This window comes from Parendozoicomonas haliclonae, assembly GCF_900174585.1.
In the GTDB taxonomy this organism is placed as follows: domain Bacteria; phylum Pseudomonadota; class Gammaproteobacteria; order Pseudomonadales; family Endozoicomonadaceae; genus Sansalvadorimonas; species Sansalvadorimonas haliclonae.
On record NZ_FWPT01000009.1, the window covers coordinates 171,706 to 228,509 of the forward strand.

Annotated in this window: 50 protein-coding genes (2 of these 50 only partly in view); 32 read left to right on the plus strand and 18 right to left on the minus strand. The window is 52.6% G+C overall.

Features of this window, described 5'->3' with window-relative positions:
• Positions 1–682, plus strand: the 3' portion of a protein-coding gene (locus tag EHSB41UT_RS18540; protein ID WP_133060573.1) for a hypothetical protein. The gene continues 170 nt to the left of window position 1, outside the view; 682 of the gene's 852 nt are visible here — the last part of the coding sequence; its start codon lies beyond the left edge, outside the window; it ends in the stop codon at positions 680–682.
• An 11-nt stretch (positions 683–693) separates the two neighbouring features.
• Here EHSB41UT_RS18540 and EHSB41UT_RS18545 read toward each other — a convergent pair whose 3' ends face one another.
• Genes EHSB41UT_RS18545 through nagB form a run of 3 tightly spaced genes read right to left on the minus strand, consistent with a single transcriptional unit; the run spans position 694 to position 3,901 of the window.
• Complete coding sequence (locus EHSB41UT_RS18545) at positions 694–1,926, minus strand: ROK family transcriptional regulator (RefSeq protein ID WP_087112351.1); 1,233 nt, start codon at positions 1,924–1,926, stop codon at positions 694–696.
• Between the two features lie 12 nt (positions 1,927–1,938).
• On the minus strand, positions 1,939–3,099 hold the full coding sequence (gene nagA, locus EHSB41UT_RS18550) for an N-acetylglucosamine-6-phosphate deacetylase (protein WP_087112352.1): 1,161 nt from the start codon (positions 3,097–3,099) through the stop codon (positions 1,939–1,941).
• A gap of 7 nt (positions 3,100–3,106) precedes the next feature.
• Positions 3,107–3,901, minus strand: a complete 795-nt coding sequence (gene nagB, locus EHSB41UT_RS18555) for a glucosamine-6-phosphate deaminase (RefSeq protein ID WP_087112353.1) — start codon at positions 3,899–3,901, stop codon at positions 3,107–3,109.
• 359 nt (positions 3,902–4,260) lie between these two features.
• On the opposite strand from nagB, the gene EHSB41UT_RS18560 reads away from it, so the two are divergent.
• Positions 4,261–5,169 carry an ROK family protein gene (locus EHSB41UT_RS18560; RefSeq protein ID WP_165767322.1) on the plus strand — a complete coding sequence of 303 codons (909 nt, stop codon included), beginning with the start codon at positions 4,261–4,263 and terminating at the stop codon, positions 5,167–5,169.
• Positions 5,170–5,231: 62 nt separating this feature from the next.
• Here EHSB41UT_RS18560 and EHSB41UT_RS18565 read toward each other — a convergent pair whose 3' ends face one another.
• Positions 5,232–6,593 (minus strand): OprD family outer membrane porin, encoded by a 1,362-nt coding sequence (locus EHSB41UT_RS18565; protein ID WP_087112355.1) that lies wholly within the window; start codon positions 6,591–6,593, stop codon positions 5,232–5,234.
• Between the two features lie 462 nt (positions 6,594–7,055).
• On the opposite strand from EHSB41UT_RS18565, the gene EHSB41UT_RS18570 reads away from it, so the two are divergent.
• From EHSB41UT_RS18570 to ptsP, 7 genes are all read left to right on the plus strand, one after another.
• Positions 7,056–7,364 (plus strand): PTS sugar transporter subunit IIB, encoded by a 309-nt coding sequence (locus EHSB41UT_RS18570; RefSeq protein ID WP_087112356.1) that lies wholly within the window; start codon positions 7,056–7,058, stop codon positions 7,362–7,364.
• A gap of 62 nt (positions 7,365–7,426) precedes the next feature.
• Positions 7,427–8,755, plus strand: coding sequence for a PTS sugar transporter subunit IIC (locus tag EHSB41UT_RS18575; RefSeq protein WP_087112357.1), 1,329 nt, complete (start codon positions 7,427–7,429; stop codon positions 8,753–8,755).
• A 68-nt stretch (positions 8,756–8,823) separates the two neighbouring features.
• Positions 8,824–9,135 carry a PTS lactose/cellobiose transporter subunit IIA gene (locus tag EHSB41UT_RS18580; protein ID WP_087112358.1) on the plus strand — a complete coding sequence of 104 codons (312 nt, stop codon included), beginning with the start codon at positions 8,824–8,826 and terminating at the stop codon, positions 9,133–9,135.
• Positions 9,136–9,200: 65 nt separating this feature from the next.
• A complete protein-coding gene (locus EHSB41UT_RS18585) occupies positions 9,201–10,196 on the plus strand; it encodes a LacI family DNA-binding transcriptional regulator (protein ID WP_087112359.1) in 996 nt (331 codons plus the stop codon).
• A 28-nt stretch (positions 10,197–10,224) separates the two neighbouring features.
• Entirely contained in the window at positions 10,225–11,535 is a 1,311-nt protein-coding gene (locus EHSB41UT_RS18590; RefSeq protein WP_087112360.1) for a 6-phospho-beta-glucosidase, read from the plus strand.
• Between the two features lie 77 nt (positions 11,536–11,612).
• Complete coding sequence (chbG, locus tag EHSB41UT_RS18595; protein WP_087112361.1) at positions 11,613–12,359, plus strand: chitin disaccharide deacetylase; 747 nt, start codon at positions 11,613–11,615, stop codon at positions 12,357–12,359.
• Between the two features lie 32 nt (positions 12,360–12,391).
• A complete protein-coding gene (gene ptsP, locus EHSB41UT_RS18600) occupies positions 12,392–15,025 on the plus strand; it encodes a phosphoenolpyruvate--protein phosphotransferase (protein ID WP_087112362.1) in 2,634 nt (877 codons plus the stop codon).
• Positions 15,026–15,117: 92 nt separating this feature from the next.
• Here the strand turns inward: ptsP and EHSB41UT_RS18605 are convergent, their stop codons facing one another.
• Together EHSB41UT_RS18605 and EHSB41UT_RS18610 are read right to left on the minus strand one after the other, a co-directional pair.
• Positions 15,118–16,317, minus strand: a complete 1,200-nt coding sequence (locus EHSB41UT_RS18605) for an alpha/beta hydrolase (protein WP_087112363.1) — start codon at positions 16,315–16,317, stop codon at positions 15,118–15,120.
• A 128-nt stretch (positions 16,318–16,445) separates the two neighbouring features.
• Positions 16,446–17,432, minus strand: a complete 987-nt coding sequence (locus tag EHSB41UT_RS18610) for a Gfo/Idh/MocA family protein (RefSeq protein WP_087112364.1) — start codon at positions 17,430–17,432, stop codon at positions 16,446–16,448.
• 555 nt (positions 17,433–17,987) lie between these two features.
• Between EHSB41UT_RS18610 and EHSB41UT_RS18615 the strand changes: the two genes are divergently transcribed.
• The 6 genes from EHSB41UT_RS18615 (at position 17,988) to EHSB41UT_RS18640 (ending at position 23,903) form a co-directional block, all read left to right on the plus strand.
• The gene (locus tag EHSB41UT_RS18615; RefSeq protein ID WP_165767323.1) at positions 17,988–18,788 is read left to right on the plus strand and encodes a formylglycine-generating enzyme family protein; all 801 of its coding nucleotides are present in this window, start codon (positions 17,988–17,990) and stop codon (positions 18,786–18,788) included.
• Positions 18,789–18,803: 15 nt separating this feature from the next.
• Positions 18,804–19,610 carry a formylglycine-generating enzyme family protein gene (locus tag EHSB41UT_RS18620; protein WP_087112366.1) on the plus strand — a complete coding sequence of 269 codons (807 nt, stop codon included), beginning with the start codon at positions 18,804–18,806 and terminating at the stop codon, positions 19,608–19,610.
• Positions 19,611–19,980: 370 nt separating this feature from the next.
• Complete coding sequence (locus EHSB41UT_RS18625; RefSeq protein WP_087112367.1) at positions 19,981–20,901, plus strand: helix-turn-helix transcriptional regulator; 921 nt, start codon at positions 19,981–19,983, stop codon at positions 20,899–20,901.
• A 214-nt stretch (positions 20,902–21,115) separates the two neighbouring features.
• On the plus strand, positions 21,116–22,240 hold the full coding sequence (locus EHSB41UT_RS18630) for an LLM class flavin-dependent oxidoreductase (protein WP_087112368.1): 1,125 nt from the start codon (positions 21,116–21,118) through the stop codon (positions 22,238–22,240).
• Between the two features lie 95 nt (positions 22,241–22,335).
• Complete coding sequence (locus EHSB41UT_RS18635; RefSeq protein ID WP_087112369.1) at positions 22,336–22,704, plus strand: nuclear transport factor 2 family protein; 369 nt, start codon at positions 22,336–22,338, stop codon at positions 22,702–22,704.
• Between the two features lie 38 nt (positions 22,705–22,742).
• Positions 22,743–23,903 carry an aromatic ring-hydroxylating oxygenase subunit alpha gene (locus EHSB41UT_RS18640; protein WP_165767324.1) on the plus strand — a complete coding sequence of 387 codons (1,161 nt, stop codon included), beginning with the start codon at positions 22,743–22,745 and terminating at the stop codon, positions 23,901–23,903.
• Between the two features lie 153 nt (positions 23,904–24,056).
• Here EHSB41UT_RS18640 and EHSB41UT_RS18645 read toward each other — a convergent pair whose 3' ends face one another.
• Genes EHSB41UT_RS18645 through EHSB41UT_RS18670 form a run of 6 tightly spaced genes read right to left on the minus strand, consistent with a single transcriptional unit; the run spans position 24,057 to position 29,189 of the window.
• Positions 24,057–25,370, minus strand: a complete 1,314-nt coding sequence (locus EHSB41UT_RS18645; protein WP_087112371.1) for a tetratricopeptide repeat protein — start codon at positions 25,368–25,370, stop codon at positions 24,057–24,059.
• 9 nt (positions 25,371–25,379) lie between these two features.
• On the minus strand, positions 25,380–25,988 hold the full coding sequence (locus EHSB41UT_RS18650) for an energy transducer TonB (protein ID WP_087112409.1): 609 nt from the start codon (positions 25,986–25,988) through the stop codon (positions 25,380–25,382).
• A gap of 10 nt (positions 25,989–25,998) precedes the next feature.
• Complete coding sequence (locus EHSB41UT_RS18655; RefSeq protein WP_087112372.1) at positions 25,999–26,409, minus strand: ExbD/TolR family protein; 411 nt, start codon at positions 26,407–26,409, stop codon at positions 25,999–26,001.
• Positions 26,410–26,440: 31 nt separating this feature from the next.
• The gene (locus EHSB41UT_RS18660; protein WP_087112373.1) at positions 26,441–26,968 is read right to left on the minus strand and encodes a MotA/TolQ/ExbB proton channel family protein; all 528 of its coding nucleotides are present in this window, start codon (positions 26,966–26,968) and stop codon (positions 26,441–26,443) included.
• An 11-nt stretch (positions 26,969–26,979) separates the two neighbouring features.
• The gene (locus EHSB41UT_RS18665; protein ID WP_087112374.1) at positions 26,980–28,413 is read right to left on the minus strand and encodes a MotA/TolQ/ExbB proton channel family protein; all 1,434 of its coding nucleotides are present in this window, start codon (positions 28,411–28,413) and stop codon (positions 26,980–26,982) included.
• Positions 28,410–29,189 carry a DUF3450 domain-containing protein gene (locus EHSB41UT_RS18670; protein ID WP_087112375.1) on the minus strand — a complete coding sequence of 260 codons (780 nt, stop codon included), beginning with the start codon at positions 29,187–29,189 and terminating at the stop codon, positions 28,410–28,412. The genes EHSB41UT_RS18665 and EHSB41UT_RS18670 overlap by 4 nt, the downstream gene beginning before the upstream one ends.
• A 379-nt stretch (positions 29,190–29,568) precedes the next feature.
• Between EHSB41UT_RS18670 and EHSB41UT_RS18675 the strand changes: the two genes are divergently transcribed.
• Positions 29,569–31,890, plus strand: a complete 2,322-nt coding sequence (locus tag EHSB41UT_RS18675; protein ID WP_087112376.1) for a TonB-dependent receptor — start codon at positions 29,569–29,571, stop codon at positions 31,888–31,890.
• Positions 31,891–31,950: 60 nt separating this feature from the next.
• Here the strand turns inward: EHSB41UT_RS18675 and EHSB41UT_RS18680 are convergent, their stop codons facing one another.
• Positions 31,951–33,006: an AraC family transcriptional regulator gene (locus EHSB41UT_RS18680; RefSeq protein ID WP_165767325.1), complete on the minus strand. Its 1,056-nt coding sequence runs from the start codon at positions 33,004–33,006 to the stop codon at positions 31,951–31,953.
• Positions 33,007–33,296: 290 nt separating this feature from the next.
• Here EHSB41UT_RS18680 and EHSB41UT_RS18685 point away from each other — a divergent pair, with 290 nt between their 5' ends.
• The 3 genes from EHSB41UT_RS18685 (at position 33,297) to EHSB41UT_RS18695 (ending at position 37,126) form a co-directional block, all read left to right on the plus strand.
• A complete protein-coding gene (locus EHSB41UT_RS18685) occupies positions 33,297–35,021 on the plus strand; it encodes a DUF1800 domain-containing protein (protein WP_087112378.1) in 1,725 nt (574 codons plus the stop codon).
• Positions 35,018–36,442 (plus strand): DUF1501 domain-containing protein, encoded by a 1,425-nt coding sequence (locus tag EHSB41UT_RS18690; protein ID WP_207626698.1) that lies wholly within the window; start codon positions 35,018–35,020, stop codon positions 36,440–36,442. The genes EHSB41UT_RS18685 and EHSB41UT_RS18690 overlap by 4 nt, the downstream gene beginning before the upstream one ends.
• A gap of 102 nt (positions 36,443–36,544) precedes the next feature.
• Positions 36,545–37,126 (plus strand): TetR/AcrR family transcriptional regulator, encoded by a 582-nt coding sequence (locus EHSB41UT_RS18695; RefSeq protein WP_087112379.1) that lies wholly within the window; start codon positions 36,545–36,547, stop codon positions 37,124–37,126.
• Between the two features lie 42 nt (positions 37,127–37,168).
• On the opposite strand, the gene EHSB41UT_RS18700 is transcribed toward EHSB41UT_RS18695, so the two are convergent.
• Entirely contained in the window at positions 37,169–38,308 is a 1,140-nt protein-coding gene (locus tag EHSB41UT_RS18700) for an NAD(P)/FAD-dependent oxidoreductase (RefSeq protein ID WP_207626699.1), read from the minus strand.
• Positions 38,308–38,472, minus strand: a complete 165-nt coding sequence (locus EHSB41UT_RS18705) for a rubredoxin (RefSeq protein ID WP_087112381.1) — start codon at positions 38,470–38,472, stop codon at positions 38,308–38,310. The genes EHSB41UT_RS18700 and EHSB41UT_RS18705 overlap by 1 nt, the downstream gene beginning before the upstream one ends.
• A gap of 195 nt (positions 38,473–38,667) precedes the next feature.
• On the opposite strand from EHSB41UT_RS18705, the gene EHSB41UT_RS18710 reads away from it, so the two are divergent.
• The 8 genes from EHSB41UT_RS18710 to EHSB41UT_RS18745 all read left to right on the plus strand — a co-directional run bounded on the left by EHSB41UT_RS18710 (position 38,668) and on the right by EHSB41UT_RS18745 (position 49,589).
• Positions 38,668–39,852, plus strand: a complete 1,185-nt coding sequence (locus EHSB41UT_RS18710) for an MFS transporter (protein WP_087112382.1) — start codon at positions 38,668–38,670, stop codon at positions 39,850–39,852.
• Positions 39,853–39,904: 52 nt separating this feature from the next.
• Positions 39,905–41,995, plus strand: a complete 2,091-nt coding sequence (locus tag EHSB41UT_RS18715) for a 3-hydroxyacyl-CoA dehydrogenase NAD-binding domain-containing protein (RefSeq protein ID WP_087112383.1) — start codon at positions 39,905–39,907, stop codon at positions 41,993–41,995.
• 93 nt (positions 41,996–42,088) lie between these two features.
• Complete coding sequence (locus EHSB41UT_RS18720; RefSeq protein WP_087112384.1) at positions 42,089–43,276, plus strand: acetyl-CoA C-acyltransferase; 1,188 nt, start codon at positions 42,089–42,091, stop codon at positions 43,274–43,276.
• Between the two features lie 16 nt (positions 43,277–43,292).
• Positions 43,293–45,071, plus strand: a complete 1,779-nt coding sequence (locus EHSB41UT_RS18725; protein WP_087112385.1) for an acyl-CoA dehydrogenase C-terminal domain-containing protein — start codon at positions 43,293–43,295, stop codon at positions 45,069–45,071.
• A 36-nt stretch (positions 45,072–45,107) separates the two neighbouring features.
• The gene (locus EHSB41UT_RS18730; RefSeq protein ID WP_087112386.1) at positions 45,108–46,793 is read left to right on the plus strand and encodes an AMP-binding protein; all 1,686 of its coding nucleotides are present in this window, start codon (positions 45,108–45,110) and stop codon (positions 46,791–46,793) included.
• A 90-nt stretch (positions 46,794–46,883) separates the two neighbouring features.
• Positions 46,884–47,618 (plus strand): 3,4-dihydroxy-2-butanone-4-phosphate synthase, encoded by a 735-nt coding sequence (gene ribB, locus EHSB41UT_RS18735; RefSeq protein ID WP_087112387.1) that lies wholly within the window; start codon positions 46,884–46,886, stop codon positions 47,616–47,618.
• Entirely contained in the window at positions 47,611–48,159 is a 549-nt protein-coding gene (locus EHSB41UT_RS18740) for a flavin reductase family protein (RefSeq protein ID WP_087112388.1), read from the plus strand. Before ribB ends, EHSB41UT_RS18740 begins: the two co-directional genes overlap by 8 nt.
• Before the next feature lie 11 nt (positions 48,160–48,170).
• On the plus strand, positions 48,171–49,589 hold the full coding sequence (locus EHSB41UT_RS18745) for an amidase (RefSeq protein ID WP_165767326.1): 1,419 nt from the start codon (positions 48,171–48,173) through the stop codon (positions 49,587–49,589).
• 35 nt (positions 49,590–49,624) lie between these two features.
• Here EHSB41UT_RS18745 and EHSB41UT_RS18750 read toward each other — a convergent pair whose 3' ends face one another.
• A complete protein-coding gene (locus EHSB41UT_RS18750; RefSeq protein ID WP_087112390.1) occupies positions 49,625–50,065 on the minus strand; it encodes an acyl-CoA thioesterase in 441 nt (146 codons plus the stop codon).
• A 206-nt stretch (positions 50,066–50,271) separates the two neighbouring features.
• Here EHSB41UT_RS18750 and EHSB41UT_RS18755 point away from each other — a divergent pair, with 206 nt between their 5' ends.
• Together EHSB41UT_RS18755 and EHSB41UT_RS18760 are read left to right on the plus strand one after the other, a co-directional pair.
• Complete coding sequence (locus EHSB41UT_RS18755; protein WP_087112391.1) at positions 50,272–51,330, plus strand: TetR/AcrR family transcriptional regulator; 1,059 nt, start codon at positions 50,272–50,274, stop codon at positions 51,328–51,330.
• A gap of 35 nt (positions 51,331–51,365) precedes the next feature.
• On the plus strand, positions 51,366–52,796 hold the full coding sequence (locus EHSB41UT_RS18760; protein ID WP_087112392.1) for an NAD-dependent succinate-semialdehyde dehydrogenase: 1,431 nt from the start codon (positions 51,366–51,368) through the stop codon (positions 52,794–52,796).
• Between the two features lie 43 nt (positions 52,797–52,839).
• Here EHSB41UT_RS18760 and EHSB41UT_RS18765 read toward each other — a convergent pair whose 3' ends face one another.
• On the minus strand, positions 52,840–54,186 hold the full coding sequence (locus EHSB41UT_RS18765) for a flavin-containing monooxygenase (RefSeq protein ID WP_087112393.1): 1,347 nt from the start codon (positions 54,184–54,186) through the stop codon (positions 52,840–52,842).
• 167 nt (positions 54,187–54,353) lie between these two features.
• Here EHSB41UT_RS18765 and EHSB41UT_RS18770 point away from each other — a divergent pair, with 167 nt between their 5' ends.
• From EHSB41UT_RS18770 to EHSB41UT_RS18775, 3 genes are all read left to right on the plus strand, one after another.
• Complete coding sequence (locus EHSB41UT_RS18770) at positions 54,354–55,004, plus strand: TetR/AcrR family transcriptional regulator (RefSeq protein WP_165767327.1); 651 nt, start codon at positions 54,354–54,356, stop codon at positions 55,002–55,004.
• Positions 55,005–55,226: 222 nt separating this feature from the next.
• Positions 55,227–55,397: a hypothetical protein gene (locus EHSB41UT_RS24660; RefSeq protein ID WP_165767328.1), complete on the plus strand. Its 171-nt coding sequence runs from the start codon at positions 55,227–55,229 to the stop codon at positions 55,395–55,397.
• A 9-nt stretch (positions 55,398–55,406) separates the two neighbouring features.
• Positions 55,407–56,648: a B12-binding domain-containing radical SAM protein gene (locus tag EHSB41UT_RS18775; protein ID WP_087112395.1), complete on the plus strand. Its 1,242-nt coding sequence runs from the start codon at positions 55,407–55,409 to the stop codon at positions 56,646–56,648.
• Positions 56,649–56,724: 76 nt separating this feature from the next.
• Here EHSB41UT_RS18775 and EHSB41UT_RS18780 read toward each other — a convergent pair whose 3' ends face one another.
• Positions 56,725–56,804: the 3' end of an NADPH-dependent FMN reductase gene (locus tag EHSB41UT_RS18780; RefSeq protein WP_087112396.1), read on the minus strand. It continues 511 nt past the right edge of the window; 80 of the gene's 591 nt are visible here — the last part of the coding sequence; its start codon lies beyond the right edge, outside the window; its stop codon occupies positions 56,725–56,727.

The window sequence follows — 56,804 nt, forward strand, 5'->3', positions numbered from 1 at the left end:
CAAGGTGCGCTTAATGCGGCATATTCCTCTTATCGGTATTTGCGGGTCATTGGCATGGGGGGTAACGAAGGGCCTGTTCCCAAAGCCCGTTTATTGTACGAATCTGGATCGTAAGGATGTGTTGCTGTCTACGCCTTATGGAGATACCACGCGGTTATTTTTTAGACCAGAATTCTCTAGTGATAACCGTCCCGTAGGCATTCGGTTCAATGGTTCCGGTATGAACTGTCAGCACAGTGTATTGCGTTTGATTAAATTGGCAGCGGTAGGCATATCTGCCACAGTGCTGTCTGCCATGTACCTTCCAACGTTTCTGGTGATACCTCCCTGTATTGCATTTTATTTTTTTCTGATTGCAGGATGGGTTACTGAATACCCCAGGTTGGAAGTGCTGGCTTTTGATCCAGGAGTTAAGGGAACGTTAATAAGAGACATCAATACCGACCAATTCAAACAAAAGCTTCAAAGCCTGGCGAATGACTGTGAGTCAAATAAAGTCCATTATCAGACGACGCTCAATAATTGCTCAAGCCCACCCTCCCGGATTTTAAGGGAATGTGTTCCCGAAGAATTTAGAGCGCATATCGGGAAACCGTTGTGTTTCTCCATGCCTCTGGATGTTCTGATTATGGCGAATAATATTCATGCCATTAAGTCAGCCCTGAATGAAGATGGTAAGTGATGCTGCTTTTGTCAGGGCGCAGCTATAGGCAAGGCTTTCTTGTTCAGTATTTCGAGTAGCAACCCCTGTTCCAGCAGTGCTCTTCGCATCAGGGCATAGGCTGCCAGCCAGCGTCTGTTGTAGCAGGCTGATACGCTCAGTTGGATGTCCTTTTCTCCGACAAAGGAGACAGTCTGGCGCTGGAGGGTCATTCGGATAACCGGCTCAATCAGTGAGAAGCTCTCGGTGATCTCTCCGGCCAGAATGATCTTTTCCGGATTGAGCAGGTTGGTGCACATGGCCAGCACTTTGCCTAGACGGGCCGCCGCGTTGGTGATCAGGCTGCGGGCCAGCTCATCGCCTTGATTGGCTGCGTTGCAGATATCCGTAATCGTGGCGTTATCGGGCAGACTGGTTGGGCTACCGGCTTGTACCTGCTGGTGGCATTGTTGTTCGAGTGCAGAATTGGAAATATAGCTTTCCAGACAGCCAAAGTTACCGCAGTAACAGCGCGGCCCCAGAGGGTCGATCTGGATATGACCAATTTCACCTGCGGTTAATGCGCTTCCTTCATAAAGACGACCATCCAGAATCATACCGGCCCCGACACCATTGTGGATACTGACCAGCAGACTGTTGCGGCATGGGTTGTGTGGTGTTAGCTGGTGTTCTGCCAGGGTGATCGCTGAGCTGAAGTTGCCGACAAAACAAGGCAATCCAGTGGCCTGTTTGAGTCTGTCAGCAAGGGGAAGTCCATAGGTTTGCAGGTGGGGCATGGAATGAACGACACCGGTTTCAGAATGCACGAGGCCGGGCGTGGTTATCCCTATGCCGATAAGCTGCCGGGTTAATTGACTGTGTTGTTGAATAAAGGTTTGGGTGGATTGGATGATCTGCTGCAGAAACTCATCAGATTGGGTGGCCTGCAAAGGTTCTTTATGCTCGGCAAGCAGTTCTCCGCTCAAATCGCACAGTCCGTAATGGATGTGGTGCCGATCCGCGGAGATGGTGAGAATATGCAGGCTTTGCTTTCTGGCGACCAGTAAAACGGAGGGACGACCTCGTTCATGACTCTGGCTTTCAACTTCTTGAATCAGGCCGTTTTCCAGAAGCAGGCGGGTGATACGGGTTACGCTGCCGGCAGCCAGCAGGCATGTACGGGCAATCTGGATACGGGAGATCGCCCCATGTTCAACAATCGCCTTAAAGACCGCAGAGGTGTTTTTTTCCTTTACGTAGTCCAGGTTGACGATAACTGCCGGCATGGGTTGATTCCGTTAATTCCAAAGGAGAGAGCCACCACTGATAGTGCCTTTGACTTGAAAGCCCTGGTCAAGAATCACCAGGTTGGCAAAGGCTCCCTCAGAAACAGTGCCAAACTCCTGTTCGCGACCCAGAATGCGGGCCGGATTGACGGTCGCCATTCTAATGGTATCCGCCAGGGAAATACCATGTTTGATACTGTTGTTAACGGCTTCAATCATGGTCAGTGCGGAGCCGCCCAAGGTGCCATCGGCACCTGTACATTTGCCATCACGGTGATAAACCGTATGGCCGCCAAACTCAAACTGCTCAATGTCGGTGCCGGCCGCAGCAGTGGCATCGGTCACCAGTACCAGACGATCCTGCATGAGCCTGTGGGCTATGCGCAGGTTTTCCCAGCTCAGGTGATAGCCATCGGCAATAATGCCCGCGCATAAGCGGCTACTGTCAAATGCCGCGCCAACCACTCCGGGCTCACGGCTGGTCAGTGGTGACATCGCATTATGCAAATGAGTGACAAATCCGGCCCCCGCCTGTTCAGCCGCTTTGACTTCAGCGCAAGTGGCGTTGGTGTGGCCGATAGCAACCAGAATGCCAGCGTCGTACAGCTCTTTAATGACTTTATTCCCGCACACCTCCGGTGCCAGAGTGAGCTTGGCAATATCTTCGGCATGGCTGGTCAGAAAGTTCATCATCTTGCGAGAGGGTTTGCGAACCAGATGTCCGGGATGAATCCCTTTACGCTGCGGGTTGATATACGGGCCTTCAATATGTATTCCCAGTACGCGGTCCGGATGACGTTTCCGGTAACGGGAAACAACGGCTACCGCCTCTTTGATGTCATCATCGGACGCGGTGATCAGTGTCGGCAGGAAGGTTGTGCAGCCGGAGCGGAGATTCGCCGCGTGCATGGTATCGAGGGTGGCTTCAGTAATCGCACTGTTGAAATTTACGCCACCGCAGCCGTTAAGTTGCAGATCGATAAAGCCAGGAGCTAATGTCAGCCCCTGAAGGTCTATGGTCTGGTAATTATTGACGCCCTCAGCCGGAGCAGGGTGGTCTCCCACCGCTGTAATCTTGTTCCCGGAGATTGTCAGGGTTTTGAAGGTCTCCTGACCGGCCATGCCGGTCAGGAGCTTGAAGTTAGTGAGAATCAGGCCTGGGTTCTGGCTCATGTTATTTTCAAATCAGGTTGTTGGCTTCAATATCCTGGAAGTAACGCAGGGTGCGTACTTTCAGGTCAAGCGTGGCAGGGTCATCGCAGACCATGATCGACTTCGGATGAATCTGCAGAGCGGATACTGTCCACATATGATTAACACTGCCTTCGACGGTCATCTGAACCGCTTTGGCCTTGTTGCTTCCGGTGGCGATCACAAGGATTTCACGGGCATCAAGCAGGGTGCCGACACCCACTGTCAGTGCCAGTTTCGGAACCAGAGAGATATCGTTGTCGAAGAAGCGGGCATTGGCCTGGCGTGTTTCTGCGGTCAGGGTCTTGATACGGGTGCGTGAGGCCAGAGAAGAGCCCGGTTCGTTAAAGGCGATATGGCCATCATTGCCCACCCCGCCCATAAACAGCTCAACGCCGCCCAGAGCCTTGATCTTGTCTTCATAGCGCTGGCACTCGGCATCCAGATTCGCAGCATTGCCATTGAGAATGTTGATGTTCTTGGCCGGGATATCCACATGATCAAACAGCACCCGATGCATAAAGGTGTGGTAGCTCTCCGGGTGGTTCTCCGGCAGGCCGCAATACTCATCCATATTAAAGGTGATGACGTTCTGGAAGCTGAGCAGGCCTTTCTGGTTGAGACGGATCAGCTCTTTGTAGGTTGGGATCGGCGTGCTGCCGGTTGGCAGGCCCAGCACAAACGGGCGTTCGGCTGTTGGTGCGAAAGTGTTGATGCGGTCGGCAATATAACGTGCCACCCATGTGCCAACTTTACTGCTGTCGCTCAGAGGGATAAAACGCATAGTGTTACTTTCCTGATCACAGATAGGGGGAGGTAGGTGGTGTCTCTACATTCTTCCCTATCGGCATGTTGTGTTCTCTCTATTATTTTTCGATAAAAAATAAATTGCTACAAAAGTTTCTTCCTATGTGGGATTTCTGCAGATTAATTGTGTGTCTCTATTGATTCTTGTCACCTATTCTCAGAATTAATTTCTATCGATAAATAAATGGCGTGTGTCGTGAGTCTGGAACGCATACTGTATGGCTATGTGCTGAGAGGCTGGCTCAGTTGTGTGAGTCAGCACTCTCTGTACCCGTATTCTCTGTGTATAGTATCGATGAAATGTCGCAGACAACGACAAGGATCAGGACGACGAAAATGCATTACGGGCTGGATATTGGTGGAACCAAAATTGAGATTGCGGCATTTGATGCGGAGTTTCAGCGTCAGGATAGCCTCCGGGTACCCACACCGAAGACCGACTATAAAGAATTTCTGGAGACGGTTGGTGAGCTGATAACCCGGTTTGATCAGCAGTATGGCGTATCGGGAACGGTAGGGCTTGGTATTCCGGGGGTTGAGAACCAGAGTACAGGGCAGCTGACGATATCTAACGTGCCTGCCATCCATGGTCAGAGATTACGCGACGATCTGGCGCGGGTTATTCGGCGTCCGGTGGCTCTGGAGAATGATGCCCGCTGTTTTGTGTTCTCGGAAGTCTGGGGTGGCAGTGCTGACCGGTTCAATAATGTGTTTGGTGTTATTTTAGGAACCGGAGCCGGGGGTGGACTCTGCCTTCAAAGGAAGATTTATCAAGGGGTAAGCAATCTGGCTGGTGAGTGGGGGCACACCGCACTGCCGGCATCCCTGCAGCAGAAGTATCAGTTGCCTGTCGTCGATTGTGGCTGTGGTTTATCGGGTTGTTATGAGCGATATATTTCGGGCCCCGGGATCGCCAGTCTGCATCGGCACTTTACTGGTAAGACGCTGAGTACGCCTGACATTATTGAGAATATGCGGGCAGGGGAGCCAGAGGCTGTGAAAACCTTTGACTGCTTTATTGATATTGCCGGTGCGGCCATGGCCTCTCTGGTGCTGACTGTGAACCCCGAAGCTTTTGTTATGGGTGGTGGCGTTTCTAATATTTCAGAAATCTATGATCGTCTGCCTGTTGCTATCGGGAATCATTTGTTTGGTAATAACCAGGCTCCTGCGGTATTGGCTCCGATGTTTGGAGATTCCGGTGGTGTCCGTGGTGCCGCTATTCTTGGTAGCCAGCTCTCCTGACCGTTGATAAAAAAGCCGACCCGAGGGTCGGCTAACAGCACATCACACACTAATCACGGTATTTAAAGGGCAAAAGGCACGACCAGTGAGACCTTGATGTCCTTCTCATCCTGGAAAGCATTCTTGAAGCCGCCTGCCTCCCAGCTGTCCTGACCGCTCTTGTTGTTGTAGCGGGTCATATGCACGGAGATGCTGGAGCCTTTCAGGTTGCCTTCACTGAAGGTGTATCCCACATCCACGTTGAAGGCCTCTTCCTTGAGTTCTACGTCCTGATCGGCAAAATCTTCAAATGGTTTGCCATCCCAGCCATAAACGTAGGAGGCACCTGCGCGCCAGCCGGTAAGACCTAGATCGGATAAATCACGCCATGCACCAACAAAGACGGCTTTTTGCCCATCATGGTTCCAGTCGGAGCGGGAATCCCACCAGATTTCATTGCTGCCCTGGGATGAACCGTTAGGAATGGTGGTTCGGTAAACAAAGTAACCCTGGTTGCCTTTGGCTTTGGTCGCCGTGGCTTCAGCACGGAAGGTGTAAGGGCCGGTAGAGAAGGAGCTGACCAGTGCCTGATAGTGGGCGCGGCCATCGTAGGCTTTTAAGTCATCGCTGATGCTGCGGGTATCTTCAGCGCCGTAGTACTGATAGCTGAGATAGAGCTTTCCGCCAGCCACAGCAAAGTTGTCTTTCAGCTTAATGTGGTAAGTATCCAGAAAGTCCTTGGACTGGGAGAAGGCCGCATCAACACTCAGGCCACTTTCAAAGCTGTACAGTGCGCCAACGGAGTGAACGTAGTCGAGGGTATTGCCGCTGTTGTCTTCAAACTTGTAGGTGTCTTTAAACCATGGTGACTTGTACTGGTTTGCCCACATGTAAGTCAAAGTGAGTTTATCAATCGCAGTACCGAACTGGGCGCCCTGATAGGTGCCAGGCATAAAATTCCAGTTCACTCCCAGACCGCTGGGGCCTGATGGCTGAATGTAACCGGCTTTGGCCCAGCTGTTGCCGGCTTTCAGTTTAACGGCGGCCTTGTAGATGCTGGTGCCATCGTCGGTCTGGGTTTCACTCCAGTCCGGGCTGTAAGGATCTGCCCAGGGTACAAAACTGAATTCATGATCAACACCGGCGCCTTTATTGTGGTAGACGTCGGCAGCCGCAAAGATGCCAAAATCAAAACCAATAAAGTCATTGATATAGCCACTGCTGAAATCAATGTTGGTCAGGGCAGTGGTGTGATCCAGATTGTCCGTATATTTCCCCTTGCCCATATCGTAACGGTCACGCTGGCGGGCAAAGACATAAAAGCCGCCGTTGACCTTTGCATCATCAAAAAACGCTCCGGTATCAACAGCTGCGCTGGCTCCGGTGGATAGTGAGCCAGCGAATGCAGCGAATATGGCTGCTGACAGTGCGGTTCTCTTAAACATGAGGGGAACTCCCTTTTGTTTGTGTGTTGTTTTATCTGCCGAACAAGAGTGTGAGGTCTTGTTTGAGATCGAGTATATGGCCGTCTCGTCTTTTATGTAACCGGTTTCCGAAACCGGTTACATTGCTAATTTAAACATTTATGACATACGTCACGGGTCGGACATGTTTTCTGGCTTTTTAAACCAGACGATAAGAATTGGTGATGCAGGTCATGGTTTCTTAACTTTTTAGCTAGGTGTTCATCCTGTTGTGGTGTGGCTGGTGGCGGGAGATGTGGCGAGATGTCCAGCGTTTCTGCGGCTTTTGTGGGTATTTACTCCTATGAAACTGTTTCAGAAACCGGTTTCAGAAACCGTTTACATCGAATTCTTTGTCAGCATATACTGCCAGCGTTATTTCCATCCGGACAAAAACACCTGTCCGGACAGTCAAGATCGCTCAGCTATCGACTCGGAGTATTTATGAAGAAAATTTTTCTGTGCTGCAGTGCGGGTATGTCTACCAGCATGCTGGTGAACAAAATGAAAGCCGCTGCTGCCGAGCAGGGCATTGAAGCCGACATCATCGCCGTCTCCCTGGCTGACTTTGATGACACCATCAAGGAATACGACGTCTGCCTGCTGGGTCCACAGGTCAAGTTCCGCCATGAAGGGCTGTCTGCGCAGGCTGCCGAGTACGGCAAGAAGGTGGGCGTTATCGACTCCATGGCTTACGGCATGATGAAAGGCGACAAGGTTCTGGAGCAGGCTCTGGCGCTGCTGGAAGATTAATCAACACTCACGCGTCAACATAAACGCGGATACGCAACCAAGCATGGTTCGAGGTCAAAACAATGAAACTATATGACAGCCTCATTCAGTTTGTAGAACAGACTCTGGGGCCTATAGCCGGCAAGCTCGGTTCCCAGCGTCATATCACGGCCCTGCGTGATGGTTTTCTGGTCGCCATGCCGTTCATTATTGTCGGCAGCTTTATCCTGATCTTCGCCAACCCTCCGTTTGCGGCGGATACAACCAATGCTTTTGGTCGTATGTGGCTGGACTTTGTCGCAGATCATCGCGCGACCATTGTGATGCCATGGACCATGAGTATGGGCATCATGTCCCTCTTTATTACCATGGGCGTGGCTTACAGTCTGGCCAGGTCCTACAAAATGGATCCGGTGGGTGCGGCTGCGCTGTCGGTAATGACCTTCCTGCTGGTTGCCGCGCCGGAAAAAGGCTGGGCTTTGCCGTTAAACCACTTCGGTGGTACCGGTATCTTCACCGCCCTGCTGGCAGCTTACTACTCTGTAGAGCTGACCCGTTTCCTGAAAGAGCGCAATATCACTATCCGCATGCCGGAACAGGTTCCTCCTGCGATCGCGGCATCTTTTGCCCTGCTGGTTCCGGTTCTGGCGATCTTTCTGACTGCGTATCCGCTGAGCCTGTGGCTGCAGACCAGCTTTGGCATGCAGATCCCTGAAGCGGTGATGAAGCTGTTCGCACCACTGGTTTCTGCGTCTAACTCCCTGCCGGCCATTATTGGTGCGTTGCTGCTCTGCCAGCTGCTTTGGTTTGCCGGTATCCATGGTGCCAACGTGGTTGTGGGTATTTTGTCGCCTATCTTCCTGGCCAACATTGCTGCCAACGCTGATGCCTATGCGGCCGGTGAAGCACTGCCTAATCTGTTCACTCAGCCGTTCTGGGACTTCTACATCTTTATCGGTGGTGCAGGTGCAACCCTTGCGCTGGTGATTTTGATGGCCTTCTCCAAAGCCACCCATTTGCGCTCTGTTGGCCGTATGAGTGCGCTGCCAGGCGTATTCCAGATTAACGAACCGGTTATGTTCGGTACCCCGGTCGTGATGAACGCAACCCTGTTCGTACCTTTTGTTCTGGCTCCGGTTGTTAATGCTGTGATTGCCTACATAGCTGTGAATACCGGCATGGTCGATAAGGCCATCGCGGTGACACCATGGACTACACCTGCTCTGATCGGTGCTGCCTGGGGTGCCGGCTGGGTTCTGAAGGCTTCTATTCTCACAGCCTTGCTACTGGTGCTGGACGTTCTGATTTACTACCCGTTCTTCAAGGTTTACGAGAAGCAGGTATTGGCAGACGAGGCGGCTATGGAAAGCAGCAACTCTGAATCTTCTGCCACACAGCAGGCTGTTGCCTGATCGTTTCTGAAGTTTAATAAATAGACAGACATCGACGTGAATTGTGATGTCTGTCAGGAAAGACGACGATGAATTTTGAAAATATTGTAATGGACCTGATTGTCCGTGCCGGTGAAGCCAAAAGCCTGGCTTTTGAAGCTCTTGCCAAAGCCCGTACCGGTGACTTTGCTGCGGCAGAGCAGCTGCTTGCAGACTCCCGCGCGGCAGGTAAACTGGCGCATAAAGTCCAGACCAAACTGATCACCATGGATGGCGAAGGTCAGCCTGTTCCTCTCTCCCTGGTAATGGTACATGCTCAGGATCATCTGATGGATTCCATGCTGGCGCAGGATCTGATCGAGGAAATGATCAGACTCTATCAGAAACTCGATAATCAATAATTTTATTCACCGCACCCCGCTGCGATTTATGCACTGCTGGTTGAGGTAAGGATTTGGAGGCATAAATGGCGAGTATTAAGGATGTGGCTGAGCTGGCCGGAGTGTCCAAGGCAACGGTTTCCCGGGTACTGAACAATACCGGGCAGATTCGTGAAGGGACACGTGCACGTGTGCACAAGGCTATGGAAAAGCTGAATTACCGTCCCAGCCCTCTGGCCAAATCCCTCGCTACCTCGTCGTCCAATACCGTTGGCCTGGTGGTGACATCCTATCGCGGGCACTTCTACTCGGAACTGATGGCTGAAGTTCAGGAGGAAATGGAAGTGCAGGGGAAGTTTCTGCTGGTCAGCCGTGGTAAACGCTCCCGGTCTTCTGAACAGGAAGCAATCCAGCGACTGACCGATATGTGCTGCGATGGTCTCATACTGCATACCCGTAATATGTTTGATGAAGATCTGGTTGATCTGAGCAAGGGTTCCACACCGTTTGTGGTACTGGACCGCTCGGTTAAGGATCTGGAAGACCGCTCTATCGTCTATGACCATACTCTGGCCGGAAAAATGGCCGTTGAGCATCTGCTTGAGAAAGGACACCGGAAGATCGCCTGTATCGCCGGTCCCCGCAGCAGGATGACTGCGGCTCTGCGATTTGATGGTTATGTTCAGGCGCTGGAGAGTTACGGGATCAGTGTTGATGAGAGCCTGGTCGCAGAAGCGGATTACGACCGTCTCGGTGGTTATCGAGCCATGAAAGACATCCTCGAACGCCAGCCGGATATCACCGCTGTTTATTCCTGCAGTGAGGAAATGACTGTCGGCGCTTTTGATTTATTCAGAGAGCGCGGCATCAATCTGCCCGGTGATATTTCGATTATCAGTTTCGACAGTGTCAGCCTCTGTACCATGCTAACGCCTCAGGTCAGCACCGTGCATTTCCCGATTAAGGAGATGGCGGCTGAATCAGCAAGAGTGCTGACCGCGTTGATGCATGGCGAGCAAGATGTTCAGCCACAACGATTTATTCCGGAACTCAGGTTGCGGGATTCTGTCAGGGAAATCTGACCGGAAATAACCTTTCCAAGGATTAATAATGAAAACTATCAAGCTGGCAATTATTGGCGGCGGGAGCAGCTACACCCCGGAATTAATGGAAGGCCTGATTCGTCGCCACCATGAACTTCCTGTCAGTGAGATCTGCCTGGTAGATATTGAGGATGGACGACATAAGCTGGATATCATCGCCGGGCTGACCGAGCGCATGATTGCCAAAGCCGGTCTGGACATTAAAGTGAACGCCACGGTTGACCGCCGTGAGGCTATTCGCGGAGCTGACTTTGTACTGACTCAGTTCCGTGTGGGCGGATTGGCTGCCCGGGCCCGTGATGAGCGTATCCCGCTCAAGTACCGGGCTCTGGGCCAGGAAACAACCGGAGCCGGCGGTTTTGCCAAAGCCATGCGTACCATCCCGGTGATTCTGGAAATCTGTCGTGATATTGAAGAGCTGGCCCCTAACGCTTTGCTGATCAACTTCACCAATCCGGCCGGTATGGTCACCGAAGCTGTTTCCAAATACACCAATGTGAAAGTGATGGGCCTGTGTAATGTGCCGATCAATATGCATTACTCCATCGCCCGTATGCTGGGTGTGAAGCCGGAAGAGGCTTATCTGGAGTTTGCCGGTCTGAATCATATGGTCTGGGTGCACCGAGTGACTGTGGGGCAGGAAGACAAGACCGGTCAGGTGCTGGATATGCTGGGCAATGGTGCCAGCCTCAACATGAACAATATTGCCGAAGAGCCATGGGACCCTGAGCTGCTGAAAGCGATTGGCGTCATTCCGTGTCCGTACCATCGCTACTTCTATATGCAGCAGGCAATGCTGGAAGAAGAACTGGAAGCGGCGGAGTCCGGTGGTACCCGCGCCGAGCAGGTGATGAAAACCGAAGAAGAGCTGTTCAAGCTCTACGCAAGCCCTGAGCTGAATGAAAAGCCAAAACAGCTGGAGAAACGTGGCGGTGCTTATTACTCCGAGGTATCCCTGCAACTGATTGATGCGATCTGGAATGATCGTAAATCGGTTCAGGTGGTGAATACCCGTAATAATGGTGCCATCCGTAACCTGCCAGACGATGCAGTCGTAGAGATCAACGCTGTGATTGATGCCAATGGTGCTCATGCAGTGTCGTTTGGCACCATGCCGCCACAGCTGGCCAGTCTGCTGCAGTCGGTGAAAGCCTATGAAAGTCTGGCAGTGGAAGCGGCGGTTGAAGGGGATTACACCAAGGCTATTGCTGCACTTGCCCTGAATCCTATGGTGCCGGATATGGCCGTGGCCAAACAGCTGCTTGACGACATTATCGAGCAAAATGCTGCCTACCTGCCGCAGTTCAAACGCGGTTAAATTTTCGGTCAAATCGTAGAGTTGTGAGTGGGGTTTATCCCCACTTCAGCTCTGGGCTGTTTCCTGGAAATAAGCTTATGAAACTGATTATTAATGCTGATGACTTTGGTCTGACCCGTGGTGTGAACCTCGGCATTATTGAGGCCTGTCATCAGGGTGTCGTACGTTCTGCGACGGTTATGGCCGGCATGCCGGCAACGGAGCATGCAGCCGAACTGGCTCGTCAGACGCCTGCTTTGAGAACCGGCATCCATCTCCGGCTGACCGCCGGCGCACCGATGGCCAGCAATGTATCATCACTGTTGGGCGACGATTATCACCTGCAAAAGCAGGCTGCCTTCTGGGCGAATACCGCTATGGTTTCCGCAGAGATAGAGCGAGAACTGCGGGCTCAGATTGACTCTCTTATTGCCCTTGGTTTTCAGCTGACCCATATAGATGGGCACCATCACTGCCACACCCACCCACTGGTCGCTCCGGTTGTTGAACAGCTGTCTTACGAGTATCGGCTCCCTGTTCGTCCCTGTCTTCAGCCTGTGGTTTACCAGAACACACGCCTCTCTTTCACCGACAAGTTCTACGGGGATGATCTCAAGGTTGAGTCTTTGCTGGATATCGTAAAAGCCGCCAGAGAGGAAACTGATGTGCTGGAGGTGATGTGTCACCCGGCACTTGTGGATGAGCCGCTGAGTCAGATCAGTAACTACAGTCTGCCCCGCACCCGCGAGTTGGCCATTCTGACCGACAGCGATCTGCCAGACGAGCTGACCAGACTGGGCGTGTCCCTGGCGGACTACTCCCACATTTCTTTTCCCCGGACTTAACTCACAGTCGTTTATCTTTGATCAGAGTTTCTATGGATATTGGAATCAATAAACAGGACGTGTCATCTGCCGTTGATGCCGGCTGTGAGACCCGTACATTGTCACTTGTTGCGCCTATGACTGGCGTTTTGGTTGATCTTGGCGACTGCCCGGATCCGGTTTTTGCATTCAAAATGGCCGGTGATGGGGTGGCCATTGATCCTGTCGGTGATCTGGTAGTGGCTCCCTGTGACGCAACCATTACCGTGCTTCCGGGTACTCACCATGCGCTGACCCTGAAAACCGACACCGGTGTTGAAGTGCTGATTCATATCGGCCTGGATACCGGTGTACTGCGCGGTAACGGCTTTGAGGCACTGGCCAAGCAGGGCGAACGGGTACAGCAGGGCCAGCCTCTGGTTCGTGTTGATCGTGAAGTGGTGGCAGCAAAAGCGACTTCGCTTCAGAGTGTGATGCTGATTACCTCTGGTGAGGCTTTTTCGGCTATCAATGCAGGTGTAGAGCTGGTGGCCGGTGAAACCCCGGTTATCACACTTGGTGTCACCACAAAGCAAGGTGACAGTGAGAATCCTGCAATATCTGCTAGCGCCTCCGGGGATGCATCGGCGGAGCTGGTGGTTCGTAACCCTCACGGTCTGCATGCTCGTCCGATTTCCAATCTGATCAAGATTATTCGCGGCTTCCGGTCGGATGTGATCTTGAAAAACCTGACCACAGGTAAAGAAGGCAAGGCCAACAGTCTGACAGGGCTGTTGAGTCTTGAGCTGGGTCTTGGTGTGCCTGTCCAGGTCATTGTTAATGGACCGGATGCGGATGTTGCTCTGGCAGCGATCGTGCAGGGTTTTGAAAATGGGCTCGGTGAAAAACTGGTTGAGATACCGGTTGAAACCGTGGTAGCAACGGTTGCGGCTGATGTTGTCAGCACGGAAGACTGTGATATCGATGATAATGAACCGCCACTGTTGGGGCTGGTAAGTCTGGATGACAACACTCTGAGCGGGGTAAGAGCTGCTCCAGGGCTGGCGATTGGTCAACTGGTTTATCAGCGCCGAGAGCTGCCTGAGTTTCCTGAGCTGGCAGCCTCTGCCCACGATGAATTCCAGGCCCTGGATATTGCTATTCAGGCTGCTAATGCAGCACTAGAATCGCTGGTTGCCTCTGTGGCCGCCGATGGTATGGCATCCCATGCCGAGGTGTTTGCAGCGCATCAGCAGTTGCTTGAAGACCCTTCCATCCGCGAACAGGCGGAACAGTTGATTGACCAGGGCAAGAGTGCTGCCTTTGCTTGGCATGCCGGCTATCAGGCGGAAGCGACTGCACTGAAAACCCTCGATAATCCATTGTTAGCTGCTCGTGCGGCCGATGTAGAAGATATTGGTCTGCGGGTTTTACGACTGCTGCTGAATATTGAGGAAGAAGCGGCCTGTCTGCCCGAGAATGCCATTCTGGTCATGGATGACCTGACACCTTCCGAAGTGATTATGCTGGATCGCAGTCGTGTAGCCGGTATTTGCACCCTCAAAGGGGGAGCAACTTCCCATGCTGCTATCTTGTGCGGTTCCATGGGGATTCCTTATCTGGTCAGTGTGTCGGAAGATATCTGCCGACATGCTTCGGGAACGCCGGCAATCCTGGATGCAGTAAAGGCTCAGATTCGCCTGAACCCTTCGGAAGAGGACCTGGCTCGCAGTGAAAACAAACGCAAGTTTGCTGCTGAGCATCGTGAAGCTGCGCTGGCATTGGCACACCAGCCTGCGATTACCAACGACGGTCACCGTGTAGAAGTCGTCGCCAATATCGGTTCAGCCGATGATGCCGTAAAAGCTGTCGAAATGGGAGCCGAAGGGGTTGGCCTGCTGCGTTCCGAGTTCCTGTATATGGAGCGTACAGAAGAGCCTTCCGTTGCCGAGCAGGCTCGTGTTTACGAGCAGATCCTCAATATTATGGGTCATGAGCGTCCGGTGATAGTGCGCACCATGGATGTGGGTGGCGATAAACCACTGGCTTACCTTCCGCTTCCTCAGGAAGAGAACCCTTTCCTTGGTGAACGAGGCGTGCGGATTGGCATTAACCGTCCTGCCATCTTGCGTAAGCAGGTACGAGCCATTCTTCGGGCTGCAGGGGCAGGCCATGTCCGTATCATGTTCCCGATGATCAGCTCCCTGAATGAAATTCAGGTGGTTAAGAAACTGGTCCATGAAGAGCAGGCGCGGCTGGGTATTGAGAAGGTGGAGCTGGGCATCATGATTGAAGTGCCATCTGCTGCACTGATGGCCGATCTGCTGGCCAAAGAGGTGGACTTCTTCTCCATTGGCACCAACGATCTGACCCAGTACACGCTGGCCGTTGATCGTGGCCATCCAAAATTAACAGCCATGGTGGATGGTCTGCATCCAGCAGTTCTGCGTTTGATTGATATGACGGTGAAAGCTGCGGAACGGGAAGGGAAGTGGGTCGGTGTTTGTGGTGGTCTGGCCAGTGATCTGGAAGCCGTACCGGTGTTGGTGGGCCTGGGGATTCACGAACTGTCTGCCAGCGTGCCGATTATTCCAGAGGTTAAAGCCCGGGTACGTGGTCTGAACCGGTATGAATGTAGTCAGCTGGCAGAAGCTGCATTAGAACAAAGTTCAGCCGAAGCGGTGCGGAAGCTGGTTCGACTCGCTTAATTCTGTCAACACTATCGATCTTCATTTATACCCCGCAGTCCAATCGGCTGCGGGGTTTGTGCTTCAAAAATCAAGCGACAATGTCTGGTTTATTAAGGTGTGTTTGTTTGAGGATTCTGAGCTGTAGGAAATACTGTATTCAGGTCTTCCATCATCAGCTCAAACTCAGGGTTAAAGGTTAAACGTGCGACAACCTGATTAGGTTCCTCAGTACCATAGGCGCCATACCAGACTTCACCCCCATTGAAGCAATACTCAAAAGCCCCTTCCGCCTGCTGACCATTCCGGCAAATACGGCCCGGCCCATTGATGCCGTAGTAGGGATTATCCGGCGAAAACAGCATTCCCATATGCGACATGGAGTTGATACGCAATTCCGGTACCCGGCTATGGATGGTCCGTGTTGCTCCGGACAGGCCTGACTCTTGCGAACCAAACCACACCAGCCGGTTATTCGGATGGGTGAACTGCGAGCGGAACAGGTCCCGAATCAGCTCAACTTCAAGAACACTGTCGTGTTCGGTCAGAACCATAAAGGTCGGGCGGTCAAAGGTCTCGTTGGTCAACCTTTTCATGGATGCGGCACTGGTCTTGTAATACTCGCCAAAGCCCTTGGCGGCGGTGTTCATATAACGGGTGTAGACGAACTCCTGCTCCGGTTTCACATCATAAAGCCAGTCCACAAAGAAGGCGGCCAGAGGTGCATATTTTGCGTTGGGCTCATCCGACTGAAAGCCTGGAGAGAACAGCATCAACCCTTTGATAGCCGGGTCATCAATGGCATGCAGATAAGTCAGGTTGCCGCCGGTTGAAAATCCACCCAGATAAACCTCGTCTACTTCACCTTTCAGCATCTCTACGTGTCGGGCGACCAGCTTTTCCCAGTTGCTATGATCGGCGGTGATCATATCTCCTGGGCGGGTTCCGTGTCCTTCCAGCAGAATGGTTCTGACCAGATAACCCTGCTCCGAGAGTCGTTTACCTACATCAACAAATGAGAAGGGAGAGTCCGCCAGTCCGTGTACCAGCAGGATGCCACGGGTGGTCGGAAGTTCGACCTGTGGCTTCAGCTCAAAGGGCATATTGGCCCGGACTTCGACATCAATGTCTTTGCTCTGGAAGAAACGGGTGGCGCGAATCTGCTTTTCTGTTTCCTGCAAATACTCGTCAAAGGTCGTGTAGGAGCTGCTCACCTGATAATGCGATGGTTCAAACATCGGATGATGGGTGACATTACCCTGACAGCCGGCAAGAATTGCCAGAGCGGCCAATAGAAGCGCTGGTTTTTTCATTCTCTGTTAAATGTCTTGCTTTGTGGCCGCTGCAGCGGCTTTGAATGATGGAAGCTTGTTGGAAAAGGCGGCGATAATCAATAAGGGATAAACAACCCCACAGCGTTCTGTGAGGTTGTTGGAAGTATTTATCCTGCAGCGGCCTGCCACTGGGTCAGCAGGCTCATAATCTGGCGGGAGTCCTGGTGTCGGGCTGCCGGACGTTCCAGCTCCAGTTGCCCCGCTCTGATAGCATCAGTGACATTGCGAACCTGATACAGGAAGGCATCACCATCGGCGGTTACTCTGATTTCCTCGGTTGGCTGCTCATAAGGCGTCAGGTGCAGGATATTATCCGCACCCGGCAGCCATGGGTTAGAAATGCAGCGCAGGATGCCGGTGGTACCCAGAATGGTAAAGCCGTGATCCAGCCCGTAATCTTCCGCCGTATGCAGTTGCAGCATCACACCATTGTTCAGCCTTGCGGTCATGGCGGTTTCATCAAGGTTACCGTGTGCATCTCTCCGACCCAGCGCAGTGATCTGAATATTATCAAAGACCTGTGAACCGAACTGTTGTTGTAACAGCAGGTGGGCTAGAGAGGTTGGGTAGCATCCGAGATTAAACAGGGTACCGCCGCTCTGCGGGTTGGCAAACTGAGCAATGTCTGCACAGTAATGACCGGAGATAGCGCGAATACCCCCAATGGCACCTTGTTGAATCAGTTCAGCAATTTTGGCGGTGAAAGGGTGGTGGAGATACATCAAACCTTCAGCAAAGAACACCTTGTGATGGGCGGCTGCAGCCAGTGCCGCATCGGTCTTTTCCATATCCACTGACAGCGATTTCTCGCAGACAATCGCTTTACCGGCTTGTGCCGCCAGTTCTGTGTATTGATGATGAAGATGGGTAGGCAGTCCGATGTAAACGACATCGACTTTGTCATCATGGATCAGGGCTTCAAAATCGGTTGTGCGAACCGCAATACCATATTGATCAGCAAAGGCATTCAGGGTTTCGGTGTTGCGTGCGGCTACACCGTAAATCTGACCACGACCTTCGGCAATGATGGCTTCCGCCATCACCCCAGAGATAAAACTGGTGCCTAGAATGGCCCATTGTAACTTCTCACTCATGCTCTCTCCTGCTGGCACGATACGCCGTAACGGCTCTCTGATCGAATCACTCTGAAAGAAATATATTATTGATTTTATTGATAATAAGGCCATGAAAATTTGGGGCTATGGAAAGTAATCTCTAATGATAGGAGAGCCAGTGTCTCGAAGAGCGAGGCGAAGAGATGTGACGCAAAGAGGGCTGGAAAAGAGAACCGGTATCCATGCCGGTGCTCAGATTTAAGCAGTACCGGATCAAGAAACCGCCTTCACACAGATGGCTGTACCCATACCGTTACCGATACGCAGGGAGGCCCATATCGGTGTAGATGCCAGAACAGGTATGACAAATAGCCTAAAAACGACAGCGGACAACAGGTTATGCTGCCTTATTCATGTCTTCCTTAGGTTTAGAGTTCCAGCCTTTAAATAGCAGAATCGGACACTCTTCTGATTTCGGACGCAATTAATATATCTACTCGCCCAAAGCCGGATCCCGTGCCTGTGAAAGCTAATCAGCATACCCTTTTGGAGTTTCACGGGGCTTGTACCGAAATGTGTAAGAAGGAAAAGTGTATGAATATTCACTGCAGGACATTTGTCCCAATCGTATCGTTGCTGTTTGTGTCGCTATCTGCACACGTCAATGCCATCAATTACGATGAGATGATCAGCATACCAGCTACTAAGTTTCAGATGGGGTGCGATCCTGAGATTGATCCAATCTGCAAACTGGTACCTGAAGAAAAGCAGCATGAAGTATCAGTGAGTGCCTTCAAAATTGATAAGTATGAAGTCACCACCAAAGACTATGGCGACTGTGTCGCAGCTGGTATCTGTGAGTATCCTACCATGGGTGGGCTTATGCATTTTGGCAATGAAGAAGCCGATCTCTTTCCAATTAATGGCGTGAGCTGGTATGACGCAAAAACGTATTGTGAAACCTTCAAAGGCAAACGCCTGCCAACATCGGCAGAGTGGGAACTTGCTGCACGTGGTACCGATAAACGCATCTATCCATGGGGCAACGATGAGCCAGATTGCACCCGTGCGGTTATCGATCGCCCGGGTGCGGGATTTCTTGGGTGTGGTACCGGTGACAGTATGAATGTTGGCTCCAAACCCAAAGGCGCTTCACCTTACGGGGTGATGGATATGGCGGGAAACGTTTGGGAGTGGACGTCCGACTGGTATGACGAAAATTACTACGCCAATAGTCCTGCCAAAGACCCGAAAGGGCCCTCCAGAGGAACCCTGAAAATTACCCGCGGTGGTGATTTCTTGAGTCGCAGGGGCTATGAAGTCCGTTCCACCGGGCTCTTTCCCTACTATCCAACCAACCCCAGCCCTGCGATCGGCTTCCGCTGCGCACAATAACAACAGGAGTTAACAATGAAGTTACAACAAAGCGTACGATTGGCTGCGCTGGCCCTTACCGTTATTTTCTCTGGACCGTTGTTTGCTGAGCCTCAATATAAAGAGATGGTAACCATTCCAGCTGGCGAGTTTGAAATGGGCTGCAAACCCTCCGACGGTGTGTACTGTGTACCCGGAACGACACCTCATAAGGTTTATCTTAAAACCTATAAAATTGATAAGTACATGGTGACCTTCGATCGTTTTCAGGCCTGCATTGATGCCGGGAAGTGCACCAAACCTTTCGAGGGAGCGGCTTGTAATTATGGTGAAGAATTTGCCGGGAATCATCCTGCCAACTGCATTACATACAAGCAGGCCGAAGACGTCTGTCATTTTGAGGGCAAACGACTACCTACCGAAGCTGAGTGGGCGAAAGCTGCCCGGGGCCCAAAAAGCACGCTCTATCCCTGGGGCAACACTCCAGCTCCCAGCTGTGAGCGCGTTGTCATGAATGATAAGGGTTTTGATAAATTACCAGGCTGCGGCAGTGGCACAACCCAACCCGTCGGCAGTAAGCCCGAAGGCGCCTCCACGTATGGCGTGATGGATATGGCCGGTAACCTCTTTCAGTGGACCAGTGACTGGTATTCGGAATCCTACTTTGGTAACAGCCCCTACAAAAACCCCAAAGGACCAGACTATGGAGAGAAGAAGGTCTTACGTGGCAGTGGCTGGACTGCACGCTATCCTGATGAGATTGCCATGACTGTCCGTTTTGATTACGCCCCGGATGGACAGGGGTATGTCGTTGGAGCCCGCTGCGCCAATGATACGAACTGAACAGTAAACAAAATAACGTTGCTCACAGGAGAAAGCCGGTATTGGCCAGTGGTCAGTATCGGCTCTGTAACAGACACCTCTCACCAGCGATATCAATTCCAAAAAGCCCAACGAGCTTTTCAGCACAGAATCAGTATGACCTCAGAATACGACTGTTCTATCCACAACCGTTATACGTCACCCATTCGATATCTGATGATTACTACGTGAAACACCCAAGAAGACACTGTATCTTACGGATGCGGCGGTTTTGGTGTAGCGAATTTATCACTTACCCCCCTTGAGAACTGCTCCAGAGCTGCATCGAGCTGTCAGTCATCGACAAAAACCGGAGCTGAAGTCACCATCCTGCTTTACCGGAAACTAAGACATGAACGATGCCCAGACATCGATAAATCTGATACCAGAACAACATTTGATCGCCGCACTATCCCCCTTGTGGCAGCGCCGGTTTGAGAAAGCCATTCATTACATAGCCGAAACTCTGGACCAATCCCCACCACCCTCATGGGATGAGGTCGCCAGACGCTGTGCAATATCTCCCTCCCATTTCCACAGAATATTTAAGGTTGCTTTCAATGAAACTCCTGGGCAGTACACAACCCGGCTGCGCCTGCAGTGGGCAATTACCTTACTACTGGACAGTCCGGATACCCATGTTAATGAGGTGGCTTTAGAATGTGGCTTTTCATCCTCACAGGCACTGGCCAAAGCCCTACAGCGGAATTTGCAGATAACAGCCAAGGCAATACGTAAATTACAGAGAGACCAGGATTACCAAAGCCTTGAAAAATTACTGGCTCGCGTTGGGCACCCTGAAATTTCGTCAGGAAAGTGTCTCGAGCGCAACCTTGCGATAAATGCCGGTTTTCACATCGTAAGTCACGATGATCGATATGTTTATGCCGAAAGGATAAAGGCTGATATTTACTCCATTATCAACCATTGGTATACACATTTGCTGAAAGCCAGCCGTCCGCTTTATCTCTGCACACCTGCTGAAGCCATTGGCGACAACCCGATTATGCAAGAGTGGCTACTGGCGGGTCACGAAGTACCCCCAGGAACACGTGGGCGAATAATCCCGGCGGGAGATTATTTAAGCTGTAGGGTTACCATCAACAACGATGTCAGCTATCTGGCGACTTGGGATGCCATGTTTGACTATATGATCAGGAACGATCTGGAGCCAGACGACGATGGTTGTGCGGTTGAGATAATCCATGATCCGAAGACTTTGCTTAGTCATAGCATGGAAATGACTATAAGTCTGAAGCTGAGAGATAAATAGGAAGAGACGTTTTCTGTAAATTCCCAATCATTCACCAAACGTTCATAGCCACGAAAACCTTTATGTGCGGCGGGCTCGTCGTCAAAGCCCCGAACAACTGTCTGAGCCATATCGCCTTCTGAGCATATTTAATTCAACACATGTTTGATCTTTATTGTCTGCTTAGATAATCTACCGAGCGAGCGTTCACTAAAATAAATACAAGGGAGTGATCATGAAGACTCATATACTCGTTCAGCCCTATATGCGCGGTATTGGTGAGGACGTTATCAATCCGGGCTCCGACCGTCAGCGGTATCAGGATCTGCTGGATAATCTGACCACCCAGATGCAGTTTGCTGATGACAATGGCTACTACGGCTTTTGCATGACCGAGCACCACCTGCAGGTGGAAGGTATAGAAACCACCACCAATCCGATTCTGTGGAATATGCATGTTGCCAATCACACCAAGCATCTGAAGGTGGGGCAGGTGGGTATGTGTCTGCCGGCTCACAATCCGGTGACCCTGGCAGAAGATCTGGCCATGCTTGACCATATGACCAAGGGGCGTCTGTATGTAGGTTTTGTCCGTGGAAATACCCCACGCTGGCTGAATACCCTGGCCCAGCATCTCAATATCTCCACCTCCCAGTCCGACAAGTCGGAAGTGGATATGCGTAACCGTCGTCTGTTTGAAGAGAACTTCCGGATCATCAAAAAGCTGTGGACTGAAGACACCATCAACTTCCAGGGGGAGTTCTGGAACATCCCGCCAAAAGATCCGATCGAGTGGCACTTCCCACCAACCAAAATGTGGGCGCGGGAAGGAGATATCGACGAGAACCATATTATTCAGCGGGTTGGTATTGTGCCGAAGCCTTATCAGGACCCTCATCCACCGATTTATGCACCGTTCAGCTGGTCAATGGACACCTGTCGTTTCTGGGCCCGGGAAGGAGGCAAGATGGTGTCGTTTGTCGGTAAGAACGATTTTATCGACATCACCATTGATGAGTATGTGAAAGAAGCCGAGAGCGTTGGTCGTCAGGTCGCTCGCAATGATGTGCTGGCGCTGGGCGGACATTTGGTAATCGGCCGTAATGAGAAGGAAGCCAAAAAGCATAAGGAAACCTTCGAGAACCTGTTCAACACCGCCTACAACGTACCTCCCTACAAGGTGCCGATGGGCCGACTCTGGGAAGGTTCTATCCAACAGGTGATCGATCAGGTGGGCACACTGAAAGAGAGCTATGGCGTGGATGAATTTGTCTGCTGGCACCATGTTGGCTACTTCCCGCAGGAAGAAGAGCTGGCCATGCTGGATGCCTTTGGCGAAGTGATCAAAGCGCTGAAATAAGTCAGTCGGAACCTGTTCGCGTCCGGTTGGGAATTGTTGCTGGACTTTTGTTTTTGTCATCATTGACAATTAATGATGAGATTCGGAAGTCCACAATGTCTGAACTGGCGTCCATTGAACAACTGACAACTGATTACTTTCGCTCCCTGCATGAGGGAGATCTGGAAACTATCCGCAGACTTTACCACCCGGCCTGCATGCTGATGTGCGGCGATGGCCGGGATATTAACACAATGACCATGGCCCAGTATCTGGAGGTGGTCTCCGAACGGGTGCCACCCAAGGAAGCTGGGCAGCCATTGTTTGGCAGTGTCGTCAGTATTGATTTGGCCGGATCTGAGACGGCCATGGTGAAGGTTAACAGTGCCGTACAGCCGCGTTTTTTTGAAGACTACCTGACCCTCGCCAAAGAGGCGGGAGCGTGGAAGATTGTTGCCAAGGTCTATCGGGTTATCTCCAGCTAAATATGCCCTGAACCAAAATAACAATGAGGGAATCCGTGATGAATAATATGGAAGAACTGAAAGCCCTGGCCTCTGCCAGTGCCGGTGAAGCCTTATCCCTGCCTTACTGGGCCTACACCAGTGAAGAGGTCTATGAGCAGGAATGCCAGAAGATTTTTCATAAGGACTGGGTGTTTGCCTGTAATGAGTTTGAGATTCCGGAACCAGGCGACAAATTCGCTTTTATTCTGGCCGGAGAACCCGTTGTTATTATCCGGGGCAAGGATGGTGAGTTAAGGGCTATGTCCAACTCCTGTCGTCATCGTGGCACCTTGCTGGCTGATGAAGGCTTCAGCAGTGGTACCAATAATCTTGTTTGCCCTTACCATGCCTGGAATTACACCGAAGAAGGCAAGCTCCGTGGTTTGCCGTTCTCCGGCAATGTCAAAGTAGACAAGGAGAAACACTGTTTGCCCCGCTTTGCCCTGGAAGTGTGGCATGGGCTGGTCTTCGTCAATATTGATGGCACCGCTGAGCCACTGAAAGAGCGTTATGCGGAGCTGGAAGCCTATATCAAACATAACCAGCCACAGCCGTTTAACAGCGGTTATGAGGCACCGCCTGAATATTGGGACAGTAACTGGAAGCTGGCCATGGAAAACGCCATGGAGAGCTACCACCTGTTCAAGGTGCATAAGCCAACACTCGAACAGGTGACGCCGACCAAAGGCGCGTTTTATCTACAGGGAAATGCCTTGTGGAGTATTACCGGGGGTCAGGTTCACGATATCACGCCAAAGTGGATGAAGTGGTTCACCGGTGGCAAGCCAAAGATGAACGAAAACTACATTCTATTCTCACTGCCACCGTCGTTTGTGGGCGTGATCTCCTCTGATGGTCTGTTCGGTTATATCACGGTTCTGCCGGCTGGCCCTGGCCGTACCTATACCCGTGGCGGCGGTGTGGGTGTGGATATTGAAGCACCGAAAGGCGTGGTGAAGAAGTTTGTGGATGACTTCTTTGAGGAAGACAAGTTTATCTGTGAGCGTGCCTATAAAGGTATGACCGCCCGTGCCGCACCAGGCGGCCAGCTGGTGGAACTGGAACGGATTGTGGTGGATTTTCACCAGTATCTGGCCATGCGCCTGTTTAATCACCAGCCTGATGAAACTTTTAAAGACGAAGAGGGTGAAAAGAAGTTGTTTGCCTCAGCTTCGTAAATGATTTTGCAGTCCTGATTTTATCGCCGGTCCTAAGTGCGTTTGCCCTCATTATGAGGGCATTTTTTTGTCTGAAATTAATCAGGTAGAAAAAGAACAGGCTGTAAGCAAGGGCTTACAGCCTGTGTGGTTTGAGAGGTCAGTCCGAGGAGTTTAAAGCGTTAAAGCCTGCAAGCGTGCCATCTCTTTATCCATAAAGGCCAGCCACTGGCTGGCGGCTTTTTGGGAGCGTTTATCCTTGTGAGCCTGCAGAAAGGCCTTTCTGGCCTTATCAAAAGCTTGGGTTTGGAAGTAAGCGATCCCCAAGGCCAGGTTGGCGTTGTCCGATCGCTTGACCCGACCACGGTTCAAGCCTTTGTTCAGTGCAGCAATCGCATCCTTGAACTGTTCCTTGTCGAGATAGAGGTTGCCAACTCGCACCCACAGCTCTCCTGTTTCGGACTTCTCAGCAGCCTGGATCATATAAGGCAGAGCCTTATCGATTTCCCGAGCCTGCTGCCAGGCGGAAGCCAGTAGCTCAAGGTTACGGCTGGTGGGTTGAACTCGTTGACTCTGCAGCGCAGATTCCAGAAGAGTCGCGGATTTGGCCGGGGTATCGGCATTCAGATACAGGTAGGCCAGGTTAACCAGTTCACTCTCCCGCTCCAAAAGGCCCTGAACATACACCGATTCCAGTGCCGCCAGTTGTTTCTTCTCATTACCGGTTTCGCCATAGATATAAGACAGTTGCAGCCAATAATCCTTTTTCGGATAGAGGGTCAGCAGCTCTTCGAGAGTGGCAATCGTTTCCGGAATCAGACCCTGCTCCTGATAGAGATAACGCAGTAGGCTCAACCAGTGCTCCTTCGGCTGTTTACCTTTCTGTTTATACAGGCGAATAGCAGTTTCCAGGTCCTGTCGGGCATTCGGGTAATTCTGAACCTGGTAGTAAGCCTGGCCTCGTAAAACATGGGCGCTGGCGCTGGCAGTATCTGTCAGTTGAAACCAGCGATTGAGTTCATCAATGCCCTGTTGCCAACGATCCATCGACATTAATAACTGGGCAATGGTGTAGCGAGTACTGGCTTCCAGAGCAAGTGGAATATTGGCTTGCTGTACCACGTTCTGATAAGCGGTCAGGGCTTTTTCCGGCTGATCCTGAGCATAATGGACAAAAGCATAAAGGTTGTAAGTGTTTGCTCGCTCATAGCTGTTCAACGCTTTCTTGCCGCTACGGGCCAGCAGCGCATCAAGCGTGGCCAGTGCTTCGGCGTACTGACTGTTTTCGGCAGCCAGCTGCGCAGCACTTAAATGTTCATAAACCTTGTTGCGAATAGCTGGTGTCTGTCGTACTTCCGTTTTTGCGGCAGGTGCTTGCGCTTGTACCGGGTAAGGAATCACTGTCGTTAGCAGAGCAGGAACAGCAAGGCTGAGTATCGCCGCTCTGAGCCGGTAGGTCTTTTTGCGAAAGGCCGATTCTGGGGGCATGGCAGGCTCCTAGTTTTCCAGCCGGAAGGTGAAACGGTTGCGGACACCCGGTACTTCAATCGGGGTGCCATCTACGACGCGAGGCTTGTATTTAAAGCGGGCTGCCGCTTTGATCGACGCACTTTCAAATACGCCTTTGGGCGCACAGTCCACTGCGGTGGGATTGCGGGTGGAACCATTGCTGGTCACCGTGTATTCGACAATGCAGTAGCCTTCGATGCCGCGACTGTTGGCCCTACGCGGATACACCGGATTTACCTTGACTACCGGCAGGTATTCACCATCGGCAGCGCTGATGGCGGTGCCCAGAGAAATATCCAGATCAAAGGCCAGTGGTGGCGCCAGATTGCCGGCTTCCTGAGTTGGGGTAAAGTCAGTCTGTGCAGGTGGCTCAAAGTCCGGTGGCGGCTCCTCGGGGGAGTCCGGCTTCTCTGCCCGCTGCTCCTTGGTGCGGTTCTCTATTTTCCGCTCGGGCATATAGATATCCGCGAGTTTGCGGGAAGGACGGTCATCCAAAATCGGTGTGCCGGTATCAATCAGGGTGTGCATCAGATAGAGCAGAGCACCGGTCACCAAAACCGCCAGAGCCAGGCTGGGAAGTATACGAAGATTTTTCATGGCGGCCCCGTCAGTCGGCTGTGGCCAGTGAGACATCCACGACACCTGCCGCCCGGGCCGAATCAATCACCGAGGTGACGGTTTCGGTATTGGAGGCCTTATCGGCCTGGATCACCACAGCACCCTTGGGGTTTTCGGCATGCATCCGTTCTACCAGTGAGCGCACCGAGCGTTTGTCCACACGACGCTGGTCGATCCAGATCTCATTGTTGGGGTTAATGGCGATGAGGATATTCACATTCTCCACCTGTTCCTGGGTGGAGGCCTCCGGGCGGTTTACCTCAATGCCAGCCTCTTTGATAAACGAGGCGGTGACAATAAAGAAGATCAGCATGATAAACACCACATCCAGCATGGGGGTGAGGTCTATCTCTGAGCTGTTCTCCTCCGTACTGGTTTTGACGAGGTCATAGATACGCATGAGTTGTCTCTTATTATTCTTGTGCGCCGGATCAGTGATCCGACGTCAGGTGGTCTTCCAGTAACAGGCTTTCACGGGCGGCGGTACGGTTGATAAAGGTCATGCCGAACATGCCCGAAAGCGCTACAACCATACCGGCCATGGTGGGGATGGTGGCTTTGGAGACGCCTTCCGCCATGGCCTTGGCATCGCCGCCTCCGGTGACTGCCATCACATTGAACACTTCAATCATGCCGGTCACCGTCCCCAGCAGGCCCAGCAACGGGCACAATGCAATCAGGGTTTTGATCATCGGCAGCCCGCGGTTGATCTTTTCCCGGGTACGGGAGATCAGCAGGTAACGGATCTGGTGCGCTTCCCAGGATTTCCGTTCCGGGCGGGCTTCCCAGGTAGTGAGTGCCTGCTGTACATCGCTCTTCATGGCGCGGTTGAAATAAAAGAAGCGCTCATAGAGCAGGGTCCAGAGAGCGAAGGTCAGCAGGACAATACCGCCCATCACTGGCCCGCCGGCATCCAGAAACCGTTGTATATCACTGGTTATATCGCCAAGTGCAATCATCGCTGCCTCCGTCAGGCCGTGACCGGCTCAGGGCGTGAGGCTGCGGTATTAGCACTGGCAGGTTGTGCGCTGTTCTGTGTGGCCTGGGTCGCTTCCGTATGTTGGGCAATAATGCCGGTGCTCTGCTCCACCAGGATATTGATCAGCCCACGGGCTTTACCATTAACCAGCGTGTGCAACAGGATGGTGGGAATCGCGACAATCAGTCCGAGAACGGTGGTCACCAGAGCACCGGAAATACCGCCGGCCATGGCTTTGGGATCACCCGCACCAAAGATGGTGATGGCCTGGAAGGTAATAATCATGCCGGTCACTGTACCCAGCAGCCCCATCAGCGGTGCGACTGCGGCTATGATCTTCAGCAGGTTCAAACCGTGCTCCAGCTTCGGCGTTTCCCGGATAATGGCTTCCGAAAGTTTCAGCTCCAGAGTTTCAGAATCCATATTCGGATCCTGCTCATGTACGGCGAGCACGCGACCGAGAGGGTTATTGTTGTTGGCCTTATTACTGCGCAGCTGGCTTTTGACTTTGGCGTTCACCACTGCAAGAGTCAGCAGTTTCAGCACAGCAAACAAAACAGCAAAAACACCTAGCCCGGAAATGATGTAACCAATCACTCCACCTTGATGCCAGCGTTCCACCAGACTCGGACTGTCGATCAGAGCTGAGAGAAAGGAGCCACCGCTGGGGCCGGTCGGGTCAATACCGAAAGGTGTCAGACCTGTGCTGCTGGTGCTCAAAGTCTGCCCCCACTGCAGGTATTCACTGGCCGGCTGACGAGCCAATTGAGCAAGGCTGCCATTGTCGTAGGTTAAGTAATGGCCGTCGGCGGTAATGGCATTAAAGCTGCCGACCCGGACTACGGTTTGCTCGGAGGTTTCCCCGGCAGGGCTGGTGACCGGCGCGGTAAAGCTGACTACCTTGCCGGATTCAGTCATCTCTCGCTGAAGTTCAAACCACAGTCGTTCAATTTCCTGCATCTGTGGCAGTTGTTCGGCGCCGCTCATCTTCTCGATTAATTGATCAAGGAATGCTGTGCGGTCCGGGTACTGAACACTGGTCAGTGAGTTATCAATCACCCCGCGCAGGTCGCCGGAGGCGGAAATCAGGTGACCAAACAGTTCAGTCAGGTTACCCATGCGTTCTTTCAGCTGGCTCTGCTTGCTGGTAAGCAGGCGCTCATTCTCTTCAAACAGCTTTTCCAGTTGAGCGGCCTGTTGTTCTTTCTGGTTCAGCGTATTGCGGGCATCGGTCAGCTTTTGCTGCTGACTGGTCTGTTCGGCCAGAAAGCGGCGTTCGCGCACACGGTTATCCCGTGCCTCGGCCACCTGACCTTTCTCAACCTGCTTGAGCAGTTCATCCAGTGAGAGCGCCTGCTCGGAAAAAGCAGTGCCGGAGATAGCTCCGGCTAATACAAAGAGTGCCGCTTTAATTATTGTTTTCATTGGGCTACTGCCTCCGGTGCGGAGATCGGAAGTTTAAGAATGTCGATGGAAGCCTGCTTGCGGGCTATGCGCAGGGCCTGGCGAGTGGCGTTGCGGTATTCGTTGCTGTCGAGGGTTTGCCATGACCGGGATTCCGAATCCCAGGCTCCGGTAATTTGTCCGTCCGTGGTCTGGTAGAGCAGGGCGACACGGCCGGCTCGGAAGAAGGTCACATCGCGGGGCTGACCATCAATAGCAATGGTGCCGGTGTAACTATCGATCTTGCGGCCGTATTCATTTTCAATTTTGTAGGCTTCAAGAACCTGACGGAACTTTTCTGCAGTGCTCAGATCGGAACGGTCAATATTGGCGCGGAGAAATGCAATGCGTTCTTTACGCTCCTGTTCAAGAAAAGGAGTATCCAGTTTAATAAACTGTTCCAGTCCATCCACCATGCGTGCAATCAATGGCATGATCTGCCGTTGAATCACGGTGACCTGGGCGATGGATTGATCCATAGTCTCAAGGCGCTTAATTTGATCATCAATTTGGTTTTGCAGGCGGGCGTTATAAACATCCAAACCATCGATCTGTTTATTAACAGCTTTGTACTGTGCCAGTAGCTTTGATGTTTTATCCGCTATGTTGTCAATTTTCTTTTGTGAGGTCTGTGAAGCCTTACTGGTCTGGGTGCTGGTGTCCAGCACGGCCTCAACCTGGTTGGCGGAAAGGCTGGCAGGCTGCAGCAGAGCCATAGTGAGAGCTGCTGAGAGCAGGGGAACCTTTTTTATTGTCATTATTAAAGTAGATCCTGAGTTTGTTGTTTTTATAATGAGAAAGTTTTGATGAGACAGTTTTTATGAGAAAGCTTCAAAATATCAGGCAGTGTTTAAAAATCAGATTATCACGAGTGTTACTGACGGGTGATGGACTAAAGCGGCCACCAAACTGTTTATTCAGGACAGGAAAATAAATTTATTTAAAATTTAATAATTTATTAAAAGGCGTTTATTTAATAAGTACTTTGGCTGGCAGTAATGGCCGCAATAACCCCGAAACTGTCCCCTTAAAACCTATCTCTTGGAAAAGGACTCACTTTAAATCTTAAAAGCGAAGATCAATCCGTCTGTTTCGCATAAGAAAAATAAAATTCGCCAGACCCGGAGAATAACAATAATGTCCTGCGTTCCCCGTTTTGCCATACCCTTGTTGGCTGTGGCAGTTCATGCCTATATGCCGCTTGCTTTTGCTGCCCCCGAAGAAAAAGGCTTACAAGTTCTGGAAGAGGTTGTTGTCACTGCGCAGCGACGTGAGCAGACTCTCCAGGAGGTGCCCATCTCTGTGCAGGTGGTGAATGAAGATGCCCTGGAACAGAACAATGTCACCAGCCTGACAGATATCGGGACCATTACTCCCGGTCTCTCACTGACCTCATCCGGGGTGGCAGAAACCATTTCCATGCGCGGGATTGCCACCCGTACCCTGAGTCTGGCACTGCAGAACAGTACCGCTATCTATCTGGATGGTGTTTATCTGAGTGGTGGCACCACGATCCTCGGGGATCTGCAGGATATTGCCCGGGTGGAGGTGCTTCGCGGCCCACAGGGCACCCTGTTTGGCCGCAATGCGGCGGCGGGTGCAATCAGCGTCACTACCAATGAACCGACGGAAACTTTCCATGGTGATATCACTGGTGGTCTGGGTAACGACGGTCAGCGTTATGTGAATGCTACTTTGAATGCTCCGCTGTCTGATAGTGTGCTGACCCGTACTACGGTTGCTCGTGCTCTGGGTGATGGTGTGTATGGAAATGCCAGTGGTGGCAAGCGTTTCAGCAGTACGGACAGTCTTTCCGGTCGCTCCCGTATTACCTGGCTGGCGGATAATAACCTGACTGTTGATCTGATTGTTGATGCTTCCCGTTATGATGGTACCCGGGCGCCGATGGTGCTGGACCGGGCCGGTAATAACCCGGGCACCACTATCAGTGGGCTGAGCAAAATTTCAGATCGTCGTTTCCCTGATTCTCTGGTGATACTGGATGCCGATGGTAATCCTCAGGCGTTGGATCCTTCTTATGGTGATAGCACCAATGATGGTGCCGCCCTGAAGCTGAGCTGGGATTTGAACGATACCATGACGTTGTCGTCCCTGACCGCATGGAGGCAGGCGGAAACTGTTGGCCACTCCGGAACCGGTGGTCTGGTCAGCTTTGATTTTGGCCTCGGCCCCACACCTGCAGTATCCGGCTATGTGTCTGATGCCACAGACAAGCGGGAAGAGTTCAGTCAGGAGTTGCGCTTGAGTGGCACTAATGAATTGATGGACTGGTTTGTAGGGGCCAACTATTCGGCGACCGAGAACAGTCGCCGTGACCGGATGGCTTTGCCTGCATCATTGAGCTTGGGTGCAGCCGGTAACTTTGATGATTCCGCCCAGAATGTGGATATCGAGATTGATAATCTGGCCCTGTTTGGTGATGCGGTGATTCCCCTGACCGATGACGTCAATGTCTCTGTTGGTGCGCGTTACTCCAAAGATGAAACCGCTGTGAAGTGGCATGCTGTACAAAACAAAGCGGAAGTCTTCTATGCCAATATTCCCGCTGGGGGAATCAAGGTGGATGATAGCTGGAGCAATGCCTCTGGCCGGGTGGTGTTTGACTGGACTGTTAATGAGTCAATTAACACCTATGCGGGTGTGTCCCAGGGTTATAAGTCCGGTGGTTTTGCTACCCTGCTTGCGCCGACCTTTGATCCCACGCTGCCGGTCAGTGCCAGCCTGATCAATCCATTCAAGGAAGAGAAGGCGATTAACTACGAGATCGGTATCAAAAGTTCCTTGCTAGACGACAGTATGTATCTGAATGCCGCCCTGTACCATACCGATTACAAGGATTACCAGATGCAGGCCGGCGATCCTGCTGACCAGCGTCGGGTCATTATCGACACCGCTGATGCCTTCAGTCGTGGTCTGGAGGTGGATCTGACCTGGCTGGCCACCGAGCAGCTGACCGTGGGCTTCAACCTGGGTCTGAACGAGTCCGAGTTTAAGGAGGGGAATCTGGTCGTTGATAAAGGGCAGGATCTGCTGCGTGCACCGGAGTTTACCGCGGCTCTGAATCTGGACTACTTCCAGCCGGTGGAACGTGGGGCACTGCGTTACAACATGACGTACAGTTACTCGTCCACTCAGCGGATGACCAACTCCCGTGTGGCAGATATACCCAACAAGCCGGGATATACCTTCAAGAAAAGCGATCTCTACACCGGTTCAACGGATAACCTCAATGCCCGTATCTCATTCACGCCAACCAGCGAGCGCTGGGAAGCGGCACTGTGGGCTACCAACCTGTTGGATCGGGCTTACCGGGAAGACTCCGATATCGTCCTGAGTAATGGCACCTATGACCAAATGGGGGGGGCAGCACGGGTTTACTTCCGTAATCCACCACGGGCGTTTGGTGCTGAACTGACCTACTACTTCGGCGAGCTCTAACCGCCTTTACGTCCCGGCCATTCGGTCGGGACGTGCCTCCCTTCTCTGGTGTGTCTTTCTCTAAAACGGTTCATGCAATGGGTGCGGGCTGTTTTCCATATACTCCCTCGGGTTTTGTCCGGTCCAGCGTTTAAACGCCTTGCGAAAGCTGGCGGTATCGGAAAAACCCAACAGAGCAGCTATGGATTCGGTATCAAGGGTCGAGTTGTGCATGTAATCCAGCGCCTTGCGCTTGCGATCCTCGTTATAAAGCTCCCGAAAATTGGTGTTTTTCTCCGCCAGTTTGCGCCGCACGGTACGGGCGGAGATACCCAGGCTTTCGGCCACGCTTTCCAGAGTTGAGATAGACCCTTCCTGGTTAGCCAGCAACTCCTGAATCTGGATAACCGTATCCCGGGTGCGGTAGGAGTCGATCTGTTTCTGCTTTTCGTGGCAGAGGTTTTTGGCAATCCGGTAGTTGATCGGGTTGCTTTTCGGCAGCGGCATGCGGAGAAAGGCGTCACCGATAATGTAATAGCTTTCCTGGCAGTTGAAATGCACCGGGCAGCGGAAGAACTCCTGATAGAGGTCAGCATAGGCCGGAGGCGGGTAGGCCAGACCAACTTCCTGAAAGTGAAACGGGGAGTCCAGCAGATCTTCAATAATCGCATGAGTTCCCATCAGGAAGACTTCCATCAGAAACACCTGATCAATAGCCGGGTGCACATCGGCACATCGTGCCAGTTTGACCCGCAGGCCGTCACGGATGCGGGCAATAATGTAGTCATAGGGGCTGCGGACAATATGCCGGTAGTAATTGGCGACGCCCAGGGCATGGTCAATATCCCGGGCGCTGCTCATCGCCATGCCCAGCACGCCCCAGCGGGTAATATCCAGTGAGCTGCCAACCAACAACCCGATGTGTGGGTGCTGGCTTAACCGGTACACATTCCGATAGATAATGTCGAACTGTTCCCACGACAGTAGAATATTGATATCCGACAGGCAGGTCTCCGGCAGCCCGGTTCCCATCAATAAACTGGAACGGGAGATGCCTTCTTGACTGAGCAGTTCATCAATACGCTGCAACTCATTGCCGGGGAACAATGGCTGCTCTTTAAATACACGGGAAGCCATAGGGGAATCCAACCTGATTTTTGTTCTCGTTATATGCGGCTCTGAACGTTCATTGTGTGCTGCTTTATAGAACGACACAGTGAGACTGTTCACAGAATCCACCATACATTCTGAACCAATAGCTAACTGCAATTGAATAAAGTTGTCAATTCGGATCATATATCTTAGTATTTTGTCGTCATTGATAAAATACTGCGTGTAAGGAGGGGGCTTCCCCTTATCACTTCACCTTGTCGGGCCGTTCATCGCTGATAGGTAAGGCTCGCAAGACCACCGAAGGAGTATATTGCGTGGAAAATAACAAGCAGGAAGCTGCCCGTTTCCTGATGCAGGCGACGCTCGGGGCGGACCTTGAGACGATCAATCGGGTGGCGGAAAAGGGGATCAGCAAGTGGCTGGATGAGCAGTTGGATGCCCCATTAGCTGCGGATGATCGCTTTGCCAAAAAGACCAATGCTATCTGGCAGTCTTTCCGTAAGCGTCTGGTGCAGGCTTATGGTCAGGATGCACTGGACGGTAATGGCAATAATCCGGCCCTGCCTTACCAGTGGTATTTCCGCATGGCCTGGTGGGACAAGAATCTCTCCGGCAAAACCGAAAACTTGCTCCGGCACCGGATCGCTCAGGCGCTGAGCGAGATTCTGGTGATTTCCGAAAACTCCCAGTTGGAACTGGACGCCGTATCCATGGCCAGCTTCTACGACATTCTTTATGTGAATGCTTTTGGTCAGTACACCGATATTCTCTACGATGTCTCGATGCATCCGGCCATGGGTGTCTATCTCTCCCATATGAATAACCGCAAGGCGGACCCTGAGCGTAATATTCACCCAGATGAAAACTATGCCCGGGAGATTATGCAGCTGTTCAGTATCGGTTTGTTTGAACTTAATCGTGACGGCAGCCGGGTCAAGGATAGTCAGGGTCGAGATGTCCCGACCTACGATAACCGCGATATCAAGGAGCTGGCCCGGGTCTTCACCGGTCTGAAAGCCGCCAGCTACCTGTACGAATGGAATACCAGTACCTTCCCGTATAACGGTTCAACCATCGATTTTGATGATGGCGTCAGCAAAACTTATAAGACCATTCCGTTTGTCGATATGGTTAAGCCGATGGTGGTGGATCCGAAGTTCCACGACACCGGCAGCAAGACTTTGCTGAAAGGCCGTATTAACCTGCCTTCCGGTCAGTCTGGCACAAGAGATATCCGGGATGTGGTCAACGCGCTGGTGGCTCATCCAAGCACAGGCCCCTATATTGCCCACAAGCTGATTCAGCAGTTGGTGACGTCTAACCCTTCTCCATCCTATGTACAGGCCGTGGCTGAAGCGTTTGGCGATCAGGGTGATATGAAAGCGGTAGTGAAGACGCTGCTGACCCACCCTGAGGCGCGCCAGCCGAAGAAACTGAAGTCACCTTTGCTGCGCACAACCCAGTTGCTGCGAGCATTCCAGGCCAAGAATAAGTCCGGCAAGCTGTGGTTGACCGGTGATGATTTGAAGGAGAGTCTGGCCCATCATCCGATGGCGGCTCCCACGGTCTTTAACTTTTATAAGCCTGACTACGCACCTCACGGCCCGATCGATAATGCCGGGCTGGTGGCACCGGAGTTTGAGTTGCACAACTCAGCGACCTCCATCGCCTATGTCAACACCATGTACAACTGGTTCTTTGGTGAGTACTACCCGCTGGTCAGCACCAAAATCAGCATGACTGATACCAACATTCCTGAGCTGGAACCGGATGTGCTGTTTTCCTATAAGCGTGACCAGCTCAACCTTGATTTCAGTGAAGAGCTGGTACTGGCCCGCCGTCGTGATTTCGATGGGTTGATTGACCGGGTCAGTCTGCTGCTGAACGGTACGGCGCAGTGTGAGGTGCGCGAAGATATCAAGACCGCCATCGCCAACTATCCCCGCAATCCAAAGTGGGTGGTACAGACAGTTGCTTTCCTGATCTCGATTTCACCACAGTTTGCCGTACTTGATAACCAGCAGGAGGGCGCAGCATGAGCAAGGTAAAGACTCCCGGACATGCGTTGGTTCAGAAAGAGCTGTCCCGTCGTAAGTTCCTGCAGCATGCCGGAATCGCGATGGCTGGTTCCGGACTGTTTATGTCCAGCTATTCTGGTGCTTCCCTGTTTCGTGACAGTAACGGTGCGCCATTGAATATTACCCGTCAGGATCGGGCCATGGTGTTCATCATGCTGGATGGCGGTAATGACAGCTTTAATATGCTGGTGCCGACGTCTGACAAACACTATGCCGAATACAAACAGTCCCGCAGTAATCTGGCCCATAACAAGGCTGATCTTCTGGGTCTGGACGGTTTTACCGACAAAAGTGGCCGCACCTTTGGCCTGCATCCGTCCATGAAAGAAGTACAGGGCCTGTTTAATAACCAGAAGCTGTCTTTTGTTGCCAATATCGGTCCGATGATCGAGCGGGTGCAAAAGGAGCAGTTCTATGCCAACAGCGTACGCCTGCCGGTTGGTCTGTTGTCCCATGCCGACCAGTTCCGGCACTGGCAAACCTCTCGCCCGGGTGAGCGGGTGAACCGGGGCTGGTTCGGCTCTTTGGCTGACAGTCTGCAGTCTGGTGCGGCCGCCAGCGATATTCCCATGAATATCTCGCTGGCCGGCAGCAATATCATGCAGGATGGCCTGAAAAACACCAGCTATGCCATTACCGACAAGGGCAGTATCGGCATGGTGTTCAAGGATCAGGACGCCGAGTTTGACCGGATTCTGCAGCGGGGCGTGGATAGCATTCTGAACAGGCAGTACAGCGATCCGTTCAAGCAGACCTATGCTGCGCAGACCGCCCGCTCCCAGGGGCAGCATGAAACCTTCAGTAAGGCGTTGAACGGTGTGAATGTGAGTACCGCGTTCTCGGATACTCCACTGTCCCAACAGCTTCGTATGGTGGCGCGTACCATCAAGGCGTCCAGTGCCCTGCAGCTGCCACAGCAGACTTTCTTTATCCGTTACATCGGCTGGGATCACCATGATGAGTTGCTGAGTAATCAGGCCGGCATGCTGAAGATCGTCAGTCAGGCGCTGGGTGAGTTCCAGAGCGCGCTGGACGAATTGAGCATTGCCGATAAGGTCGTCACGTTCACCGGTTCCGACTTTGGCCGTACTCTGACGTCTAATGGCAATGGTACCGACCATGGCTGGGGTGGCAACACCATGGTAATGGGCGAGCCGGTTCAGGGTGGTCAGGTGTTTGGTGAGTTCCCGTCGTTGAAACTGGACAGTGATCTGGATGTCGGGGACGGGGTGTTGATCCCAACCACCTCAACGGACGAGTTGTATGGCGAGCTGGCCATGTGGTTTGGTGCCCGTGAGGCGGATCTGCCAAAGCTGTTCCCGAATATCGGTAATTTCTACCGCAACGGTGCTTATAAGCCGCTGGGTGTTATCCAAAGCTGATTACCCCTTCTCTCCGCTCCCTGTGGATTTTGGCCTTGCGGGGGGCGTTAGAGATGTCTGTTGTGAAATGTTTTAACTGTCGTGTGAGCTCAAAGGTGGGCGATGGCAAGACCAAGCAAAAAGAAAGAGCGAACCGAGCAGGTCATGCAGGCTTTTCAGCGCTGTGTGGCCCGTTATGGTCTGGAAGGCACTACTCTTGAGCGGATCGCAGAAGAATCCGGGCTGCAGCGCAGTCTGGTGCGTCACTTTGTCGGTAACCGTGAAGATATGGTGCGCCAGCTGGCCGAGTGGGTGCAGGAGCGTTCTGATCAACAGTGGCGAGAGCTGCAGGCGGCGCTGCCCCAGCATAACCGGGTGCAGGCGCTGCTGATGTATCTGTTTGATTATGACTACACCGACTCAGAATTGATGATGCTGGTGGCTTCCCTGACGTTTGCTGCCGGGCGTGATGAGTATCTGCGGCAGGTCATGCAGGTCTGGGTGGTGCAGTTCAGTCAGGAGTTGAAAGACATACTGCACCATGATTACCCCCAGGCCAGTGAGCAAAATCTGGATGCAGTCGCATTCGGTCTGACCTCCCTTTACCTGAATCTGGATAGCCTGCAGCCGTTGGCTCTGGTGAATCAGTACCGTGATGCAACCCGTGATGCCGCCATGCTGTTGGTGGAAATTCTTAAGGGTTAAGAAGGGCTAAAGGCTGATGAGTGCCTTCAGCCCTCAATGCGTTTAAATCAGTGCCGGCAGTTGCCGGGTTAACTGTTGCTTCTCTGCCACTTTATTTCCGGTCAGGGCATAGCCCAGCAGCTGCTCACCCTGCTGGAACAGTGCCTTGATATTCAGGCCATCACTATCAATGATCCATTCTCCCTGGCTGCCCGCAGCAGGCGGTGAAACGACCACCGGGCACACTGGTGTTTTAATCATCACCGGCATCGGACCATAGCTTACAGTAGTTTCGACGCCGGTCAGAGTTTTGGCCAGCGCCCGGGCGCAGCTCATCAATGGCATCACATATTGCAGATTCAGGCCTTCCACTTCTGCACAATCACCCAGGGCATAGATGTCCGGGTGAGACGTCTGCAGGGTGTTATCTGTGGTGATACCCAGGTTAGTGCTCAGGCCGGCGGCTTCTGCCAGCGCTGTTCTTGGGCGCAGGCCAACGGCTGACAGTACCAGATCAGCAGTCAGGCTTTTGCCGTTCTCCAATTGCACAGTCAGTGCTTGATCGTTGTCGCTAATGGCAGTGATGGAGGTTTGCAAATGAAAGGTGGTGCCATGCTCAGTCAGAGCCTGTTGGACGGCAGCAGCAGCTTTCTGAGGAAGCAGGGTTGGCATCACCTGATCACAATTGGCTACAACTTCGACATGATGGCCGCCATTGCCCAGATCGTTGGCAAACTCGCAGCCAATCAAACCGGCACCCAGAATCACAACCCGGGCCTGTTCCGGGAGCTGCTCCCGAAAACGACTGTAGTCTTCCAGGTCATTGACCGACAGGACCTTATCAGTATCGCCCTCCAGAGGGATCTGGATCGGAGCTGCGCCCAAAGCAAGAACCAGCTTGCTGTACGACAGATGCTGACCATTGTTGAGGGTGACCTGTTTCTCCTGAGGGTTGATGGCACTCACTTCGGTTTGGGTCAGTATCTCGGCATTGAGTTGTCTGGCCATGGTGGCAGCATCCTGCATGGCCAGCTCGTCAGCGGTTTTGGCTTTGGTAAAGCCGGTGGAGAGCATGGGCTTGGAGTAGTTGCGGCCATCATCGGCGGTAATAAACGTAAGCGGCAGTGTTTGGTCGAGCTTGCGCAGCTCCTTGCCCAGGTTGTAACCGGCCAGTCCGGTTCCCAGGATAATGACGGGATCCATCAGACCTCCACCATCTCAAACTCATCCTTGCCCACGCCGCAGTCCGGGCACAACCAGTCTTCCGGGACATCGGCCCAGCGAGTGCCGGGGGCGATACCTTCTTCCGGCCAGCCCTGGGCCTCATCATAAATAATGCCGCAGACGACACACATCCAGGTTTTCATAGAGTCACCCTGTTGTTTTGTTTATGGGTCTGACGAGAGTATCTGGATAAGCGGGTGTACTGAAAACAGACAGACAGGCCATCTGCGGGTTCCTTTGGGCCACATGATCCAAAACGGCCGTTGCTGTTATTGATCCTCTCTCTTGCCCTCCATTACTTTGAGAAGCACTTGAGAACAACAATAAAAGGCCCGTCTATGTCGAGATCACTGTTTTGGAACACTTTCTGGGGCGCCATGATTGTTGGCGGCATTGGTGGAATGTACCTGGTAAGCGTGACCCAGATTGTCACCAGTATGGTGAGTGAGTGGGGCTTTAGCGACCAGCAGGCCGGAATGGCAACAACCATGCACACCCTTGGATCTCTGCTTGGGATGATCTATATCTTTTTCTGGATTGACCGTCTGGATATCCGCAAAAGCATGCTGGTTGCGCTGGTGGCCACAGCTATCTGTGAAGGTATTGTCGCGTTGAGTGGTGATCCAACGGTCGTGATCAGTATACGTCTGTTTGCTGGTATTGCGTCCGGCATGGCGTTCTCCATGGGGCTGGCGCTGTTAGGCTATCTGCCCAACAGTGAACGGCTGTTTGCGTTGGCGATGGCTGCCAGTTTTGTCACGGCCGTAATCTCACTCTCTCTCTGGCCTACCTTGCTGGAGTGGTGGGGGCTGGAAGGTATCTTCTGGCTTTACAGTATTACCACGGTGCTCTGTCTGCCGTTTATTCGGCTGCTGCCCATTTCTGTAAAGGTGTTTGAGTCTTCGTCGGATCCTATGGAGGAACTGGGGCTGGCTGATCTATTCCGGGGGGCTCCGCTGGTGATCACTCTGGCCTATCTGTTGTTCTATGTCGGTAATACTGCGATCTGGACCTTTGCTGCCCAGATCGGTACTGGTCAGGGCTTGCCTCTTGAAGAGGTAACCGAGCTTCTTTCCCTCAGTCTGGCCGCCGGCTTTTCTGCTTCCCTGCTTGCCACATGGATTGGTAATCGCATGGGTTACTCCATCAGCCTGTTGATCGGCATGGGGGTGATTTTCGGCAGCAGCTTCTTCATGTTTGAAATTACCGATGGCAACAGTTACCTGCTGGCTTTTGCCCTGTTCAACTTTGGTTTCAGTTTTGCCATTCCATACTTCCAGGGGGTGCAGTCAACCCTGGATCCCAGCGGTCGTCTATTAATTATCGGTCTGATGACCGTCTCTGCCGGATTCTTCTTTGGTCCGGCTCTAGCTTCCCTGCTGCTCGATGGCAAGGGCTACGACAACCTTTACTGGATGGGTGCCGCCTGTTTTGGTCTGGCGCTGGTCGCAGTGCAGCTTGTGGTGCTGCGAGGTCTGGGCAAAGAGGGACAGAGTGCTGGCGTCAGCCAGACCGCGTCCTGACACGCCAGACCATTGATTACCTAACAAGAATGAATAAAGGCATTACATATCCATGAGTACGAGTGTTGATTATCAGAAGCACGATTCCATTGCTCTGATGACTCTGAATTGCGGCCCGGTGAACAGTCTGGGTCTGGCTCTGCGGACCGAGCTGTTGAATCATTTTCGATCCGCCACCGAAGACGAATCGATCAAGGCAATTGTGATTACCGGCAGTGGTCGTTTTTTCTGTGCCGGTGCCGATGTGACCGAGTTTGATAACGGTAAAGCCTTTGCTGAACCCCGTATTCCCACGGTTTTTGATGAGATTGATCGTTGCCCCAAGCCGGTTATTGCTGCCGTTAATGGCACGGCGTTAGGAGGTGGTCTTGAACTGGCACTGGCCTGTGATTACCGCATTGTGCACAGCAAGGCGCAACTGGGTTTGCCGGAAGTGAATCTGGGCATTATTCCCGGTGCCGGCGGAACTCAGCGTCTGCCCCGCCTGATCGATCTGGAGCCGGCGGCACGCATGATTATGGGTGGCAAGCCGGTGACTGCGGAAGAGGGTAAAGCCATTGGTCTGGTCGATGCCATCTCCAACTCCGATGAGTTTGTGCTGGGAGCTCTGACCTTCGCCAGAGAACAGGCAGCCAGGGACCCCAAAGGAAAAAATTATGAAAATGCTGTCGTTAATTATGATGGTGATACTGATGCTTTGCTGAACCGGTATCTGGAAAAGCTGCATCCCCAGCGCAATATGGCGCAACTGGCCTGTGTTTCGGCACTGAAGGCAGCCTGCAAGCTTCCCTTTGCAGAAGGGCAGAAGGTTGAATGGGAGCAGTTTGGTCAATGCCACGCTGCGCCCCAATCGCGGGCTTTGCAGCATCTGTTTTTTGCCGAGCGGCAGGCGACGCGGGTCGAAGGCGTTTCCCGTACGACCCAGGCTCGTGAAGTTGGCAAAGTCGCGGTTATTGGTGCTGGCCTCATGGGCGGAGGTATTGCCATGTGCTTTGCCAGTGCCGGTATCCCGGTCACGCTGCTGGAACTCAATGATGAAGCCCTGTGCAAGCGCATGATTGCCCTGAAAGCCAGTTATCAGCGTTCCGTTGATAAAGGACGGCTGTCGCAGGAGCAGGCGGATCGGACCATGTCTTTAATCTCCAGCACCAGTAGCTACCAGGATCTGGCGGATGCCGATCTGGTGGTCGAGGCCGTGTTTGAAAGTATGGAGGTCAAGCAACAGGTCTTCCGTCAGCTGGATGATGTCTGCAAGCCCGGTTGTATCCTGGCCTCCAATACCTCCACCCTTGATCTTGATGTGATTGCCGCCTGTACTGCGCGTCCTTCCGATGTGATTGGTCTGCATTTCTTTAGTCCGGCCAATGTGATGCGTCTGCTGGAAATCGTACGGGGCAAGGCGACGGCTCCGGAGGTGCTGGCAACAGCCTTGCAGGTGGCCAAAAGGATTCGGAAGCAGCCGGTTGTCGTTGGTGTCTGCTACGGATTTGTCGGTAACCGCATGGTGGCACCGTATTCCCGAGAGGCGTTCCGGATGATTCTGGAAGGTGCTGCGCCGGAGCAGGTGGATCAGGCACTTACTGATTTTGGTATGGCGATGGGCCCGATTTCCATGGGAGATATGGCCGGTATTGATGTTGGCTGTGCGGCCGCCAAGGCCAACCAGCACCAGTGGGCTGATGATGATTCCTATCAGGCTCTGCAGTTTGCTTTGCAGGAGCAGGGGCGTTTGGGGCAGAAGACGGGAGCCGGCGTCTATCGCTATAAGGGCCGGGAAAAAATTAATGATCCGGAAACTATCCAACTCAGCATTGAGCTAGCCGGTCAACATGCTATTACCCGCCGAGAACTGAGCAGCGACGAGATACTGGAACGCTGTCTGTTTTCTTTGATCAATGAAGGTGCCCATATTCTCGAAGAGGGTATAGCGGCCCGTGCCAGTGATATCGATCTGATTTATGTGAACGGTTATGGCTTCCCGGCCTGGCGGGGCGGCCCCATGCACTATGCCAATGAGATAGGTCTGGACAAGGTGGTTGCCAGATTAAATCGCTATCGCACGATGCTGGGGGCTTATGGCGAACTGTGGTTCAAGCCGGCCCCACTGCTGGAACGATTGGCTGCTGCCGGGAAAACCTTTTAGAACACCAGCGTTTAAAGAACAACAAGAGTGCAGGGCAATAGTCCGCTCTGCCATCAAAACAACAACATCCGCTCGTTAGCAAGGGATACCATTATGACTCGCGAAGCTGTCATTGTTTCCACAGCCCGTACCCCGATCGGCAAAGCCTTCCGTGGCGCGTTTAATATCACCAAATCACCGACCCTGGCCTCGTTTGCTATCAAAGAAGCTGTGGCCCGTGCCGGCGTTGATCCGGCCAAAATTGATGATCTGATTATGGGGACGTCTCTGCAGTCTGGTACCTCCAGCTGGAACCTGGGTCGCATGTCGGCACTGGCCTCCGGCCTGCCACGCAGCGTCTCCGGCCAGACGATTGATCGCCAGTGTTCCTCCGGCCTGATGTCGGTCGCCACTGCTGCCAAACAGATTATTACTGACCGTATGGATGTGACTGTTGCTGCCGGCCTAGAACAGATCTCCATGGTGCAGAACACCCATCTGGACTGGGTGATGAACCAGAAGGACGACACGGTACTGGCATCCGAACCCAACGCTTACATGCCGATGCTGGAAACCGCCGAGTTCGTAATCAAGAAGTACGGCATCAGTTGTGAAGCTCAGGATCTGTATGCTCTGCAGTCCCAGCAGCGTACTGCCGCTGCTCAGCAGGCGGGTCTGTTCGCTGACGAAATCATCCCGGTGACTACCACCAAGATGGTTAAGGATCGTGAAACCGGCGAGATCTCCTATCAGGAAGTGACTCTGAGCCTTGATGAAGGCAATCGTCCATCAACCACGCTGGAAAGTTTGCAGTCATTGAAGCCGGTTATGGAAGGTGGTTCGGTCACGGCGGGTAATGCCTCCCAGCTTTCCGATGGTGCTGCCGCGTTGGTGCTGATGGACAGCAAATATGCCGAGCAGAACAACCATGAACCACTGGGTATCTACCGCGGCATGATGGTCTCCGGTCTGGAGCCGGAAGAGATGGGTATCGGTCCCGTGACCGCTGTTCCCAAACTGCTGAAAGCCCACGGCCTGACCGTTGATGATATCGACCTGTGGGAACTGAACGAAGCCTTTGCCTGCCAGGTGGTTTACTGCCGTGATGTGCTGGGTATCGATAACAACAAGCTGAATGTGAATGGTGGCGGCATTTCCATCGGTCACCCGTACGGTATGACCGGTGCCCGTCAGGTGGGTCATGTGCTGCTGGAAGGTAAGCGCCGGGGCGCCCGTTACGCAGTCGTGACCATGTGTGTGGGTGGCGGTATGGGGGCAGCCGGCCTCTTTGAAATCGTATAAACGGGAGTGAACGACAATGCCTGATTATAAAGTTCCTCTGCGTGATTTTGATTTTGTGATGAGCGAAGTGCTGGGTTTTGAACAGCACTATGCCTCGCTGCCTGGTGGAGAAGACGCCACGCCAGATATGGTGAAGGCGGTGCTGGAAGAGGGCGCTAAATTTGTTGAGGGTGAGATTGTGCCCCTCAACCGCAGTGGCGATGAAGAGAGTGCCCAATGGAATGACGGTGTGGTAACCACGCCTGAGGGTTTCAAGGCCGCGTATGACAAGCTGGTGGAAAACGGCTGGTGTGGTCTGTCCCAGCCCCAGAAGCTTGGGGGGCAGGGCTTGCCGAGTTCTTTGAACACTGCCTTCTACGAAATGCTCGCTGGCAGCAGCCTGAGTTGGGCAATCTATCCGACCCTGACCTGGGGTGCGATAGAAACCATGGCTGCTCATGCTCCCGAAGAGCTAAAGGCAAACTATCTGCCGCCTATGGTGCAGGGACTCTGGTCTGGCACTATGTGCCTGACGGAAGCCCACTGTGGTTCTGATCTGGGTTTGTTGAAAACCCGTGCCGAACCGAATGAAGACGGCAGCTACAGTCTTACCGGCAGCAAGATCTTTATTACCGGTGGTGAACACGACCTGACCGAGAATATTGTCCATATTGTTCTGGCCCGCCTGCCGGATGCGCCCGAAGGTGTGAAAGGGATCTCATTGTTTGTGGTGCCCAAGTACAACGTCAATGCTGACGGTTCCCTCGGCGAGCGTAATACCGTGAGCTGCGGTTCCATCGAACACAAGATGGGCATCAAGGCCAGCGCCACCTGTGTGATGAACTTTGATGGCGCCAAGGGCTTCCTGATCGGGGCTCCGAACAAGGGCATGGCCTGTATGTTCACCTTTATTAATGAGTCCCGTTTGGGGGTCGCTGTTCAGGGGCAGAGTACCGCTGAGCACTCCTTCCAGGGCGCGCTGGCTTACGCCCGTGAGCGCCTGCAGATGAAAGGTGTTCCGCGCCACTCTCCAGCCAAGCCGGCAGACCCTATTATTGTTCACCCTGATGTACGACGCATGCTGCTCACCCAGAAGGCGATTGCCGAAGGGGGGCGGATGTTGAATATGTATTGCGCCAAGTTGGTGGATCTTAAGCACGGTGGCACGGTGGAACAGAAGGCGGATGCCGAACAGCGTCTGGCCATGCTGACCCCGATTGCCAAGGGTTTTCTGACTGAAGCGGCTCAGGAAGCCACCAAGGAGGGGATTCAGGTCTTTGGCGGTCACGGCTTTATCCGTGAGTGGGGTATGGAGCAGCTCAGCCGGGATGTGCGTATTACTGCCATTTATGAAGGTACAACCACCATCCAGGGGCTTGATCTGCTGGGTCGAAAGATTCTACCGGGCGATGGTCGTCTGCTGACTCTGTTTACCAAAGAGATCAGCGACTTTGCCAGCCAGCAACTGGATAACCCGGAATTGGCATCCATGGCCCAGGCCCTGATTGCCAAGGTGGAGCTGTGGCAGAGCCTGACTGGCGAGTTGTCTCAGCGTCTGCAGGATGCCGGCCCCAATGAGTTGAATAGTGCGGCGGTCGATTATCTGATGTTCTCCGGCTATATGATGCTGGGTTACTTCTGGTTGCAGGCAGCCGCTGTCGCTTCCAAGGCGGAGGGTGACTTCTATACCGCTAAGGTTCAGACCGCCAACTTCTACTTCAAACGTCTGCTGCCGCGTACCACATCACTGGCGGAAACCATTCGTGACAGTGCCGACACCCTGACCGCCATGGATGAGGATGCCTTTGTTTTCTAAGCAAGGGTTCTAATAAGAATAAAGAAAAGGTGACCGATGATTACAGACTTCTGGAGTAACAAGCGCCCCGCAGGCTTCTCGGAAACAGTCGATTTCCAGCAGTACAACTCACTGCAGGATGTGATAACCAAGGCTTTTTCTGAATTTGGTGAGCGTCCGGCGTTTACCTGTCTGGGCAAAACTGTCACCTATGGCGAAGTGGACAGGCTGAGTCTGGCCTTTGCTACCTGGTTGCAGAACCACACCAGCCTTAAGCCCGGTGATGCGTTTGCTATCCAGCTGCCCAACCTTCTGCAGTATCCTGTGGCGGTTTACGGTGCTCTGCGAGCCGGACTGGTGCTGGTGAACACCAATCCGCTGTATACCCTGACGGAGCTTAAGCATCAGCTGGTCGACTCCGGAGCTAAAGCAATTATCTGCCTCGAAGCCGGTCTGGAATTGGTGGCTGAAGCTTCCGCCGAAGCACAGGTCGAGCAGGTTATTACGACCGGTGCGCTGGATCTGGTGGCTGGTTTCAGTGCCGGCACTGGCAAGGTCGTTGATGGATTAGTCGTAACCACGCTTGGTGAGGTGCTGAGTGCTGAGAATCCGCAGCCGTATATCACCCCGGAAGCGTCCTCCCAAAGCTCCCTCTGCCTGCTGCAGTATACCGGCGGCACCACAGGTGTGGCCAAAGGAGCCATGCTGACCCATGGCAATATTATTGCCAATGTCGTACAGATGTGTGACGGGGTTTATCAGGAAGTGAACGACGCTGGAGAGCTGTTGATTAAACCGGGTGAGCAGGTCGTGGTTGCACCGCTTCCGCTCTACCATATTTACAGTTTTACCATGAACCTGATGCTGTATCCGTCCCGTGGGGATCATACCATCCTGATCCCTAACCCCCGGGATATTGATCAGTTTATAGATGCTATTCAGCCATTCCCGTTTACCCTGCTGGTGGGGTTGAACACTTTGTTTGCAGGGTTGATGGCTCACCCTCGCTTTAAAGAGTGTGACTTTTCCCGCTTCAGCATGACCCTGTCCGGTGGTACCGCGCTGCAGCTGGATATTGCCCGACGCTGGGAAGCTATGACCGGCTCACCAGTGATTGAAGGGTTTGGTCTGACCGAAACTTCGCCGATCGTCTGCTCTGGGCCGCTGGGAGAGGGCAGGGTGAAGCCGGGTTCTGTCGGTATGCCGGTGCCGGCCACTGAGCTGAAAACCGTGCGGGAAGATGGCACCACCGCCGGGGTTAATGAGCCCGGCGAGCTGTGTGTGCGAGGACCGCAGGTGATGGCCGGTTACTGGCAGCGTCCGGAAGCTACAGCTGAGGTGATTGATACTGAGGGCTGGTTTCATACCGGCGACGTGGCGGTGATTGATGAGGCTGGCTATGTCAGTATCGTTGATCGCCTGAAAGATATGATTCTGGTCTCCGGCTTTAATGTCTATCCGAATGAAGTAGAGAATGTGGCCAGTCACTGCCCGGGTGTGCAGCTCTGTGCAGCGATTGGTGTACCGGATGATAAAACCGGGGAAGCGGTTCGGTTGTTTGTGGTGAGAAGTGATGCTGCCCTGACCGAAGAGACGGTTATTCAGCATTGTCGCCAGCACCTGACCGGTTACAAGATACCGCATCAGATTGTATTCCGTGACAGCCTGCCGATGACGGCGGTCGGCAAGGTTCTACGCAAGGAACTGCGTAAAGAGGCGCAGGAAGTCGCTGAAGCGTTGTAACAGAGGACATGATCTGACCTTGACGGTCAGGTCATGTTTTTTTAGGATTTGAATATCGAGTGAACGTTCACTCATAAGGAAATAATAACAATGACGCACACTCTTTTGGAGGCGTTTTCACGGGAAGATCAGGCGTTGCAGGTTGAAGCACCTGCCGCTGATGCGGCGACAGCCGACTCCTCGTTTGGCCATGATGTTCTGGCTTCGGTTGATGAGATCGTCGAGATCGCCCGTCAGGGCGGCATGTTTATCCTGGTGGATGATGAGAACCGGGAGAATGAAGGTGATCTGGTGATCGCCGCAGATGCCGTGACGCCCGAGGTCATTAATTTTATGGCCCGCTATGGCCGTGGATTGATCTGTCTGCCGTTAGTACCGGAGCGTGCTGACCAGCTGGGCCTGACCCTGCAGCCTTGCCGCGGCCGTTCCCGCAACGGCACCGCCTTTACTGTTTCTATTGAAGCCCGTGATGGTGTGACCACGGGTATCTCTGCCAAAGACCGTGCCACAACGGTTCAGGCGGCTGCCAATCCGGATTGCACCCTCCACGATCTGGTGACTCCTGGTCATATCTTTCCTCTGATCGCCAAAGCGGGTGGTGTGTTGGAACGCCCCGGCCATACCGAAGCGTCGGTGGATTTTATGAAGCTGGCCGGTCGTGAGCCGGTGGCGGTGATCTGCGAGATTATGAACGACGATGGCACGATGGCACGGTTACCGGAGCTGATGGCTTTTGCCCGTCGTCATCAGCTGAAAATCGGAACCATTGATGAATTGATTGGCAACACATTGATGAAGAAGCAGGGAGAGCAGAACCATGTCTGAGTCCGTCAAAATGATTGCTGACCAACAGCCACAACTGGCTGATCAGTTTCGTCAGGCTATGCGCGAACTGGCTGCGGCAGTGCATGTGATCACCACCGGTGATGTCAATCAGCGCAGTGGTCTGACGGCCACGGCCGTATGTTCTTTGTCTATGGAGCCGGCTTCCATCCTAGTGTGCGTCAACAAAAGTGCCAGTGCGATGCCATTGCTGGAAAAGAGTGGTCAGTTCTGTGTGAATATTCTTGGCCAGCAGCAGTCATCTGTAGCGGATGTCTTTGCCGGTCGTACCGGCTGCGAGGCCCATGAACGCTTTGAGGAAGCGGGCAGCTGGACGCCGGCCTGGGATGGCGTTGAGATGCTGGATGGTGCGCTGGCCAATGTGGTGTGTGATCTGACCAGTGCGGTTGAATCCGGAACCCATGTGATCTGTATCGGTCAGGTGAAGGAAGTGCGGTTGGCCTCAGGTTCTGCACCTCTGATTTACTCCCGACAGGGCTACGACACTTTGCTGTCCACGGCGCAGACGTCTGCGGCTGTTTAATGGGAGGCTTTATGGATAAGCCGAAGGAAACAGCCGTACATAAGCTTAGTGCTCAGGAACTGCTGACAGCCTATAAGCAGCGCACGCTGTCGCCGGTCGATGTGATGCAGGCGACACTGGATCGAGTAGAGCGGCTGAATCCACAGCTGAATGCGCTCTACCATCTGGCACCGGAACAGGCACTGGCGGAAGCCCGCGAATCGGAACAACGCTGGCTGAAAGGCCAACCAAAAGGTTTGCTGGATGGGATTCCAACCTCAGTCAAGGATGCGCTGCCAGTCTCCGGCATGCCGGTCTATCGGGGCAGTGCAGCCACTGCTGATAGCGGTGAGTATCCGAAAGAGAACTGCCCTGCGGTTGATCGCCTGCAGGAGCAGGGCGCCATAGTCTATGGCAAATCAACCATGTGCGACTTTGGCATTCTACCGGCCGGTTACAGTTCCCGCTTTGGCCCAACCCGTAACCCGATAAATCCTGCGTTCAACACTGGTGGTTCCAGCTCCGGTGCAGCGGCTGCGGTTGCTGCCGGCTTTGAGCCTCTCAGTCTGGGCACCGATATAGTCGGTTCCATTCGTCTGCCAGCATCGTTTTGTGGGCTGTATGGGCTGAAGCCAAGCCAGGGGCGCGTGCCGTATTATTTTCCCAATAATCCGGCTTTAGTGGCGGGTCCCATGACCCGCACTGTGGCAGATGCGGCATTGATGATGAATGTAATTACCCAGCCGGATAAACGGGACTTTACCGCGCTGTTGTACGACAAGGTGAACTATCTGGATTTTCTGGATAAACGACCACGTAATGCAACGGTTGGACTGCTGACCGATCTGGGTTTCGGTACCCCGGTTGATAGTGAGGTTGCAAAGGCTGTGCAGAGTGCGGGTGAGGCATTCCGTGAGCTGGGTTTTGCGGTACAGGAGATTGCTTCGCCTTTTCGTGAGGCAGATGAGCGTTGCGCCGAGCGTTACTACATGGGCCGCTGCAGTGCCGAGTTTCATAACTGTGCGGAGGCTCAGAAGCCTCGGGCTGAAGTGATTCAGCAGTGGGTCACGGATATTGCCGATCACAGCGCTACGGCCTTTTTTAATGATTGGCTGGCGATGCAAAAGCTGCGTGAGAAGGCGTACCAGATGATGGCGGATGTGGATTTTCTTCTGCTGCCATCCGTTCCTGTGCCGGCCTATGCTGGCGAGTTACCGGCGGCTGATCCTGACAAGCTGTTTGAACCCTGGGTAAATAACTTTCTGTTTAATCTCACGGGTCAGCCGGCGGCCTCCATTAATTGCGGTTATACCGAAGCAGGCTTGCCTATTGGGCTGCAGATTGTTGGAAAGCGGTTTGATGATCTGGGCGTGCTGCAGATGTCTGCCTTATTTGAAAAAGCATTTGTTGAGCAGAACGGTACACCGGTGTTGGCTGGGCTGGAGCTGTAAATGAGGCTGCCAGCACTACTCGGCAGCCCTAATGCTTACTGTGCCAGCGACATCATGATCTTACGGAAGTGCTCAGGCACCGGTGCGGATTTATTCGTGCTTTTATTCACATACACATGGGTAAAAGTGCCAGTGGCTGAGGCCTGTTCCGCGCCGGCTTTAAACAGCGCCAAACCGTATTGTACGGAACTGCTGCCAATCCGGTTGATAACCAGTCCGACTTCCACTTCATCGGGATAAGAGACAGAGTTCAGATAGTTGCACTGGGAGTGGACCACATAGAACACCGATTCATCGGATAAGGGCTGCAGTCCGCATTCGCGCATCAGAAAGTGGCCGATGGCATCATCGAAGTAGGCGTAGTACTTGCTGTTGTTCATATGACCGTAATGGTCGTTATCGTCCCAGCGGGTTCGGGAACTGAAGAAATATTTATAGTGTCGTTTTTCAGAGGGGCACTGCACGGGGTCTGCCATCTTGGAGTTCCTGGTTATTTTGGTATTGTTGCTTTTATTATCGGGAATGATCGTTCGTTCGGGTATTGAAATCAACCCGCTTTTCTAGTGATGGAAGACCTTGGGTTGAGCGTAAACCGCCAGCCTTGGTAGAGTCAGAGCATTGCTACGCAGATTGTGGCTATTCAGAGTATCGGTTGCGGTTCAGGTTAGGGAGCAGAGAGTTTATGAGTGGTGTAGATATCCAGCAGCTTCTCAATATCAGGATGGAGAAGGGCGAGGGCAATCAGGTTGTGGCCTGGAGTGATGTCTCTGCTCAACTGCCTGCATCAGGCAGCGAATTGCCTCGCTGGCTGCTGACCGCAGTGGCTGATGCCTGTGCCCAGAATGGCGCGTCCCGGGCCTGCGATACGGGGATGCAGGCGGATCTGGAAGACAGTAGTCGTCGTTTTTTCACAACCGGTGAAGGCCATCGATTACTGGCAGTTTCAGAACCCATCTATGCACGACCTGACCTTGCAGCCTGGCAGACCCGGCTCTATCGTCTGAAAGAGCAGGAGCGTCATTCCCCCGAAAGCCTGATTGCTGACTTTTCTCACAGTTATCGTCTGGTGCCGGTATCGAAAGCAGTCACTGTGAAAACGGAGCAGCCGGTTAAGGATGAGGCTCCTTCGGTGGAATCTGGCAGTTTTATGAGCAGCCAGCCGGAAACCATAGCCGACAAGCGCCGTCAACAGATCTTCAAAGGGGCTTGTGAAGTGTTTTCCAAAAAGGGTTTTGGCTCTGCCACGATCCGGGAAATCGCCAAGGCTGCCGAGATCACTATCCCGACCATGTACAAATATATCCGCACCAAGGAAGACATCCTGTTTATGATCACCCAGGTGTGCATGGAAGAAATCTTCGCCTACTTCAAAGAAGCACTGAAGCGCAAAGAGGCGGCTGACCAGAAGATGAAAAGTGCGATCCGCGCCTATGTTCATTACGTCAGCAAAAACCGCCGTCATATTAATCTGGTTTACCGGGAGACCAGAGCTCTGAATGCCGAGAACCGTAATCGTATTTTTAATATTGAACGGGACTTTATGGCGCTTTGGGAAAAAATTATTGCCGATGGCATTGAGGAAAAGGTGTTCCGGCCTACCGACACTTTCCTGGCTGCCAATATGATCTATTTCTTCTGCAATGTCTGGGCGCTCCGGCACTGGAGCCTGGAAGGTTATTCCGAGCAGGAGATTTACGACAAGCTGGTTGAATTTATTATGCCCGGTCTGCAGCAGGGCTGAACTGAATATTCACAATAACAACACAAGAGTCCGTTATGGATCGAATTAATAATAAAACACTGTTGTCCATTTTGTGTGCACCGGGAGATAACACCCTGTCGGTAGTTAATCCGGCAACCGGAGAACTGTTGGGGCATATCCCGACCCAGACGGAAGCCGAAATTGAACAGGCCATCTCTCTGGCAGAAGAGGCAGGGAATAGCTGGAAGCAGAAGACTGCCAAGGAGCGGGCTCTGGTTTTGCAGCGCTGGTATCGTCTGGTGATGGATAACCAGAATGATCTGGCTCGGTTGATGACCCTTGAGCAGGGCAAACCATTGGCAGAAGCCAAAGGCGAGGTGGCTTATGGCGCTTCGTTTATCGAGTGGTTCGCCGAGGAAGCCAAGCGTGCCTGCGGCGACACTATCCCTGGTCATACCGGTGACAGACGGCTGCTGACTATCAAGCAGCCGGTGGGTGTCGTCGGTGCGATTACTCCCTGGAACTTCCCGCTGGCGATGATTACCCGCAAGGCCGCTCCGGCACTGGCGGCTGGTTGCAGCTTTGTCTGCAAACCTGCCAACCAGACACCTTTGACAGCCTATGCCGTGGTAGAACTGGCTTATCAGGCAGGCATTCCCAAAGATCTGTTACAGCTGGTGATTCATCAATCTCCGGAAGTGGTGGGCAGAGTACTGTGCGCATCAGAAACCGTACGTAAGTTGTCGTTTACTGGGTCAACCCGGGTTGGTCGTCTGCTGGCCAGAGACTGCGCACCAACGATCAAGCGCATGTCCCTTGAATTGGGTGGTAATGCTCCGTTCGTGGTATTTGATGATGCGGATATTGATGCGGCTGTCTCCGGTGCCCTTGCGTCCAAGTTCCGTAATGCCGGGCAGACCTGTGTATGTGCCAATCGCTTCTATATCCATGATGATGTTTATGACGCTTTTATGGATAAATTTATTGCCGCAGTGGATCAGCTGACTCTGGGTAATGGTCTGGATGAAAGTGTCTTTGTCGGGCCTGTTATCGAGGCCTCTGCCAAACAGCGTCTGCAGCGTTTGGTAGAGCGTACGGTTGAGCAGGGTTCCCGTGTCGTCAAAGGCGGACAACCACAGGATGGACTGTTTGTTGAACCCACCATTCTGGCTGATGTTGAACAGCATATGGATATTGTTCAGGAGGAGATTTTTGGTCCGGTGGCTCCGGTGTTGCGCTTCTCCAGTGATGAGCAACTGATCGCTATGGCGAACGATACCATTTACGGACTGGCGGCCTATTTCTACAGCCGGGATATTTCCCGTATCTGGCGTGTGGCTGAAGCCCTGGATTACGGCATGGTTGGTATCAATGAAGGAGTCATGTCCACCGAGGTTGCTCCCTTTGGTGGGGTGAAACAGTCAGGGTTGGGGCGTGAAGGTGCACGGGAAGGTATTGAAGAGTACCTGGAAACCAAATACCTCTGTTTTGGTGGTATTCAATAGGCGTAATATCAGTAACCCCGCCTGTGCGGGGTACTGTTATTTTCTAAATTCCAACTTTAGCGGCCAGTTTTTCATACCCCTCAGTCCAACCAAAGTCCTTACGCATGGTTTCCATGGCTTTCTGGTAGGAACGCGAATTGGTGTAGCCGGTATGGCGGGCACTGTCGATAAAGCGGATATTGCCGCTGAGATCAGGCTCAGGCCCTTCAATATATCTTTGAATGGTTTTAGCCTGCAGAGGATTGTCTTTTTGGGCCTGAATGACATTAGCGATCAGGAAGGCCATATCGTCAAAAAGTTTGTAGGCTCCGCCATTGGTTTCTACAAAGCCGTTAATAAACAGGCTGGGATAGTCTTTGTTGAATATTTTCAAAAAAGTCTGTGGGCGTTCGTTCTTCCAGGGGAAGTAAAGGTTGTTGAGGTAAGGGATACGCCAGTGGTAACCGGTTGCCAGAATGATCAGATCAATATCAGCGCTGCTGTCATCGTCAAAATAAACAGTGTTACCTTCCAGGTGGTCAATATCCGGCTTGGCAATTAAATCGCCATGCTGCAGATAATGAAGAACCTGGGTATTCATAATGGGATGGCTGGTCATGACTTTATGGTCAGGGTTTTTCAGGCCCAGTCGGGTCAGATCACCGTTAAGCATTCGCAGCAGGAACCCGAAACTCTTCTGCTTCAGCCACATGGGCATCCAGTCCGATTTGGCTCCGAACACATCCGCCGGTTCTCCCATGATATGTTTGGGAACAAAGTGATAACCCCGGCGAAGACTGAGATAACCTTGTTTCGCGTTAAATCCGGCATCGCTGGCAATATCCACACCTGAGTTGCCCGCACCAACCACCAGAACCCGCTTGTCCCTGAGCATGGCGGTATCGTGATAATCCACCGCATGAATGATCTTACCGTGAAAGTTTTCTTCTCCTTTCAAGGTGGGGCGGTTTGGGTGCCAGTTCGTGCCGTTGGCACAGACAACCCAACGATAGTTTTCTGTCGTCGTCAGGCCATTATGGGTGGATTCGAGCTGCCAATACTGTTCTTGTTTCCGGACATTATTGACCACCGTGTTAAAGCGAATGTCGGCTTCAAGGTCAAAGGTTTTCGCGAAGGATTGGATATACGTCAGTATCTGCTCATTGGACGGGTAGTCCGGATAATGGTCAGGCATGGGAAAGCCCTGATGACCGGACATGGTGCGTGAAGAAATAAAATGTGCTGTCCGGTACATGGGAGAACCAGGGTTGCTTCGATCCCAGATACCACCAACATTGCTGTGTTTCTCAAACACATCAAAGGGGATCTTCAGCGCCTTCAATGCGCGGGCAGTTGCCAGTCCAGCAGGTCCGGCGCCAATAATCGCCACCCGGTCGAGGGAGTCAGTCATTCTTTTTATGCCCTGATGTTGTTATTTGTAAAATCTTAAATTTTTTAAGGTTTGAACCTTAAAGGATGAAATCGACCTCCGTCAATAATCTTAAAAAGTTTAAGGTTTTGGCTTTTGGGCCAATACGTTATGATGTCCATCTGAGTTACGAAACTGTTGGAGAGGTTGTGCAAACAAAAAAAACAGAAGCGCGAAGCCCAAGTCAGCAGAGGAGCCGGGAGCGTGTTGATGCCATTCTGAATGCCGCCAGGGAATTGATCGAAGAAAAAGGCAGTGCACATCTGAAAATTCAGGATATTGCTGAACGCGCGGGCGTAACAGCAGGCTCAATGTATCAGTATTTTCCCAATAAAATGGCTATTGTTCATGCGTTGGCCGAACGTTATATCGATCAGATGCGGAGTATTCTGAAAACGGCACTTGCCCAGGAATTTACGACACCGGAAGACTGTATCGAGGCGTTAAGCGGCGCTCTGGACGAGATGCTGGCCTTGAACCTCAGGAACTCTTTTATTCGGGATGTTTGGATCAGCCTTGCCGCTGATAAAACCATCGAAGATATGGATATCAAAGACAGTCGAGCCAACGCTGGGTTGCTTCTGGAAAAAATTGAGCCTTTTATTCCCCCGGAAAATCGTGAAGGTGTGTGGGATCAGCTGTTCCTGATGATGCATCTCAGTAGCGCCACGATTAATCTCGCGCTCAGCCTTGAACCGGAAGAGGGCATCAGAGTGCTGGCGGCAAGCAAGCGTATGTTTTCAGATTTTATTTTCCAGCGTATCGGGCAGAGCGTGCAGAAAACAACACCTATCGTCTGACTCCCTTCCTCCTTCTAAATCTCTGAGAACCACTCATAGCAGGCATCCACCAGAGGTGGATCTGCTCAATAGTTGTTGTTTGTCTTTGTTGACAATAAATGTCGTGGGCAGTAAATTGTCGTCATTGATAACAAAAGAGTTCTGCTGCCCGCACTCTGATATTGGAGTAAGTTATGGCGCGAGGATGGCAGAGATTCGCAACCCTGAATCTGGAGAAGTGATATGCCCTGGACGAATTGGCTCGGTATTGCCCTGCTGGTGTGGGTCGCCTGGGATTTATGGGCCGGTAGTGTCTGGCTCCACCGGGAGTTCACTCGCCAATATGAACCTGTCGCCTACTGGTGTCTGATGCTGGTCTGGCTGGGTGTCGCTGTGTCCTGTTTCTATTGGTAAGGGACTGTTATGAATATTCTGGTTATCAAGGCCTCCGCCAACAGTCTGTTCAAGGACTATAAAAAAGCATCCGGTACACCGCCGCAAAGTATCAACGCACTGGCCGCAGCGACACCGGACAGCCACTATCTGACAGTGTGGGATGAAACCAGTATGGGGCCGGCTGACCCGAGTGTCTGGCCGGATCTGGTGGCTATCTTTATGTCCACTCCCGATGCCTATCGGGGTTATGAACTGGGTGACTATTTTCGCAATCAGGGCGTGCCGGTGGTTTTTGGTGGCCTGCATGCCACCTTTGTTCCCGACGAAACCCTACAGCATGCCGATGCCATTATGCTGGGCGAGGCAGAAAACCTCTGGCCTACTCTGCTAAAGGATTTTGAGCTGGGCTACCTGGATAAGCGTTACGAGTCGTCTACTCCTCCAGCCATGGAAACGATTAAACCGTTGCCCCATCAGACCATGGATCTTTCCGCTTATGGTGAGTTCGGTATGGTAATGGTGTCCCGTGGATGCAAGTTCAAATGTGAATACTGCGCGGTTCATCGCTTTTTCCCGACGTTCCGCTATCGTCCGGTCGGTGAGGTGGTCGATGAGATTCGTAACTCCGGCCTGCAATACCTGGAACTGCATGCCGACAATCTGATGGCTGACAAAGACTACGCCATGGAGCTGTTCCAGGCGATCAAGCCTCTGGGTATCAACTGGATGGCAGAAGCGACCCTGAACTTTGCCGAACATCCGGAACTACTGGAAGCGGCAGCAGAGAGTGGTCTGTTCTCGCTGCTGGTGGGCTTGGAAACGCCGGCACAAAGTGCACTGGATGCCTCCGGCAAACGCTTTATGCGCGTGGACCGGGCCAAGGAAAATATTGCCCGTCTGCATGAGTACCAGATCGCCGTGGACTCTGCCATGCTGTTTGGCTTCGATCAGCATGGTCCGGAGATCTTTGAAGAGACACTGGACTTTGTCGATGAGATCGAACTGGATACTTGCACCTCTGCGATACTTACCCCATTCCCGGGAACACTGCTGTATGAGCGTCTGGAAAACGAAGGCCGGCTGCTGACCAAAGACTGGTCAATGTATGACTGCAGTCATGCGGTATTCAAGCCGGCGCTGATGTCAGCACAGGAGCTGGAAGAAGGTGCGGACTGGTTCCATCAGAAGTACAACAGCCTGGGGCGTTCTGCCAAACGTAAGGTGACCCGGGCTCGTAATCTGGGGTTGATGAACTCTTTGTATTTCTAACATTCAGCCAGACAATAAGAAGCCCCGATCAGTATGTTCTGATCGGGGCTTCTTATTGGACTACTTTTTTAGTCGCTTAAGACATCCCGTTAGGATGCTCCTCCAGTCCAGCCATCAGTGCGGGACGAACCGGCGACAGAGCCAGAGTGTAGCTCT

What these genes read in the sequence shown, in the direction of transcription:
- EHSB41UT_RS18575 (WP_087112357.1), top strand. Translation starts at nt 7,427, where the DNA reads ATGAAACTATATGACAGCCTCATTCAGTTTGTAGAACAGACTCTGGGG.
- EHSB41UT_RS18755 (WP_087112391.1), top strand. Translation starts at nt 50,272, where the DNA reads ATGAGTGGTGTAGATATCCAGCAGCTTCTCAATATCAGGATGGAGAAG.
- EHSB41UT_RS18665 (WP_087112374.1), bottom strand. Translation starts at nt 28,413, where the DNA reads ATGAAAACAATAATTAAAGCGGCACTCTTTGTATTAGCCGGAGCTATC.
- ptsP (WP_087112362.1), top strand. Translation starts at nt 12,392, where the DNA reads ATGGATATTGGAATCAATAAACAGGACGTGTCATCTGCCGTTGATGCC.
- EHSB41UT_RS18570 (WP_087112356.1), top strand. Translation starts at nt 7,056, where the DNA reads ATGAAGAAAATTTTTCTGTGCTGCAGTGCGGGTATGTCTACCAGCATG.
- EHSB41UT_RS18585 (WP_087112359.1), top strand. Translation starts at nt 9,201, where the DNA reads ATGGCGAGTATTAAGGATGTGGCTGAGCTGGCCGGAGTGTCCAAGGCA.
- EHSB41UT_RS18590 (WP_087112360.1), top strand. Translation starts at nt 10,225, where the DNA reads ATGAAAACTATCAAGCTGGCAATTATTGGCGGCGGGAGCAGCTACACC.
- EHSB41UT_RS18680 (WP_165767325.1), bottom strand. Translation starts at nt 33,006, where the DNA reads ATGGCTTCCCGTGTATTTAAAGAGCAGCCATTGTTCCCCGGCAATGAG.
- EHSB41UT_RS18760 (WP_087112392.1), top strand. Translation starts at nt 51,366, where the DNA reads ATGGATCGAATTAATAATAAAACACTGTTGTCCATTTTGTGTGCACCG.
- EHSB41UT_RS18545 (WP_087112351.1), bottom strand. Translation starts at nt 1,926, where the DNA reads ATGCCGGCAGTTATCGTCAACCTGGACTACGTAAAGGAAAAAAACACC.
- EHSB41UT_RS18620 (WP_087112366.1), top strand. Translation starts at nt 18,804, where the DNA reads ATGAAGTTACAACAAAGCGTACGATTGGCTGCGCTGGCCCTTACCGTT.
- EHSB41UT_RS18640 (WP_165767324.1), top strand. Translation starts at nt 22,743, where the DNA reads ATGAATAATATGGAAGAACTGAAAGCCCTGGCCTCTGCCAGTGCCGGT.
- EHSB41UT_RS18645 (WP_087112371.1), bottom strand. Translation starts at nt 25,370, where the DNA reads ATGCCCCCAGAATCGGCCTTTCGCAAAAAGACCTACCGGCTCAGAGCG.
- EHSB41UT_RS18655 (WP_087112372.1), bottom strand. Translation starts at nt 26,409, where the DNA reads ATGCGTATCTATGACCTCGTCAAAACCAGTACGGAGGAGAACAGCTCA.
- EHSB41UT_RS18720 (WP_087112384.1), top strand. Translation starts at nt 42,089, where the DNA reads ATGACTCGCGAAGCTGTCATTGTTTCCACAGCCCGTACCCCGATCGGC.
- EHSB41UT_RS18715 (WP_087112383.1), top strand. Translation starts at nt 39,905, where the DNA reads ATGAGTACGAGTGTTGATTATCAGAAGCACGATTCCATTGCTCTGATG.
- EHSB41UT_RS18725 (WP_087112385.1), top strand. Translation starts at nt 43,293, where the DNA reads ATGCCTGATTATAAAGTTCCTCTGCGTGATTTTGATTTTGTGATGAGC.
- EHSB41UT_RS18635 (WP_087112369.1), top strand. Translation starts at nt 22,336, where the DNA reads ATGTCTGAACTGGCGTCCATTGAACAACTGACAACTGATTACTTTCGC.
- EHSB41UT_RS18740 (WP_087112388.1), top strand. Translation starts at nt 47,611, where the DNA reads ATGTCTGAGTCCGTCAAAATGATTGCTGACCAACAGCCACAACTGGCT.
- EHSB41UT_RS24660 (WP_165767328.1), top strand. Translation starts at nt 55,227, where the DNA reads ATGCCCTGGACGAATTGGCTCGGTATTGCCCTGCTGGTGTGGGTCGCC.
- EHSB41UT_RS18610 (WP_087112364.1), bottom strand. Translation starts at nt 17,432, where the DNA reads ATGAGTGAGAAGTTACAATGGGCCATTCTAGGCACCAGTTTTATCTCT.
- EHSB41UT_RS18745 (WP_165767326.1), top strand. Translation starts at nt 48,171, where the DNA reads ATGGATAAGCCGAAGGAAACAGCCGTACATAAGCTTAGTGCTCAGGAA.
- EHSB41UT_RS18705 (WP_087112381.1), bottom strand. Translation starts at nt 38,472, where the DNA reads ATGAAAACCTGGATGTGTGTCGTCTGCGGCATTATTTATGATGAGGCC.
- EHSB41UT_RS18630 (WP_087112368.1), top strand. Translation starts at nt 21,116, where the DNA reads ATGAAGACTCATATACTCGTTCAGCCCTATATGCGCGGTATTGGTGAG.
- EHSB41UT_RS18775 (WP_087112395.1), top strand. Translation starts at nt 55,407, where the DNA reads ATGAATATTCTGGTTATCAAGGCCTCCGCCAACAGTCTGTTCAAGGAC.
- EHSB41UT_RS18675 (WP_087112376.1), top strand. Translation starts at nt 29,569, where the DNA reads ATGTCCTGCGTTCCCCGTTTTGCCATACCCTTGTTGGCTGTGGCAGTT.
- EHSB41UT_RS18710 (WP_087112382.1), top strand. Translation starts at nt 38,668, where the DNA reads ATGTCGAGATCACTGTTTTGGAACACTTTCTGGGGCGCCATGATTGTT.
- nagA (WP_087112352.1), bottom strand. Translation starts at nt 3,099, where the DNA reads ATGAGCCAGAACCCAGGCCTGATTCTCACTAACTTCAAGCTCCTGACC.
- EHSB41UT_RS18625 (WP_087112367.1), top strand. Translation starts at nt 19,981, where the DNA reads ATGAACGATGCCCAGACATCGATAAATCTGATACCAGAACAACATTTG.
- EHSB41UT_RS18565 (WP_087112355.1), bottom strand. Translation starts at nt 6,593, where the DNA reads ATGTTTAAGAGAACCGCACTGTCAGCAGCCATATTCGCTGCATTCGCT.
- EHSB41UT_RS18660 (WP_087112373.1), bottom strand. Translation starts at nt 26,968, where the DNA reads ATGATTGCACTTGGCGATATAACCAGTGATATACAACGGTTTCTGGAT.
- EHSB41UT_RS18765 (WP_087112393.1), bottom strand. Translation starts at nt 54,186, where the DNA reads ATGACTGACTCCCTCGACCGGGTGGCGATTATTGGCGCCGGACCTGCT.
- EHSB41UT_RS18700 (WP_207626699.1), bottom strand. Translation starts at nt 38,308, where the DNA reads ATGGATCCCGTCATTATCCTGGGAACCGGACTGGCCGGTTACAACCTG.
- EHSB41UT_RS18605 (WP_087112363.1), bottom strand. Translation starts at nt 16,317, where the DNA reads ATGAAAAAACCAGCGCTTCTATTGGCCGCTCTGGCAATTCTTGCCGGC.
- ribB (WP_087112387.1), top strand. Translation starts at nt 46,884, where the DNA reads ATGACGCACACTCTTTTGGAGGCGTTTTCACGGGAAGATCAGGCGTTG.
- EHSB41UT_RS18615 (WP_165767323.1), top strand. Translation starts at nt 17,988, where the DNA reads ATGAATATTCACTGCAGGACATTTGTCCCAATCGTATCGTTGCTGTTT.
- EHSB41UT_RS18690 (WP_207626698.1), top strand. Translation starts at nt 35,018, where the DNA reads ATGAGCAAGGTAAAGACTCCCGGACATGCGTTGGTTCAGAAAGAGCTG.
- EHSB41UT_RS18580 (WP_087112358.1), top strand. Translation starts at nt 8,824, where the DNA reads ATGAATTTTGAAAATATTGTAATGGACCTGATTGTCCGTGCCGGTGAA.
- EHSB41UT_RS18560 (WP_165767322.1), top strand. Translation starts at nt 4,261, where the DNA reads ATGCATTACGGGCTGGATATTGGTGGAACCAAAATTGAGATTGCGGCA.
- EHSB41UT_RS18730 (WP_087112386.1), top strand. Translation starts at nt 45,108, where the DNA reads ATGATTACAGACTTCTGGAGTAACAAGCGCCCCGCAGGCTTCTCGGAA.
- EHSB41UT_RS18750 (WP_087112390.1), bottom strand. Translation starts at nt 50,065, where the DNA reads ATGGCAGACCCCGTGCAGTGCCCCTCTGAAAAACGACACTATAAATAT.
- nagB (WP_087112353.1), bottom strand. Translation starts at nt 3,901, where the DNA reads ATGCGTTTTATCCCTCTGAGCGACAGCAGTAAAGTTGGCACATGGGTG.
- EHSB41UT_RS18695 (WP_087112379.1), top strand. Translation starts at nt 36,545, where the DNA reads ATGGCAAGACCAAGCAAAAAGAAAGAGCGAACCGAGCAGGTCATGCAG.
- EHSB41UT_RS18650 (WP_087112409.1), bottom strand. Translation starts at nt 25,988, where the DNA reads ATGAAAAATCTTCGTATACTTCCCAGCCTGGCTCTGGCGGTTTTGGTG.
- EHSB41UT_RS18670 (WP_087112375.1), bottom strand. Translation starts at nt 29,189, where the DNA reads ATGACAATAAAAAAGGTTCCCCTGCTCTCAGCAGCTCTCACTATGGCT.
- chbG (WP_087112361.1), top strand. Translation starts at nt 11,613, where the DNA reads ATGAAACTGATTATTAATGCTGATGACTTTGGTCTGACCCGTGGTGTG.